Here is a 56,979-nt window from a genome sequence, read left to right as displayed (position 1 = left end):
GCGATATCGCGCGGCTGGGGCTGCTGGTCATGAACGAGGGGGTGATCAACGGCAATCGCCTGTTCCCGGCCGCTGCGGTGCAGGCGTTGCGCCGGGGCGGAGACCCGAGGAAGTTCGGCGATGCCTATCCGGCGCTGAAAGGCGGCAGCTACACCGGATTGTGGTGGATCTATCCCTGGGACGGCAAGGTCGTAGCCGCGCGCGGCGTGCATGGGCAGGCGATCTACGTCGACTTCGAAGCGCAAATGGTGATCGCGCGCTTCGCCTCGATGCCGTGGGCAAGCAACGCCTATAATGATCCGGTGTCGATGCCGGCGTTCCGGGCGGTGGCCAATTATCTGAAGACCCAGTGAGCGCAGCTTCACGGCAGGGTGAGCAAGGCTGGCGGCGGGTGCCGGGTGCATGATCGAACGTGCGACGCTCGCGGCCCGCCAATTGCGACGTTCGTGCCCGGACAAGGCGGCGACCGTTGCAGCAACATGATGGTGGGAAGGATCGCTGGCGCATGATGCGGGGCGATCGGCCCCGCTGGCTCCCTGAGTAGGATTCGAACCTACGGCCGCTCGATTAACAGTCGAGAGCTCTACCGCTGAGCTATCAGGGAACGCTGCGGGAGGCGCGTCTTTAGCCGGATTCTGGCGGCTTGCAACCCCCCGATTGCCGGATTTTTCTCAGACGATGAACTGTTCCATCGTAATCCGGTCATCCAGCGCGTGGCCGGGGTCGAACAACAGCGTCAATTCGCGTGCGCGATCGATCGCAATGTCGACCTCGCTAACCTCGCGGATCTCGCGCTGGTCGGCCACGGCGGAGACGGGGCGCTTGTTCTGGTCGAGCACGCGCAACTTGATTCGGGTCTTGTCAGGCAGGATCGCGCCGCGCCAGCGCCGCGGGCGAAAGGCGCTGATCGGGGTGAGCGCGATCAGCGCGGAGCCGAGCGGCAGGATCGGACCGTGCGCGGAGAGGTTGTAGGCGGTCGAGCCGGCCGGCGTCGCGACGAGGATGCCGTCACAGGCCAGTTCCTCCAGCACGACGCGGTCGTTGACCGACACCTCAAGCTTCGCCGTCTGGCGGGTTTCGCGCAGCAGCGACACTTCGTTGATCGCGGGAACGGTGTGGATGCGGCCGTCCGCCCCGGTCGCGGTCATCAAGAGCGGCGTCACCTTCACCGCGCGGGCGCTTGCGAGGCGTTCCTCCAGATCGTGCTGGCGCCATTCGTTCATCAGGAAGCCGACGGTGCCGAGGTTCATGCCGAACACCGGCACGCTGGAGCGGCGCGCGTCGAGCAGCGAGTGGAGTACCTGCAGCATGAAGCCGTCGCCGCCGAGCGCGATCACCAGATCGGCTTCGTCGATGTGGCACCAGTCCCACGCGTCGGCGAGCGCGGCCCGCGCCGCCTGGGCTGACGCGGTCGGCGAGGCGAGCAAAGCCCGCCGGGGGTAAAGCGTCATCCGCCGGTCACGCTCATATGCCGCGCCACGGCGGGCGCTGCCCCGCGTTCGATGCGGAAATCGTGCCGCGCGGGCTTGCCTGCGATGCCGAGCCGGATGGCATCGTCGAGCGCGGCGACGCCCCCGGTGCGCAAGGCATGTTTGAGATCCACCTGATCCTCATGCCCCAGGCATGAATAGAGTCGGCCCTCCGTCGTCAACCGCACGCGGTTGCACCCGTCACAGAAATTGGCGGTGAGCGGGGAGATCAGCCCCAGCCGGGTCGCCGTGCCGTCGACACGCCAGTAGCGGGCAGGCCCGCCGGTGCCATTGGTGTCGCGGGTCAGCGCGAAGCGGCTAGACAGGCGATCGAACACGGCCGTCAGCGGCAGGAACCGGTCGGTGCGGTCCTCATCAATCGCGCCGAGCGGCATGGTTTCGATGAGCGTCAGATCATGGCCCTGCGCCATGCACCATTCGAGCATGGGGGCGATCTCATCCTCGTTCAGCCCCTTCAGCGCGACCATGTTGATCTTGATCGCGAGCCCGGCGCGGTGACCGGCGGCGATCCCGTCGAGCACCTGCGCGACGTCTCCGTGGCGCGTGATATGCCGGAACAGCGCCGGATCGCGGCTGTCGAGGCTGACGTTGACGCGGCGCATCCCGGCGGCGACCAGCGCCTCGGCATGTTCAGCCAGCCGCGTCGCGTTGGTCGTCATGGTGAGTTCGTCGAGGCCGCGGTCGACATGGCCGCCGAGCCGATGCGCCAGTTCCACCACATCCCGGCGCACCAGCGGCTCCCCGCCGGACAAACGGATCTTGCGCACGCCAAAGGCCATGAAGCGTTCGGCGATGATCGCAATCTCCTCCAGCGCGAGCAGTCGGTTGCGCGGGAGGAAGGTCATCTTTTCCGCCATGCAGTAGCGGCATCGCAGATCGCAGCGATCCGTGACCGAAATGCGCAGGTAGCGGATCGACCGGCCAAAGCCGTCGATCAACGCGGTGGCGGCCGGCATTTCTCCCATATCGGAACAGCTAAGGACTGTTGGGCGGGGGAACAAGGGCTGGTGCATGGTTGCTGCAACGCGCGGCGCCCCATACGGCCGCAATGGTGAGCACAAAAGCGAGCGATATGACCGAAGTGGCGCTGGGTAGCGGTTGCGCGCCGTTGGCGCCGATCATCCGGTCGCTGGGGTGGCGGGCCGGCGGCGACACCGCCGACGTCCGGATGATCGATGCGGCGGCTGGCGCAGAGGCGGTGGCGACCGAGGGACTGGTGGCGGCGCGCGCGCGGGCCGCGCTGGTCGTGCTGCTGGCGCGTGAGGAAGAGGCCGCCGCCGCTTATGATGCCGGCGCGACGCACGTCTGCCTTTCGGGTGCGGATGACGCCGCACTGACGGTGACATTGCGGTTTGCGGCGCGTCACGCCCGTCGCTTGCGGGGCGCGGGGCAATTTCGCCGCGCCGGGGAGCCGAGCGACGGCGGGGTCGAGCGGTTCCTGGAGGCGCTGCGGCCCGATACGCCGGCGGCGGTGGCGGTAATTTCGATCTCCCGCTTCGACGCGGTGAACGTCGCTTATGGCCGTGCGGCGGGGGACAGCCTGCTGCATCAGGCCGGCGCCCGGCTGGCGCTGACGCTGCCCAAGACAGCGGTGATGGAGCGCGACAATGGTGCCGGGTTCATCGTTGCGCTGCGCGAGGAGGATGACGCCGCGTCGGCACGGATCGCAGCGATGGAGATTGCGCTGGGGCAGCGTTTCTCGCTGGGCGAGGAGGAAGCGAGCGTCGGTGCGCGGATTGGGCTGGCGCATCGGATCCCGGGCGAAAGCGCCGAATCGCTGGTGCGGCGCGCGCGCGACGCGCTCGCGCTGGCGTCGATCGGGGAGGGGGCGGCGGTGCGCATCGCCGCCGCGCCGCTCGCGGGGAACGGGATCGACCTGGCGGCGGACCTACACCGCGCGATGGATCGCGGCGAGATCGACATCCTGTTCCAGCCGCAGGTGCATATGACCGGCGACCAGGCGAGCGACCGGATCGTCGGGGTCGAGGCGCTCGCCCGGTGGGAGCACCCGCGCCACGGCGTGCTGGGGGCGAGCACCTTGTTTGCCGCGGCGGCGCGGGCGGGGCTTGGTCTGCCCCTGTCCGAACATATCCAGTCGCTGGCGCTTCGCCGCGCCGGGGCATGGGGCGGGGCATTGGCCGGGCTGCGGGTGGCGGTGAACGTCACCGCAACCGATCTCGCCCGCACCGATTTCACCGAGCATTTCCTGGCGATGATCGCGCGGGCGGGGATCGCGCCCGATCGCGTAACGGCGGAAGTGACCGAAAGCGGGCTGGTGACCGACCTTCCGCTGGCCGCGCGGCGCTTGCAGCAACTGCGCGACGCAGGGTTGCGCGTGGCGATCGATGATTTTGGCACCGGCTATTCCAGCCTTGCCTATCTGAAGGCGCTACCGCTGGATTATCTGAAGATCGACCGCAGCATCACGCAGGACATCATGGGCGGGCCGCGCGCGCGGGTGGTGGTCAGCGGCGTGATCGCAATCGCCGCCGGGCTGGGGCTGCGCACGATTGCCGAGGGGGTGGAGAGCGTCGCCGAACGCGACCTGCTCGCCTCCGAAGGCTGCGACCTCTATCAGGGATTTCTGCGGGCGGGGCCGGTCGACGAAATGACGCTTGCGCGGCTGATCGGAGGGGAGAGCATATGACCATCGTCGCATTCGCCATCGCGCAGGCTGTCGCCGCCGCCGCGGCAACCGCCAGTCCGCAGGCAGCGATCGAAACGGAACTGGCCGCCAGCGCGGCCGGGTGGAACAGCAGCTCGCTCGATCGGTTCATGTCGGTCTATGCCGATGATGCCGTCTATTCCTCCGGCAAGGACATGGTGCGGGGCAAGGCCGCAATCGCCAAGCGCTACGCGGGCAGTTTTGCCGAGGGCGGCAATGCGCGTGGGCGGCTGTCGTTTCAGCCCGCCGCGTGGCGGACGATCAGCAACGTCCACATGCTGCTGGTGGCGCGATGGACGCTGACCCCGGCGAGCGGCACGGCGCAGACCGGCCTCACCACCTTGTTGTTCGAACGGCGCAAGGACGGCTGGCGGATCATCGCCGATCACAGTTCCTGAACGGCGCCGCGAGCTCACCAGAGGAGCGCGCATGACCATCTTCACCATCGGTTATGAAGGGGTGACGATGGATGAGTTCATCGCCGCCCTGCAAAAGGCGGGGGTGGAGCGGGTGATCGACGTGCGTGCCCTGCCGCTGTCGCGCAGGCCCGGTTTTTCCAAGTCGACGCTGGCGGCGTCGTTGCGTGCGGCCGGGATCGACTATGTCCATCTGAAAGCGCTGGGGACGCCAAAGCGCGGGCGCGACGCGGCCAAGAAGGGCGACGTCGCGACGCTGCGCGAGGTCTATGACGATCAGCTGGCGCTGCCCGAGGCGCAGGCCGCGGCAGCGCAGATGCGGGCGCTGGCGGCGGAAAAGCCGAGCGCGCTGCTGTGTTACGAGCGTGATCCCTGCCACTGCCACCGCACCCTCCTGTTGCAGGAAGAGGGTGGGGGCGAGAAGGTGGTCGACCTGTACGCCTGAACCGGCGCGAGAGCAGGGTGATCGGTGCGGCGCTCAGCCCGTGACGGGCAGGCGCACCGCGCCGTCGTGATCGCGCTCCATCGGGCTGTAGGCGACGACCGTGTCGAGCGTCATCGGGGCGTAGAGGTGGGGGAAGAGCTGCCCGCCGCGGCTCTCCTCCCAGCGGATCTTGTCGCCAAGCGCCTCGAGATCGACGGCGGCGATGTGCAGATCGTGCTGACCGGCGAAATGCTTGTCCACCGTCTCGGTCAGCTGCGCGGCGGTGGAGAGGTGGATGTAGCCATCCGCCAGGTCCACCGGCGCGCCGGCGAAGGAGCCCTCATGCTCCAGCGCCGCCATCTGGTCGGCAGTCAGCACCTTGTACGCGGTCGTGATCTGAGCTGCCGTCGGGTCTGTCACTGGCCATCCTCCGGGCCGGCGGCGGCATCATCGCCGACCGTCGCGCCGGTATCGGGAGCGATTTCAGGCGGCGAGAGTTCCGCCGCGACCGCTTCCTCGGCGGCATTTTCGGGCTCCGGCTCCTCATCGATCCGCGCGCAGCCGACGACATGTTCGTTGTCGCTGACGTTGAACAGGCGCACGCCGGCCGAGTTGCGGCCGATCACGCGCAGGCTGGCGAGCGGCATGCGGATCAGCTTGGCCTGATCGGTGACGAGCATCAGCTGGTCGTTCTTGCTCGCCGGGAAGCTGGCGACGACCGGGCCGTTGCGACCGATATTGTCGATGTTGGTGATGCCCTGACCACCGCGACCGGTGCGGCGATATTCGAACGCCGAGGACAGCTTGCCATAGCCATTCGCGCAGACGGTGAGGATGAACTGTTCGTGCGCGCGCAGGAATTCGAACCGGTCCATCGGGATCTGCGGCTCGCCCTCACGCTCCGTCGCCTTCCAGGGGGCGAAGCGCAGATATTCCTCCCGCTCCTCCTGCGTGGCGCCGGTGCGGTGCAGGATCGAGAGCGAGATCACCTCGTCGCCGGGCGCGAGGCGCATGCCGCGCACGCCGGTGGAGTTGCGGCTCTGGAATTCGCGCACGTCGCTGCCCGGGAAGCGGATCGCCTTGCCCTGACGGGTGGCGAGGAGGACGTCGTCATTCTCCTCCAGCAGCGCGACGCCGATCAGGCGATCGTCGATGTCGTCGCCTTCGAACTTCATCGCGATCTTGCCGTTCGAGGGCACGTTGGTGAAGGCATCCATCGCGTTGCGGCGCACGCTGCCCCGCGCGGTCGCGAACATGACGTGGAGCTTGCCCCATTCCGCCTCGTCCTCCGGCAGCGGCAGAACGGTGGAGATCGTCTCGCCCGGCTGCAGCGGCAGGAGGTTGATCATCGGGCGGCCGCGGGTGTTCGCGCTGCCTTCGGGCAGGCGCCACACCTTCATGCGATAGACGCGGCCGAGCGTGGAGAAGAACAATACCGGCGTGTGCGTCGAGGTGACGAAGAGGCTGGTGACGGCATCCTCGTCCTTGGTCGCCATGCCGCTGCGGCCCTTGCCGCCGCGCGCCTGGGCGCGGAATGCCTCAAGCGGGGTGCGCTTGATATAGCCCTGCATGGTCACGGTGACGACCATGTCCTCGCGCTCGATCAGATCCTCGTCGTCGATGCCATCGGCGGCAGCGGCGATTTCGGTGCGGCGCGGGGTCGCGAAGAGCGCGCGAACCTCGGTCAGTTCCTCGCGCATCACCGCATAGAGCTTCACGCGGTCGGCGAGGATCGCGAGCAGCTCGGCGATCGATTCGGCCAGCGTCTTGAGCTCGTCGCCGATCTCGTCACGGCCAAGCGCGGTGAGACGGTGGAGGCGCAGGTCGAGAATCGCGCGGACCTGGATTTCCGACAGGCGATAGGTGTCGCCGGTGATCTCGGTCTCGACCGCCTCGACCAGCTTGATGTAGCCGGCGATCTCCGCAATCGGCCAGTCGCGCGCCATCAGCGCAGCGCGCGCCTCGGCCGGCGAAGACGAGCCACGGATCATCCGGACGACCTCGTCGAGGTTCGTCACGGCGATGACGAGGCCGAGCAAGATGTGCGCCCGGTCGCGCGCCTTCGCCAGTTCGAACTTCGAGCGGCGGGTGATGACCTGCTCGCGGAACTGGATGAAGGCGGCGATAATCTCGCGCAGCGGCAGCATCTCCGGCCGGCCGCCGCGGATCGCGAGCATGTTGGCGGGGAAGCTGCCCTGTGCCGGCGTGTGACGCCACAGCTGGTTCAGCACCACTTCTGGCGTCGCGTCACGCTTCAACTCGATAACGACGCGAACACCGTCGCGGTTCGATTCGTCGCGGACGTCGCCAATCCCCTCGATCCGCTTGTCCTTCGCGGCCTCGGCGATCTTTTCGACCAGCGCGTTCTTGCCCTGCTGGTAGGGAATCTCGGTGAGGACGATCGAGCGACGCTCGCCGCGCCCTTCCTCAATGACGTAGCGCGAGCGGACGATGATCGAGCCACGGCCCGTCTCATAGGCGCTGCGCGCGCCGGCGCGGCCGAGGATGACAGCGCCGGTCGGGAAGTCCGGCCCGGGCACGATCTCCATCAGCTCCTCGGTCGTGAGCGGCTCTCCGCCGCTGATCGCGCGATCGAGATAGGCAAGGCAGGCGTCGACGACTTCGCCCAGATTGTGCGGCGGGATGTTGGTCGCCATGCCGACCGCGATGCCGCCAGCGCCGTTGACGAGCAGGTTGGGGAACCGCGCCGGGAGAACCGAGGGTTCGCTTTCCGAGCCGTCATAGTTCGGCTGGAAATCGACCGTGTCCTTGTCGAGATCGTCGAGCAGGTAATCCGCGACACGCGACAGGCGCGCCTCGGTGTAACGCATTGCGGCGGGCGGATCGGGATCCATCGAGCCGAAGTTGCCCTGGCCGTCGATCAGCGGCGCGCGCATCGACCAGTCCTGCGTCATGCGCGCCAAGGCGTCATAGATCGCGGTATCGCCGTGCGGGTGGTATTTACCGATCACGTCACCGACGATGCGGGCGGATTTGCGGTAGGGCCGGTTGTAGGTGAAGCCGCTTTCGTTCGCCGAATAGAGGATGCGCCGGTGCACCGGCTTCAACCCGTCGCGAACGTCGGGGAGCGCACGTGCCACGATCACGCTCATCGCGTAATCGAGGTAGCTGGTCTTCATTTCCTCGACGATGGAGATCGGCGCGATATCCGAAGGGTCGGCGAGGACGGTCTCGTCGGTCAAAACGCTACTTTCGGGTTAGGAATTCTGGTGCCCCCGCTCTAGGCCGGCGCAACAGAAATGTCACGCGCGCGTACGGGCGCGCAGGGGTGGTGCAAAGGCCGCGTCGCAATGCGGTCAGGGCGCGATCTCCGCGCCGTCCCAGGCGAACAGCCGGCCGCTGTCCTGCGGCTTCAGCCCGTCGATCACGTCGAGCAACTGCACCGCCGCGCGATCCGGCTTGAACAGGTCGCGTCCGGCCTGCTGGAACGGTTTGGACAGCCGGGTGTCGACGGTGCCGGGGTGGAGGCCAACGACGATGCCGCGCTCGTTCCGGCGCTTGTCCTCGATCGCAAGCGTGCGGATGAGCTGGTTCAGCGCGGCCTTGCTGGCGCGATAGCCGTACCAGCCGCCCAGCCGATTGTCCGAGATGCTGCCGACCCGCGCCGAGAGGAAGGCGAGCACCGAACGACCCTGTTTTGGCATGATCGGCAGGAAGTGCTTGGCGACCAGCGCGGGGCCAATGGTGTTGATCGCATATTGGCGCGCAAGCCACGCGGGATCGAGCGCGGCGATGGACTTCTCGGGGCCGTCATCGCCATCGTGCAGGATGCCGGTGGCGACGATCACCAGTTCTGGGGCGCTGGCCGCGGCGGCGGCAGCGGCGACCGTTGCCTCGTCGAGCAGGTCCAGCTCGGGCCGGGAAAAGCGGCGGACGACCGCGCCTTCTTCTTCCAGCGCGTCCGCGAGCGCCCGTCCGATGCCGCCGCTTGCGCCAATGATTGCCGTTTTCATGAAGAAACGGCTAGGCGTGCAAATCATTACGTTCAATGTCCGTTCAGCGCGCTTTCTTGATGGAGCGACGAGAGGGCACTAAGCGTCTATTCAAGTGTTCACGCCTCAAAGGAGAGCAGTTTTCATGAAGAGCATTTCCCGCGTCGCCTTTGCGGCGGCGCTTATGGCCGGTGTAGCGGGCGTTGCCGTGTCGACCCCGGCCGTCGCTCAGAAGAAGAATGAGCAGAAGGGTGGCGGCCCGTCGCTGAAGCTCAGCAAGGACGTGCAGAACGCCGCCGCCGCCGCGCAGACCGCGATCGGCGCGAAGGACTTTGCCGCCGCCGCGACCGCGCTGAGCACCGCGCAGGCTGCCGCGAAGAGCGATGACGATCGCTATATCGTCGCCGCGCTGCAGCTGCAGAGCGAGGCCGTGAAGATCCAGGACGCGCGCGCCGCCAACCAGCAGGTCAACGAAGCTGGCCTGAAGGCGCCGCTCGAAGCGCTGATCGCCAACCCGAAGACCCCGGCGGTCGACGTGGCGAAGTACAATTACCAGCTCGGCATCATGGCGGCGAACGCCAAGGACAATGCCGGCGCGATCAACTATTTCCAGCGCGCGCAGCAGCTTGGCTACAATGATCCCAACCTGCCGCTGCAGATGGTCAAGCTGAAGATGGATTCGGGCGACGTGGCCGGCGGCGCCGCGGAGCTGGAGAAGGCAATCGACGCGCAGGTCGCGGCCGGCCAGAAGCCGAGCGAGGACCTGTACAAATATGCCATCGCGCAGACCAACAAGAAGCGCATGGGCCCGCAGACGGCAAACTGGATCAAGAAGTGGGTCGTCGCTTACCCGAGCGCCAAGAACTGGCGTGACGGCATCGTCACCTATGGCATGACGCAGCAGAGCGCGGTCACGCTGGACAAGGGGCAGAAGGTCGACCTGTATCGCCTGATGCGTTCGGCCAAGGCGCTGGCCGACCAGTATGACTATGAGACCTATGCGCAGTGGACCTATGACCTGGGCCTGCCGCACGAGACCAAGGCAGTGCTCGACGAAGGCAAGGCATCGGGCAAGATCCCGGCGAACAGCCAGTCGGCCAACGACCTGATGCGAGTCGCCAACCAGGCGATCGCCAGCGAAGGGTCGCTCGCGCCGGTCGAAGCAAAGGCCAAGGCGGGCGCCAACGGCCGCATCGCGCTGAACACGGGTGACGCGTACTTGGGCATGGGCAACTATGCCAAGGCGATCGAACTGTATCGCGTCGCGCTGCAGAAGGGTGGCGTCGACGCGGACGTGGTGAACACCCACATCGGCATCGCGCTCGCCAACTCGGGCGACAAGGCTGGCGCCAAGGCTGCCTTCGCCGAGGTGAAAACCGCGCCGCGCACCGACATTGCGTCGCTGTGGTCGGTGTACCTGGACAACCCGCCGACGGCCTGATCCGCGCGGATTGACCATATGGAAAGGGGCGGCCGAGGCCGCCCCTTTTTTGTTGCGTGTGTGTGGTCCGGTGAAAGCGTGGGTTCGCTGGCGTCGGGCGCTACTCCACCTCATCCTCGATCACGATCGGTACGCCCGGCTGCGCCTTTGCCGTGCGGATCGTGAGCGAGGATTTCACGCTGGCGACGTTGGGCGCCGCGGTGAGATGCGTCGTCAGGATGCGCTGGAAGGATTCCAGGTCCGAGGCGACGATCTTCAGGATGAAGTCGATCTCCCCGTTCAGCATGTGGCATTCGCGCACCTCGGAAATGCCCGCCACGTGCCGCTCGAACGCTGCCAGGTCGTGTTCGGCCTGGCTGCGCAAACTGACCATCGCGAAGACGGTGATCGGGAAGCCGAGCAACGCGGGTTCGCAATTGGCGTGATAGCCGCGGATCACCCCCGCCTGCTCCAGCGATCGCACCCGGCGAAGACATGGCGGGGCGGTCAGCCCGACCTTCTCCGCCAGGTCAACGTTGGTCATCCGGCCATCTTCCTGGAGCAGTGCGAGGATCCGCCGATCGATCCGGTCAAGCACCATGCGCGCTTTCCGCACGCAGCTTTTCTATCAAGAACATGCCCGGTCCTATAGTTTAGTTGCGTGAGAACGCAATTGTCTCATCGTATGACAAGTGTGTGATTCTGTTGCTTGCGATCATCACCGTGTAGGGTAGGAGGCAAGTGACGCAGCGGTTGGTCGCTGCGACGAGACGGGGAAGTGTGTGCGGTTCGACGATAGTCTCAAGACTGTGTTGGCTGCGGATTCCTCCACCGCCTTTGGCGCGCAGGCGACGTTCCGCCAGCTTGCCGACCTGATCGCCCGGGGCAGGGTGCAGCCCGAAGCGGAGACGATCGGCCGCCTGCGGGCATTGCGCGGCTTGGTTCCGGCCGCCGTTCGCGCGGCCGCAGCCCGCAGCCTTGCGCTGGGCCAGCCACCGGCCGAACTGGTCGCCTTCTTTGCCGATGACGCGCCCGAGATCGCATCGGCGGCGCTGCGCGCGGCGCAGTTGCCGGCCGAGGGATGGCTGGCGATGGTCCCGCAGCTGGGGCCGGTGGGCCGGGCGGCGCTGCGCCGGCGCGACGATCTGCCGGCGAGCGTGGTCCGCGCGCTGGAGGCATTCGGATCGACCGATTTCTCGCTTGGATATGATGGCGCGGCGATAACGGCGGACGAGGCGGTTGCGGCCTTGCCGGCTGAGGCCGCGGAGGTGGCCGAGCTGAACGAGGTCGTGCTGGATCTGCCCCCGCCGCCCGAGCCGCGCGACACCGGCGGTTTCGAGATTTCCGAGCTCGTTGACCGGATCGCCAGTTTCCAGCGCGCGCGCGGGCCGGTGAAGCCGGCGCCGCGGCTGCGCGTGGTGGACACGTTCCGCTTCGAAACCGGGCCCGATGGGGTCATCAGCTGGACCGACGCGATGCCGCGCGGCGCGCTGGTCGGCCTGTCGTTGATGCTGCCGGGCAGCGGCACGGCGCAGGTCGATGGCGTGGTGAGCAGCGCGATCCGGGCGCGCACCAGTTTCACCGATGCGCGGTTGTCGCTGGAGGGCGGGGCGGCGCTGGCGGGTGAGTGGCGATTGTCGGCGACGCCGCTATTCGACCACGGCACGGGTCGCTTTGCCGGCTATCGCGGCAGCGCGCGTCGCCCGCGGCTGGACGAGCGCGCGCCGCCATCCAAGGGTGAAGGCAATGTCGAGGGGCTGCGCCGGCTGGTGCACGAACTGCGCACCCCGACCAATGCCATTGCCGGTTTCTCCGAGCTGATCGAATCGCAGCTGCTGGGGCCGGTCGCGCCGGTGTATCGTGAGCGGGCGGCGGCGATCCGCAGCCTCGCGGCGGACCTGATCGCGGCGATCGAGGACCTGGATCTCGCCGCGCGAATCGAGGGCGATGCGTTGCAGCTGCGCCCGGCGGCGGTGGTGCTTGCTCCGGTGCTGGAACGGATTGCGGCAGACCTGCAATCGCTGGCGACGATGCGCGGCTGCACGCTGACGATCGCGCCGATGGACGCCGCGATCGCCGTGGCATGCGACGATCGCGCGACGGAGCGGCTGCTGGGCCGTTTGATCGGGACCATCGTCTCAGCGGCGCAGCCCGACGAGGCGATCACCGTGACAGCAGGCGCATCGGGGCTTCATACCTCCCTGGTGTCAGTGACGCTGCCCCGCGCGCTGGCCGACCTGTCAGAGGACGAACTGCTGACGCTGGATGCGGAGCGTGAGGCGGAACTGCCCGGCGCGCCGCTGCTGGGCACCGGCTTTGCGCTGCGGCTGGTGCGCAATCTGGCGGCGAGCCTGGGCGGGCAGACGATGATCACGGCCGACCGGATGGTGGTGTCGCTGCCCGCAGCGGCGGCCGGCACGCTGGGGCAGGCGGCGACCCACAAGGGGTGAGCAGCGGCGGCGCGAAAGGCTGGCGCGTACCGCCGCCGCCGCCAGCCGATTACATTGCATGGCCCCCGTCATTCGGCCGCCGGTTCATGGTGTTCGTCGATACCGAGGAGGAATTCGACTGGTCGGCGCCGTTCAGGCGCGACGCCATTGCGGTCGAGGCGATCACGGCGTTGCCCGACATGCACCGCCGCCTTGCCGACCACGGGGTCGCGCCCTGCTATCTGTGCGATTATCCGGTGGCGACCAGCGCGGCGGCGATCGATACGCTGCGCGGCCTGATCGCCGATGGGCGCAGCACGATCGGCGCGCAGCTGCATCCCTGGGTCAATCCGCCGCATGACGAGGCGCCGAGCGGCTGGGCGTCCTTTGCGGGCAACCTCGATCCCGCGCTGGTCGCGGCGAAGGTTGACCAACTGACCGCCGCGATAACGGCCGCGTTCGGGGCGCAGCCGCTGGCGTTTCGCACCGGGCGCTACGGCCTGGGGCCCGGCATGCCCGCGCTGCTGGCGGCGCGCGGCTATCGCGTCGAGACATCGATGCGCGCGCTGCATGACTATAGCGCCGCCGGCGGGCCGGATTTCAGCGCCATCGGCAGCGCTGCCTTTCGCCTGGCGCCCGAGGGGTTGATCGAGGTGCCGCTGACGACGCGCTATATCGGCGCGCTGCGCCGGGGCGGGGGAGCATTGCACCGGTTGGCAGGCAGAATACCGCGTGGCCGCGGCGTGATGGCGCGAACGGGGCTGTTGTCGCGCGTGCCGCTGTCGCCCGAAGGCGTGTCGTTCGGCGAGGCAGCGGCGGCGGTGCGCGAGGCGGTGGCGGCCGGCGAAAGACTGCTCACCTTTTCCTTCCATTCGCCAAGCCTGGTGCCGGGGAACACGCCCTATGTGCGCGACGCGGCAGGGCTGGCGCGTTTCCATAGCTGGTGGGACGACATGCTCGCGTTGCTGGAGCAGATGGAGGTGCGGCCGATCAGCCTGGCCGAGCTGATCGCGGCGGCGGACGATGCGGCACCACGCGGGCAGCATCGCCGGTCTGGGACAGAATGTCCAAGTGACCGGGGCGGGCAGGGTCGCTAGCAGCCGGGTGACAAGGATCGGCGACGCCATGCCCGCGGACGGCAGGACCCCTGCCACCGGCACTCTCGGCCGCGCCGACGCGAGGAGTTGCGATGACCCATCGATTTGCGCTGCCCCTGATCATGGCCTTCGCCAGCCTGTCGCTGCCGGCGGCGGCGCAGGATGTGCGCAAGGGTGACATCACCATTTCCCAGCCATGGTCGCGCGCCACGGCGCCGCGCGCCACCGTCGGCGCAGGCTATGCCCAGATCCGCAATGGCGGAAAGACGGCCGACCGGCTGATCAGCGTGTCAACGCCGCGGGCCGCGCGCGTCGAACTGCACAGCATGACGACCGAGAATGGCATCATGCGGATGCGACCGCTGAGCGGCGGCATTGCGCTGGCGCCCGGCGCGACGATCGCGCTGGCGCCCGGCGGTAACCACATCATGTTCATGGGCCTGACCGCGCCGCTGAAGCAGGGTGAGCGCGTGCCCGCGACGCTGCGCTTTGCCAAGGCGGGAGAGGTGAAGGTGGTCTTCACCGTCCGCGCCGCTGGTGCCGCCGCGCCGGCGCATCCGCATGGAGGCCATCAATGACCCGCCCTCGCATCCGCACCGCGCATGTCACGGCGTTGCTGGCCGCGGCGCTCGCGCTGGGGACGGCGGCCTGTTCGTCGCCGGCGCCCGTCAAGGCTGACGAGGCGGCAGCGCAGAACGCGCCGGGCGGCGCCTTTCGCCTGGTGGATACCAGCGGCAAGACCGTCACCGAGCAGACGTTGAAGGGGAAGCCCTATGCGATCTTCTTCGGCTTTACGCGCTGCCCCGACATCTGCCCGACGTCGATGAACCGCATGGCGTTGCTTCACCAGAAACTGGGCGCGGACGGGGACAAGATGAACATCGTCTTCGTCTCGGTCGATCCCGAGCATGACAAGAGCGAGGATATCGCGAGCTTCCTGTCGATGTTCGACGCGCCGGTCATCGGCCTGACCGGGGAGCCGGCCGAGCTGAAGCGGATGGAGGAAGCGTACAAGATCTATGTCGAGCGCGTGCCGCTGCCCAATGGCGATTATACGATCGATCATACCGCGCGCATCCTGCTGTTCGATCGCAACGGCGAGTTCGCCACGACGATGGATGCCGCCGAGCCCGAGGACCGTGCGCTCGACCGGCTGCGAAAGCTGATCCGTGCTTAGGTGGGTGCTTCCGGCGCTGGCGCTGCTGCTCGCCGGTTGCGGGATCACCAACCCCGTGGTCGAGGAGCGCCGGGTGCGCGAGGCGACCGAGGCGCATTTCGGCAGCCCGCTGGCACCGATCGACGTCGGGCCGATTGTGGTGAGCGGCAACCATGCGCTGGCCGATTGGACACAGGGTGACTTTGGCGGCCGGGCGCTGTTCGAAATGGGCGACTATGGCTGGCAGCTGCTGCTGTGCAGCGGTGATTCGATGCGCAATGCCAGCAACCTGAAGCGCGCCGGCGTACCCGATTTCAACGCGACCTATATCGCCGATGAGCTGGCCAAGGCGGAATTGTCCGTCCCGGCCGAGCGGCTGGCGCGGATGAAGCGCTTCGTCGGGACGGCGGCCGATCATGAGGAATATCTGCGCTCGCTGGGCGAGGGGCAGGGCGCCGCCGGGACGGCGCCGTCGGATGGGCCAGAAGTGCGCGCAAATGCACCAAAGTCCTGAGGTTTGTGCAACAAAATGTAATGTTACCGGCGCTTGATATTTTGGCCCCGGGAATTAATTTCAACCGTGCGGACCGGGCCCCTCTGGCGCTCGTCTCAGGACGAACGTGATGTCGGACCGCATCGGGTTAGCTCGATGTAGGCCTGAGTCTGCCTCTTAACATCATCGCTGACCCGATCGTTCAATCTTTGATTGGAGAGAGGCGTTGAGTTTCCTTCGTTATAAATTGACCCAGTTGCATGCGCGGCTGGATGAGCAGATCCGCACCGAATTGACGCGACGCGCACCGGACACGTTCCGCCTGCTGCGTCTGAAGTGGCTGCGGCTGCAGGTGAAGGACCGACTTCACGCCATGGCCTGGCAACCACAGGCGGCCTGATCCGCAAATTTCCCACTGACGAGCGGCGGCGACGACGCCGCGCGATGCGGTTCGCGCGCCGACCCGGTCGGCGGCCGCTCGCCTTTACCTTTCAGGAACGATCATGACCTTTCTTGCCATTTTTGCAGCTGCCGCCGCCGCGGCGACCGGTGCCCCTGCGGCGACCCACAGCCTGTCGGTCGAACATGCGTCCGGCGCCGTGCAGGCCGATTATCGCGGTGACATCAAGATCCAGCAGAAGCAGGTGGGGGCCGTCGCCCCGCCGGGCCGCCCGTCCTCGCTGCGCTGCGTCTGGACCGCCAATATGGAAGTGAACCGCACCGCGACCGGCGCTGGCGGCGTGATGGCCTCGCGCAGCTTCGTCGAGAACAATGTCGCGAACGGCAGCCGCCCGGGCTGGTGCAACGCCAGCCGCAGCGCGATCCAGCAGGACGTGGCAAAGAAGGTCGGCGACACGCGCGCTTACCTCGCCAAGGCGGCCGATGCGGATCGCGCCGCGTTGATCGCCGATCTCGACAAGCTGGCGGCCACCCAGTCCGCCAGCTGAGACCAGTTCCCTGAGCGGTGCGCGCCTACCTCCCCCCCCCCCGGACGCGCCGCTCCTCCCTGGGCCCTCGCCCTCTGAGGCCGTATTGCCGGCTGCGTTGTACTCCCTTGCGGCGCAGCGACGGTGGCTCTCAGGGGGCGGGACGGGCCGCGGGTTTTCGGGTGCGCGCGATCAGCACGATCAGCCGGCGGGTTGATCCGCCGACCAGCCGCCGCCCATCGCCTGATAAAGCGCGATCACGCTGTTGATCTGGTCGGCGCGCAGCTGAACCAGGGTCAGATCGACGTTGAGCAAGGTGCGCTGCGCATCGAGCTGTTCCAGATAGGTCGCATAGCCCGCGCGATAGCGGTTGGTGGCGTGGCGCAGGGCCTCCGCCGTGGCGGTGCGCTGCGCCTCAAGCTCCCGCCGCTGCGCGGCGAGGCGGTCGACCGCGGCCAGATTATCCTCCACCTCGCGGAAGGCGGTGAGGGCGGTGCGCTGATAGGTGAAGGCCGCCTGGTCGCGCCGTGCCGCCGCCCCCTCTACATTGGCGGTGAGCCGCCCGCCCTGAAACAAGGGCGCAAGGATGCTGGCGCCGATCGACCAGATCGACACCGGATCGGCAAGCGCGGTCGACAAGGTGAGGCCAGCCGATCCGGTCAGCCGAAGCGAGGGGAGGAATTGCGCGCGAGCGGCGGCGAGCGAGGCGTCGGTCGCGGCAAGGCTGTATTCGGCCTGGGCGATATCGGGTCGGCGACGCAGCAGATCGGATGGCAGGCCGGCGGGCACGCCGGGCGGGGCCAGCGCCGACAGCGGCCGCCCGCGCGGGATCGCGCGCGGGGTGACGCCGGTGAGGGTGCTCAGTGCGTTCTCCTGCCGCGCGATCGCCAGCTGCACCTGCGGCAGGATTTGCGTCGTGGCGCGATATTCCGCCTCCGCCTGGCGCAATTCGAGCTGCGAGGTGTAGCCGACGTCGGCGCGCGACTTGGCAAAGCGTAGTGCCTCCGCGCGCGAGGTGATCGTCGCCTCGACCACCGCGCGGCGGGCGTCGAGCGCGCGCAGCGTGATGTAGCCGCTGGCGGTGGCGGCGGTGACCGACAGGAGCGCCGCGTCGCGCGCGGCGGCGGTGGCGGCGGTGGACTGGCGCGCGGCCTCCACCTGATTGCCGATGCGGCCGAACAGATCGACCTCATAGGCGGCCTGGAACAGCGGCTGCACGCCGGTATTCTCGGCCGCGACCCCCAAGGGGTTGAGCGCGCGCGCCTCCGTCACGCCGACTGCGGCGTCGAGTGAGGGGAAGAGCTGCGCGCGGGCGAGCCGTTCGTTGGCGCGCGCCTCCTGCACACGCGCCGCAGCGATCGCGACATCGGGATTGTTGGCGCGCGCTTGTTCCACCAGCGTGTCGAGCACCGGATCACCGAAGCGGCGCCACCAGTCGCCGTCGAGCGCGGCGCCGGCGGGCAGGGTGGTGCGCCATTGCAGCGGTGCAGTGACGCCGGCCGCCTCGGGCCGGGGCGGGTTGGGCGCGGCGCAGCCGGCAAGCGCCAGCAGGACCGCGAGCGAAGAGCGTGTCCTCATCGTCTGGCGCCTACCTGGTCGCCGGGGCGGGCGCGCCGCTAGTATCGACCGCCGCCTCGACCGACATGCCGGGGCTGAGCCGTGGATACAGCGGGCTACGCTGATCCAGCGCGATGCGCACGGTGAGCCGCTGCGGCACCTTCACGAAATTGCCGGTCGCATTGTCCGGGCGGATGACGGAGAATTCGCTGCCCGCCGCCGGCGACAGCCGCTCGACCCGGCCGCGGATCTCGGCGCCGCCCAGCGCATCGACGTGCAGCACCGCGGGCTGGCCCGGGAAGATGCGCGCGGTCTGCGCTTCCTTGAAGTTGGCCGAGACCCAGACGGTCGGCGGGACGAGGAACATCAATTGCGTGCCAGCGGTGACATATTGGCCAAGGCGGACGGTGACTTCGCCGAGCTTCCCCGCCTGGGGCGCGCGGATGATGGTGTTGGCAAGGTCGATCTCGGCAAGGCGCAGCGCGGCGCGCGCGTTTGCGACCGCGGCCTCCAGGCCGCCGCGCCCGACGGTGACGGAGCGGACCTCCTGCTCGCCGATGGTGCGCTGCGCCTCCGCCTGGCGGACCGCCGCCTGCGCCTGCGCCAGCGCGGCGCGGGTCTGATCCTGCTCCCGCAGCGATACCGACCCCTGCGCCACCAGATCGTCGACGCGGCGCATGTCGGCCTGGGCGCGGGCAAGTTGCGCGCGGGCGCTGGCGATCGCAGCGTCCTGCCCACCCACGGCGGCACGGCGCGAGCGTTCGCTTTGTTGCGAGTTGGCGAGATTGGCGCGCTGCGTATCCAGTGCGGCGCGCGCCTGTTCGACCCGTTGGCGGTAGATGCGATCGTCGATCCGGGCGAGCACCTGCCCGGCCTTCACCGTCTCGAAATCGCGCACCTCCACGCTGGTGACATAGCCGTTCACCTGGGGCGCGATGATCGTCGTCTGCCCGCGGACATAGGCATTGTCAGTCGTCTGCAGGCTACGGCGGAATGGCGGCAGGTCCCACGCCCACAGCGCGATCAGCGCGCCGGCGATCAGCAGCGCGACGAAGAACAATGTCGAGAGCAGGCCGCCGCGCGGCGGCGCCCAGCCGCGGCCACGATCAGGCTCGGGCGCGGTGGTTTCGACCGGATCCTCCAGCCGCTCCTCGGCCACCGCCTGGTCCCGGCGCGATGTCGCGTCATTCATTGTGCCGCATTCTCCCGCATCTTCTGCATCGCCGCCAATTCCTCCGCCAACGGATTGATCCCGTGCATCTTCAGCCAGACCCACCGCCCGCCAAGCCACAGCACCACCAGCACGGCGAGGATGCCGACGCCGGTGAAGACGTCGTTGAAGGCGAGGATGTTCGCCTCTCGCGTGACTTGCTGGCCGAACAGGACGGCGCCCTCCGCCTGACGCAGCATCGGATCGCCCTCGACGCGGGCGTAGGCGCCGCCAAGCTGCTGAAGCCGCTGCGTGACGAGCGGGTCGCCGGCGACGAGGCCGTGGACGATCTCCTGCGAATGGAGCCGCTCTCGCACGATCTGCACGGTGCCCAGGAACGCCGTGCCTGCGAGCCCGCCCACCGTCTGCGCAATGCCGAATACGGCCGAGAAGCTGACGATGTGGCTTGGCCCCTTTGAAATGGCGCGCAGGATGCCGACCATCGTGACGGGGCCCATCCAGAACAGGGCGGCAAAGGCGAGCAGCCCCTGGCTGAGATAGAAATTGCCCGGGCGGGTGAGGTTGGTCGCATCCGAATCCATGAAGGCCACCACGGCGATGATCATCGCCGACGCGACCACCTGCCACAGCAGATCCTTGGGATTCAGCAGCAGCACCCCGGCGGCAATCCCGGCGATCGAGCCCAGGAGGATGATGACGTTCAGCGTGACGAGCTGGTCATTGCCCATCCCCAGCGCGGTCAGCAGCCCGGTCGAGCCATAGGTCTGTTCGGACAGGAGCACCCGGATCGCGGCGACGATGATGATGAAGCGCAGCACGTTGCGCGTGCGCATCCAGCGCGTGTTGAGCAGCGGATTGGCGCGATTGTGCTCGATCAGCATCGCCGCGCCGATCAGGATGATCGCGGCGGCGGTCGCATAGCCGAGCCAGGCCGTGCTCCACCAGACGATGCGTCCCTGCACCAGCACCCCGCACAGGAGCGCCATGCCCGGCGCGAACAGTGCGAAGGTGAGGAAATCGAGCTTCTCGAACGCCTGGAACCGCTCGCTTGGCGGCAATCGCAGCAGCGCGACGGAGCCGAGGCACAGCAACGTCAGGCCGAGTTCGAACACGAACAGGTTCTGGATGTCGCCATCAGCGAGCAGGAAGGGGGAGATGATCCGGGCGAGCGGCAGGCCAAGTTGTGCCAGGCCAAAGCCGATGATCATGCCCGACAGGCGCGCCGGGGCAGGCATCGCCTGCATGATGTAAAAGAAGCACAGCGTGGAGAGGCCGCTGCCGACGATCCCCGCCGCCGCGCGCGTCAGCAGTTCGACGCCATAGCTGTGGACGAACACCTGCAGTACGGTGACCGCGAGGAAGCCGGTCAGGAACACGCGATTGAAGCGCTGCAGCCCGAATTGCTGGCGGAATTTGATGAGCAACATGCTCATGCACACGCTGGTCATCGAATAGATCGCGCTGAGCCAGCCGCCCTCCACCGGGCTGAGGCCCAGCGAGCCCTGGATCTGCGGCAGATTGGCGAGCAGCAGGCCGTTGCTGAGCCCACCCGTCAGGCCCAGCAGCACGCCGATCGCGGCATAGGCGATCCGCCGCCCCATCGGATGGTCGGGCGTCGCCGGCGATCCGGGCAGGAAGGGCCGCTCGTGCGGCTTGAATTCATAGGGCGTGGTGACGGTGGCGGGCATCTATCGGCGGACCGAACCAACAAAGCTTTGGTTCCAAGCTTTGTTGCTCACATGTGACGAAATGCTGCCATGCAGCGAAAGCGCCACAGCCTCAACCCAAGATGTTGCAGTGCACAATAAAGAATAAGGTGCTGAAAGGTGGCTTGATCAGCGGGCGTGCGACACCATGGGGACGGATGCGGGCTCTGTTGATCTGTGCTGCCCCGCGCCATAGTGACCGGCGGGCGGCACGCGGCCGCATCGATGACCGGTGCCCTGGCGCGCCTGACGACGACGAGGCGACCGGATGGACGGCATATGGACGATCGGGCCAGTGATGATCGCGGCCGATCGTGCGCTGGCGATCGCGGCGATGTGGCTGTTCCTCGCGGCCGGCATGATGGTGGCGCGGCGCACGGGCGCAGCGGCCGAGCGCGCCGCGGGCGTGGCGCTGGTCGTCGGGATCGCGGCGGCGCGGCTTGGCTTCGTCGTGCAGCATCTGGACGCGTTTCGCGTCGAGCCATGGTCGATCATCGCCATCTGGCAGGGCGGTTTTGCCCCGAGGATCGGCGTCGTGGCGGCGGCGCTGACCCTGCTGCTGGCGCTGGGTCGGCGGCGGGCGACGGCGTGGATGATCGTGGTCCTGGCCGTGCTGTCACTCGGCCACGCGGCGCTGAGTGCGGTCCTCGCCCCGACGCCCCAGCCACTGCTACGCGGACTCACGCTGCATGATCTGGACGGGAAGCCCGTCGCGATCGATGCGCTGCGCGGCAAGCCGTTCGTGCTGAACCTGTGGGCCACCTGGTGCGGGCCGTGCCGGCGCGAAATGCCGATGATCATCGATGTGGCGCGGGGGTCCGAAACGCCGGTGCTGCTGATCAACCAGCGCGAGAGCGAGGCCGCCGTGCGGCGCTTCCTGGCGGCGGAGCGGCTGGCGGGGGACGCCGTGGTGCTCGATCCCACGGGCCATGTCGCTGCGGCGACGCGGGCGGGCGGCTATCCCACCACCGTGTTCGTCGACGCGGCGGGCCGGATCACCCGCCGCCACACGGGCGAAATCTCGCGCGCCAGCCTGATGGCCGCGATCGACGAACTGGAAGGAAGCTGATGGTGACTGGCCGTTTTCTTATGGTGCAGGCGCTGGCCGCGCTTGCTGTGGCCCTGACCATTTCACCGGCCGCGACGGCGCAGAACGTTACCTCCAACGCCGCGTCGCTGCATCGCCAGATCCAGAATGACAGCGTCGCCCCGACAATCGCGCCGGCGGGTGCGGACGTGACGATGGTGGTGTTTTCCGATTATCAATGCCCCTATTGCCGCAAGGTCCACCCGGCGCTGGAGCAATTGCGGCGCGAGGACCCGAAGCTGCGCGTGGTGTATCGCGACTGGCCGGTGTTCGGCGCGGTCTCTCGCGAGGCGGCGCGGACGGCGATCGCGGCGAATTACCAGGGGCGGCACGCGGCGTTCAACAATGCGCTGATGCAGACGCAGGGCAGGATCACCAGCCAGTCGATCCGTATCGCCGCGGACCGGGCCGGCTTGGATTGGGCGCGGCTGCAGGCTGACCTCGTCAAGCATGACGAGGCGATCGACGCGGCGTTGGCACGTACTCACCGCTACGCCCGTGCGATCGGCCTGGCCGGCACGCCGGCGCTGGTGATCGGGCGCTACCTGCTGCCCGGCGCGGTCGAGCTGCCGACGCTGCGCGAGGCGGTCGCCGCCGCGCGGCGGGGGAACGCGGACTGACCCAGAACCAGCGCGGCCAATTGGTGCCTGACGCGTTGGGGCGGGGGAAAGGGCTGGCTGATGCGCAAGGACGATGATGAACGGTGGATGCGATTGGCGCTGGAGGTGGCGCAGTCGAAGGGGTCGCATCCCTCGACATCGCCGCTCGGATGCGTGATCGTCCTGGACGGCAAGGTCATTGCTGCGGAGCGCAACCAGACGCACGAATTGCCCGACGCGACCGCCCATGCCGAGATGATGGCGATCCGCCGCGCGTGCGAGGGGATCGGTGAGCTCGAACTGCGCGGCGCGACGCTTTATTCCACGCTGCAGCCGTGCGGGATGTGCACCATGGCGTCGATCTGGTCGAAGGTCGGGCGGGTCGTGTTCGGCGCGGGGCGCGATGACGTTCACCCGATGTATTTCGAGGCGAAGCATGTCGACACGCTGGCGTTCATCGCCGACGCCTATCGCGACGATATCGAGATCGAGGGCGGCTGCCTCGCGGCGGAATGTGCCGAGCTTTATTATGGGCCCGATGCCGACCTGCCAGAGGAGGAGCAGGCCAATCTGTAGCCGCGGTCAGGCGAGCGGCCAGAAGAACAGGATGAGCGGGGTGCCCAGCAGCAGCACCAACAGTGAGAGCGGCGCGCCCAGCCGCGCATAATCCGCAAAACGGTATCCGCCCGGGCCCATCACCAGGGTATTGCACTGATGCCCGATCGGGGTGAGGAAATCACACCCCGCGCCGACCGCCGTCGCCATCAGGAACGCCTCCGGCCGATAGCCGAGATCGCCGGCGAATTGCGCGGCGATCGGCGCCATCACCAGCACTGTCGCGGCGTTGTTCAGGAACGGCGTCACCGCCATTGCCGCGGCGAGGATCAGCGCGACCGCGCCCCAGGCGGGCAGGGTGGTGGCGACATGGGCAAGGCCGGTCGCGATCACCTCCGACGCGCCCGTCGTTCGCAGCGTATCCGACACCGGGATCAACGCGCCGAGCATGATGAGGATCGGCCATTCGACATGATCATAGGCCTCCCGCGGGCTGATCGCACCCGTCGCCATGACAAGGCCCGCCGCGGCGAAGAAGGCGACGGCCACCGGCACCCAGCCCATTGCGGTCAGGAACATGGCGCCCGCGAGGACAAGGATCGGCAACCAGGTGGTGCGGCGCGAGCCCAGCCGCAGGTCGCGTTCCGCCAGCGGCAGGCAGCCGAGCTGCCGCAATCTTTCGGGCATCGTATCAAGCGGGCCTTGCAGCACGACGACATCGCCGGCGCGCAGCACCGTGTTGGCGAGACGGCGGGACAGCCGCTCGCCGCGGCGCGAGATCGCGACCAGGTTGACGCCGAACATCCGCTGGAGGTTGAGGCGCCCGGCGGTCTGCCCCTCCAGCATGCCGCCCATGTTGACCACCGCCTCGACCACGCCGATCTCGCCGGTGCTGCTGCCCTTGTCCTTGTCGCGCTGTTCCTGCGCCGCTTCGCGCCCCTCGCCCTCATAGGCGAGCCGATCGGTGGCGATCGCCCGCTCCAACGCGTCGGGCGCGCCGCTGAGGATCAGCGTGTCACCTTCCTCCAGCGTCATCGCCATGCCGGGCGCGCTGCGCAGCCCGGCGCGCAACATCTGGGTGAGGACGATCTCGCCCTCGTGCCGATCAAGGAACGCCTGCACCGTCTCCCCGACTGCCGGCGACCCGGCGGGAAGCACTACTTCGGTGACATAGCCGGTGATATCCAGTGCCTCACCCATCGTCGCGGCGGCGCGGCGGTCGCGCGGGACGAGGCGATAGGCGAACCGCAGATAGACCAGGCCGATGACGAACAGCCCGAGGCCGACCGGTGTGTAGTCGAACATGCCGAACGGGTGCCCCGTCATCTGTTCGCGCACGCGGCTGACGATGATGTTCGGCGAGGTGCCGACGAGCGTCATCAGCCCACCGAGCAATGCGGCAAAGGACATCGGCATCAGGAAGACCGACGGGCTGGTATCGTTGCGCTTCGCCATCTGGAACGAGGCCGGCATCAGCATGGCAAGCGCGCCGATGTTCTTCACCAGCGCACTCGCGACCCCGACCGTCCCGGTGAGCACCAGCAGTTGCGAGCGGACCCGGGTGACGTGGCGGCTCACCTTGCGCAGCGCGCGTTCGAGCACGCCCGAGCGTTGCACCGCCCCCGAGATCACCAGCGCGGAGCCGACGATCACGACGATATCGTCGGAAAAGCCGCGAAACGCGTCCTCCGGCTTCACGATGCCGAGCAGCAACGCGGCGAGCAGCGCGATGATCGCGGTGACGTCATAGCGGAACCGCCCCCAGATGAAGAGCGCCATCATCCCCAGGAGCGTTGCGATGGAGAGGCTCTGGGGCACTGTCATGGGCTTACCGGAAATGCGCGAACGTGGCTTTATCTCCGTGGGGAGGCGGCAAATTACGCGTTGGCGTCGGGCGGTCCGTGCTGCTGCGGCGCCAGCTTTTGTTTTGGGCGCGGCTGGGTCAGGATGGCGGCATGAAATTGTACAGCGCGCCGTCGCCGGCCCCGAACCCCCGCCGCGTCCGCATGGCCGCCGCCGAGAAGGACATCACGCTGGAGGAGGTCATGCTCGATCTCCGGCGGGGAGAGCACAAGGCGCCGGACCATCTGGCACGCAATCCGCTTGGCCAGGTGCCGGTGCTTGAGCTTGATGACGGAACGATGATTTCCGAGACGGTGTCGATCTGCCGCTATCTCGACAGCGTGGCCGACGCGCCGTCGCTGTTCGGGCAGACGCCGACCGAGCAGGCGCTGGTCGACATGTGGATCCGCCGGGTCGAGCTTCAGATCGGCGAGCCGGTGAAGATGTTCTGGCGCCATGCGCATCCGGCGACGGCGGCGCTGCTGACGCAGTATACGGATTACGGCGCATCGAACCGCGACCTGCTGCATCGCGCCATGCGCTGGTTCGACCGCGAGCTGTCGGACGCGCGGGCGTTCATCACGGGAGATGACTATTCGATGGCCGATATCGCGGCGGTGACGATCATCGATTTCGGCCAGCTGATCGGCATGGAGCCGCTGGCAGAGCGCGACCACGTTTGCGCCTGGCACGATCGGGTGGCGGGGCGGGCAAGCTACGCCGCCTGAGCGGCAGGGTAAACACGCCGAACCAGCGCCGGCGGCATCCCGGCGCGATCGTATCTTTCCCTATTGGATCCTGCCCCAGCGGCCGGCCATGTGATGGCGTGGCGTGTTCGCAGGGGCGGACGGAGCGTACAGCCCCTTGCCCCGCCGAGCAGGAGGATGCCCGTGAACTATTGGATCAGCATCCTATTCCGGATCATTCCCCTGGCGATGGGGGCAGTGTGCCTCGGCCTTGGCCTGTATGTGTTGCGGGACGGCACGGATGCCAATGATTTCGTCGCCGGACACATTCTGGTGTCGCTGACCGCCATCTGCATCGCCCTGTTCACGACCGCCGCGATGATCATCCGGCAACTAACGCACACGTTCAGTCCGGCATGGAAGGTCATCCTCCCCGTGATCGGCTATTCCGCCGCGGGTGCGACCGTGATCTGGGGCTTCGCGATCATTCAACAGGGGAGCGTGCCCAGCTTCGTTGCCGGCCATGTGATAGCCGGCGTGGGGTTGATTGCTGCGTGTGTCAGCACCGTCGCGACGGCATCAAGTGCCTTCACGCTGATCCCCAGAAATGCGCATGGCCGCGCGCAGGACGGTCCGCCCGCCGAGGCGTACAGCCGCGCGACCGGCGCGGCGCTGATTGCCGTGCCTGTCATAGCTACCGTCGCTGGTGCGTTGTGGGCGGCGATGTTGCTGTCGCGTGCCGCCGAGACGCCTGATTATGTCGCCGGCCACGTCCTGCTCGGCATCACGGCCATTTGCGCAAGCCTTATCTCGTTGGTGTCGACGGTGGTGCGGCAGGTGCGCAACGAATTTGGCGAGGGAGAAAGATGGGCGTGGACGCTGTGGGTCCTGTTGATGGGAGCAGCGGCATTTGGTTGGGGAGTGATCGTCCTGTTCGGAGATGACCGGGTAGATCGGATCGCCCCCGGGTGCGTCCTGCTCGGGCTGGGCATGGTGTGCTTCAGCATCGTGTCAAAGGTGTGGTTGCTGGCGCTGACCTGGCGGCGCGAATGCGCACTGGCGAACCGGATTCCGCTGCTTCCGGTCCTGACCTGCCTCGCCTGCCTGTTCTTTTCCGCCTTCCTTGCAGAAGCGGCCACCGCGAACCCGGGCTTCTTCGTCCCGGCGCGCGTTCTGGCGGGGCTTGGCGCCGTCTGCTTTACCCTGTTTTCGATCGTGTCGATCCTGGAGGCCGGCACGTCGGACAAGGAATAGGCTTCGGTGGGCGGCTCCGTCAGTACGGCTGAATACGCCTCGATCGCGATCGCAACGGCGCCGGCGTGAGTTGGTCGGGGAGACAGGATTCGAACCTGCGACATCCTGCTCCCAAAGCAGGCGCGCTACCAGACTGCGCCACTCCCCGACGCGTGCGAGCGCCTAGGCGGTTACCGGCCCGAGTGCAAGCGATCACGCGGTGGGCCCGGCAGGACTCGAACCCGCAACCTAGCCGTTATGAGCGGCCAGCTCTAACCGTTGAGCTACAGGCCCTCCGCGTGAGTGACCGCCTATAGGCGGAGCGTCGCAGGGGCGGCAATGCCTCAAATGGTACGCGGCCCCCTGGGAAAGTGACAAAAGAAAAGGGCGCCTCCGCAAAGCGGAAACGCCCGTTTCATCATTCAGAAAAGCGGCGAGCCTGTTGGCCCGCAGCGCATTACTGCATGTTGTCAGCCTTTTCCTCGGCGACGTCACGGACGTTGTCCGCTGCGTCCTCAAGGTTGTCAGCTGCATTCTCGAGACCCTCGGCAGCAACGGCGTTCGCCGAGTTGTCAGCCAGGTCCTCAAGGTTGTCGGCCATCATTTCCATGTTGTCGGCCATCATGTCCGCGTTGTTCTCGACCGCGGCGGCCTCCGGCGACTTCGAGCAAGCAGCCACGGACATCAGGCCGGCGGCGGCAGCGATCAGAACGATCTTCTTCATTCGAATGCTCCCAAGCATTTATTCATTTCGCGGCCGACCCGTTTGCCGTCGCGAGCCACGGCAAATACCGCAGCAATTTGATGGGTCAATGATGAAATTCATCTGGCAGCAAGGTTCGCGACGAACGGATTCAGCGCGCGGGACGCTCAACCGGCCCGATTTCCTCCGGCGCATCGGCCACGATCGCCAGCATCGCCGTCCATGCCGCGACGTTCTGACGCAGGTTGTCCGGGTCCACGCGATCCAGCGTATCGTCAGGCGTGTGATGTACGTCGAAATAATCGAGGCCTGACTGATTGAGGTCGACGCCCGCAACGCCCAGCGCCACCGTCGGGCCGATATCCGCGCCGCTGCCGCCCGGGCCGTTGCCGCGCACGATGCCCAGCGGGGCGAGAGCGGCGGCAAGGCGATCACCCACGGGCTTCGCTGATTCCGGCAGCGTCATGCCGAGCCGCCAGATCTTGTCCGCGCCAAAATCGCTTTCGGCTGCGAGCGCGTGGCGTTCCTTGCCGTGCTTCGCGGCATAATCGCGGCCGCCGAAGCCGCCGACTTCCTCCGCGCCGAACCAGACGACGCGGATCGTGCGGCGCGGGCGCTTGCCGCTGTCGAGGATTCGCTTGGCGGCAGCCGCAGTGATCGCAACGCCGCTGGCGTCGTCGATCGCGCCGGTGGCGAGATCCCAGCTGTCGAGGTGGCCGCCGATGAGGACAATGCCGGCATTGGGATCAGTGCCGGGCACCTCGGCGATGACATTGCCCGATTCCTGCTCTCCCACCTGGCGCGGGGTGAGGACCAGCTTCATGCGGATCGGCTTGCCGCGCTTCGCCAGCGCCTCGATCAGCTTGGCGTCGGGTACCGACAGCGCGGCGGCGGGGATCGCCGGGCCGTCACGGAAATAGGTGGTGCCGGTATGCGGCAGGCGATGCGTGTCGGTGCCGATCGAGCGGATCACGATGGCGGCGGCGCCCTTCTTGGCGGCGAGCGCAGGGCCGGCGAAGCGTGCGACGCCGGCCTGGCCGTAGCTCGATCCGTCCTGCGTCTTCATCATCGTGTTGCCGACATAGGCGATCTTGCCGGTAAGGCTGCCGTCAGGCGCCGCGGCGAGATCGGCATAGGTGGGGAAGATCACCACTTCCGCCTCGATGCCGTTGGCGGGCGTTGCGCCCGAATTGCCGAGCGCGGTCAGGTGCAGCTTCTGCGGCACGGGGGCGACCACTTCGCCGCGTTCCTCACCGCGCACCCAGACCGGCATCTGGTAGGTTTCGATCCGAACGTTCTTGAAGCCCAGCGCCTTCAGCTTCGCCGCGCTCCAGGTGCGGGCGCGGGCCTCCGCCTCGGTCCCTGCCAGGCGCTGGCCGACCTCGGTCGTCATGCCCTCGACGATGTCATAGGCGACATCATCCTTCAGCGCGGCATCGCGCAGCGCGGCGACGCGCGGGTCGACACCGGCGGGCGCGGCCGGTGCGGCGCGCTGCGCGACGGCCGGCACGGCAGCGGATGTGGCGAGGAGAAGGGCGGCGAGGGCGTAACGACTGGTCATGCCCACCGCGTAGGTCGGCGCAGCAAGTTTGCCAACGGCCCGTCGCATCATTACATGCGCGGCGACATTTTCCAGCCATTCCAGTCTACGGAGCGACAGGCGACCCATGGCCGTCCAGTATACCTACGTCATGAAGGGTCTGACCAAGACCTTCCCGGGCGCCAACAAGCCCGTGCTCAACAACATCCACCTGCAGTTCCTGCCGGGCGCGAAGATCGCGATCATCGGCCCGAACGGCTCGGGCAAGTCCACGCTCATGAAGATCATGGGCGGGATCGACACCGATTTCACCGGTGAAGCCTGGGCCGCCGAGGGGATCAAGGTCGGTTACCTGCCGCAGGAGCCGCAGCTCGACCCCGACAAGACGGTGATCGAGAACGTCCGCATGGGCGCGGGACCGGTCGTGCAGATGGTCGAGCGGTTCAACGCCATTTCCGCCGAAATGGGCGATCCGAAGGATGATACCGACTTCGACGCGCTGATGGAGGAGATGGGCGATCTTCAGGCGAAGATCGACGCCGCCGACGGCTGGAGCCTCGATTCGCAGCTGGAACAGGCGATGGAGGCGATGCGCTGCCCGCCGTCCGACAGCCCGGTCACCAACCTGTCGGGTGGTGAGAAGCGCCGCGTCGCGCTCGTTCGCCTGCTGCTCGAGAAGCCGGACATCCTGCTGCTCGACGAACCGACCAACCACCTCGACGCCGAGAGCGTCAGCTGGCTCGAGAATTTCCTCAAGGAATATACCGGCAACGTCATCCTGGTGACGCACGACCGCTACTTCCTCGACAATGTCGTGAACTGGGTGCTCGAGCTCGATCGTGGGCGTTATTACACCTACGAGTCGAACTATTCCGGCTATCTGGAGAAGAAGGCCAAGCGGCTGGAGCAGGAAGAGCGCGAAGAGGCCGGCCGCCAGAAGGCGATCGCCGACGAGCTCGCCTGGATGCGGCAGACCCCCAAGGCGCGCCAGACCAAGAGCAAGGCGCGTATCCGTGCGTTCGACGAGCTGGTCGAGAAGCAGGAGAACCGCGCGATCGGGAAGGCGCAGATCCTGATCCAGATCCCCGAGCGCCTGGGCGGCAAGGTGATCGAGGCCAAGGGGCTGACCAAGGCCTATGGCGACAAGTTGCTGTTCGAGAACCTCGACTTCAACCTGCCGCCGGGCGGCATCGTCGGCGTCATCGGCCCGAACGGCGCCGGCAAGTCGACGCTGTTCAAGCTGATCACCGGGCAGGAGCAGCCCGATGGTGGCACGATCGAGGTCGGCCAGACGGTGAAGCTGGGCTATGTCGACCAGAGCCGCGACGCGCTCGACCCGCACAAGAACGTCTGGGAAGAGATTTCCGACGGGCTCGATGTGTTCCGCTTCGGCAAGCAGGAGCTGGGTACGCGCGCCTACGTGGGTGCGTTCAACTTCAAGGGGCAGGACCAGCAGAAGAAGGTCGGCCAGCTGTCGGGCGGTGAGCGCAACCGCGTCCATATCGCCAAGATGCTGAAGGAGGGTGGCAACGTCCTGCTGCTCGACGAGCCGACCAACGACCTCGACGTCGAGACGCTGCGCGCGCTCGAAGAGGCGCTGGAAAGCTTCGCGGGCTGCGCCGTGGTGATCAGCCACGATCGCTTCTTCCTCGATCGCCTGTGCACGCACATCCTCGCCTTCGAAGGCAACAGCCATGTCGAATGGTTCGAGGGTAACTTCGAGGCTTATGAGGAGGACAAGCGTCGCCGGATGGGCGATGCGGCGGATCGTCCGACGCGGCTTGCCTACAAGAAGCTGACGCGCTGATCCGACGCGATCGTCACCCTGGCGCATCGCCCGGGTGACGGCGGATCAAGGAAAGGCCCGCCCGGCAGATGCCGTGGCGGGCCATTTTTCTTATTGGCGCTGGTCGGCGCTCTTGGCGCGGATCGCGCGGAACTCCGATGACGGCCGCCATTCGGGCCAGACGCCCGCCTTCGAAAGCCGCTGGCCCATCGAATAGAACAGGTCGACGTCCTGCGCCGCGCCGGTGAAGTTCCAGTCGGGCGCCCAGGCGTCGCAGGTCTTGTGGTAGCAAGCCATATAGCCGTCGAGCCACTTCTGCCCCGCCTCGCGGCCGCCGACGCGCATGTCGCTCGCACCGCCAAGCGCCATCAGCTGAAGCGCGGGAACGCCGCGGCGCACGACCGAGAAATGATCGGCCCGATAGAACAGCCCGCGCTCGCTAGCCTCCTCCGGCGTGACGACGCGGTTCTGCGCACGCGCCGCCTCGGTCAGCAGGTCTTCGAGCGAGGATTGGCCGGCGCCGACGAGGATCACGTCCTTCGCCTCGCCCGCGGTCTGCAGGATGTCGAGTGTCAGGTTCGCGACGGTCTTTTCCAGCGGCGCGGTCGGCCGGGTGGCATACCATTCGGAGCCGAGCAGGCCGCGTTCCTCCGCGGTCCACAGCGCGAAGACGAGCGTGCGGTCGGGCGCCGGGCCGGCCTTGAACAACCGGGCAAGCTCCATCACGCCGGCAACGCCGAGCGCATCGTCGTTGGCGCCGGGGCGGATGGTACGGCCCTGCGCATCGGGCGGGCCTTCGCCATAGGCGTCCCAATGCGCGGCGAACTGGACGGTCTCGTCTGGCTTCACCTTGCCCGGAATCTTGGCGAGGACATTGGCGCTTTCAATCCGCTCAACGCTGACAGGCAGCTTCGCGGTGAAGCGCGCCTTCATCGCGATCGGGCGGAACGCGGCGGAGCGGGCCTGCTTGCGAAGCGCCGCGAGGTCGAGACCCTCGGCAGCGAAGACGCGGTTCGCCGCCTCGCCCGACAGCCAGCCCTGCAGCGCGATGCGCTGATCCTCAGGGCCGCGGACAATATCGTAATTCTCGCCGTTGGAGGCATTGGCGGTGGACCAGGGATAGCCGGCGCCCGCGGTGTCATGAACGATCAGCGCGCCGATCGCGCCGCGTCGTGCCGCTTCCTCATACTTGTAGGTCCATCGGCCGTAATAGGTCATCCGCTTGTCGCCGAAGCGGCCCTTGGCGTCCTCGCCCGCGACCGCCTCGAAATCGGGATCGTTGACCAGGAAAACCGCGACCTTGCCCTTAAGGTCGACGCCCTTGAAATCGTCCCACTGCGCCTCGGGCGCGCTGACGCCATAGCCGACGAAGACAAGCGGCGCATTCTCGATCGCAACGGCCGCATCGGGGCGAACTGTGGTGAGGGCGACGTCGGTGCCCTGCTTCAGGCTGGTCGCGCCGAAGCTGACCGGGCCATCGCCAAGCCGGGTGTGGATCAGCGGCACCTTTTGCGTCCAGGCGCCGTCCGGCCCGCCGGGCTCCAGCCCCAGCGCCTTGAAGCGCGCGATCGACCAGTCGATCGTCTTCTTCTCGCCTTCCGTCCCCGGCGACCGGCCACCGAAGGCGTCGGAGGCGAGCACCTTGGTCATTTCGGACAGCTTGGCGGGGTCGGTTTTTGGTGGTTCGGCGGCCGCAATGGCGATCAGCGGGAGGAGATAGGCAATCGTCTTGTTCTTCATCAACGCAACCTTCGCACGAATACACGGCCATCCTCGCGCCGCTCGGTCTGGAAATTGGGGACGGAGGCGATCAGGTCCGACAGGCGCTTGTAGCCATAGTTGCGCACGTCGAAGCTCGACCGGTTGGCGGCAAGCTGTCCCATGGCGGACAGGCTGACGAAGCCCTTTTCGTCGCGCTTCACCGCGGAATAGGCGTCGATCAGCAGCTTCACCAATTCATCGTCGATTGGTGCCGGGCTCTGCGATGCGGCGGGCTCAAGCGGGGTCGTCTCAGCCGCGCCCGTGTCGGTGGGGGCAGGGGCGGAGGCCGGCGCGGCCTGCTCCTTGCCGTTTGCCGGTGCCGCCGGCGCTTCCCTGGCCGGAGCGGGGCGGGTTGCAGGCGCAGGGCTCTCCTCCTCGGCGGCCATCAGCTTGTCGACATCGATGAAGCGGGTGCAGGCGCGCTTGAAGCCCTCGGGCGTCTTGTCCTGGCCGAAACCATAGACGGGCAGGCCATCCTGCCGCAGCCGGGTGGCAAGCGGCATGAAATCGCTGTCCGACGACATGATGCCGAACCCCTCGACGCGCCCGCGGAACAGCAGGTCCATCGCGTCGATGGTCATCTTCATGTCGGTGGCGTTCTTGCCCTTGGTGATATCGAACTGCTGCTGCGGTTCGATGCCGTGCTTGATCGTCATCTCGCGCCAGCCGCTCAGCGCCGGCTTCGACCAATTGCCGTAGACGCGGCGGATGTTGACCGTCCCCAGTTCGGCAAGGACGGTCAGCACCGGATCGATCGCGTGCCAGCTGGCATTGTCCGCGTCGATCAGGAGGGCGATGTTGCGGGTGGGGGTGTCGTCGGTCGCCATGGGTCAAGCCATCGGCGCTCGATCCGCCCGCGTCAATCGCCCCCGGTTCGTTGATGGACGCAGCGTTCAGCCACCCACGGGTCGCGAGCTGCGGAACGCCTGATCGGCGTCGATATCCGCCTGTTTGGTCAGCGGGGTCGAACCGTCGGGATCATCCACCTGCTTCAGGTCAGCGCGCGAGCCGAGGTCGCGGGCCAGCGCGCCGCCGCTGGTGTTGGCCTGTGCGTCACCCGCGGGGATCATGCCTTCGATCACATCCTTGTCGTCATGATCGCGGGCGCTGGTGGTGCGGGGGTTCTCTGCCATTGTTTCTCTCCTTCACTGCGTGGAAGAACGAGTGGGCAGGGTGCCGAGTTTCGTCAGGCGTCCGGATAAGCGATGGCGATCACTTCATATTCCTTCTCGCCCGCGGGCAGCGTGACGCGGCGCAGATCGCCGACCGCTGCGCCGCGCAAGGCGCGGGCCAGCGGGGCATTCCAGCCGATCAGCCCCTTGCCGGCATCCGCCTCGTCATCGCCGACAATGGTGAGTTCGCGGTGATTGTCGTCCTCGTCGGCGATGGTGACGCTGGCGCCGAAATAGACCCGGCTGCGATCGGGCGCCTGCGCGGGATCGACCACCTTGGCGGCCTTCATGCGGCGCGAGAGGAAGCCGAGCCGGCGGTCGATCTCGCGCAGCCGCTTGCGGCCGTAGATATAGTCGCCGTTCTCTGAGCGGTCGCCGTTGCCGGCGGCCCAGGCGATCGTCTCGACCAGCGCCGGGCGCTCCTTGGCAAACAGCTGGTCGTACTCCGCCCGCAACGTCGCATAGCCGGCGGGGGTGATGTAGTTCGGGCGATCCATCGCGGCGTCTTAGCCAAGCCGCAGCGGATCCGCGACCTTCCCGTCGCGTGGCGAGGGAAGGTCGCGATGCGTCAGCCGGTGCGGTTGCGGCCGAGATACCAGCTGAGGTTCGCCGGGCCACGGCTCTTGGCGCGCGGCGGGTTCATGAGGTCGTACACCACGGCATTTTCCAGCACGCGCTGCACATAGTTGCGCGTTTCGCCGTAGGGGATCGCCTCAATCCACTCGACCATGTCGATCGCGCCGGTACGTGGGTCGCCATTGGCGCGCAGCCACTTGTTCACGTTGCCCGGCCCGGCGTTGTATGCCGCGATCGCCAGCGGATAGCTGCCGTAGATGCCGAAGATGCGCTGAAAATAGCTGGAGCCGAGCTGCGTGTTGTAGCCGGTGTCGGTCAGCAGGCGGCCGGCGTCATAGGGCAGCCCCATCTTCCCCGCCTGTTCGCGCGCCGTGCCCGGCATCAGCTGCATCAGCCCGCGCGCACCGGCCGAGGAGATGGCGGCGCGGTCGAACTGGCTTTCCTGTCGCGCGATGGCATGGATCATCGTCCACTGGCTGTCGTAGCCGGACGGCACCGACACGGTGGGGAAGGCGATTGCGCTATATTCGGTCTGGTCGTTCTGCATCGCCTTTCGCCCGACGATCACCGCCAAGTCGGGGCGCCGGATGGAGCGGGAGAGTTCCTCCGCCAGGAAATGCTCGGCATCGGTCTCGACGTCGGCGGCGATGGTGCGGACGAAAGCGGTCTGATCCTGATACTGGCCAATAGTGCCCAGAAACTGCGCGGCGCGCACCGTTTCGCGGCCGAAGAATGCCTGGCGGGCGGCCGGATCGATCGCCGGGGAGGCCACGTCACGCGGTGCCGTCAGCGGGCGGCGAAGGTGCTCGAGCGCCAACTGGCCGTAGAATTGATCGCGATATCCAGCCGCGCGGTTGAAGAAAGCGCTGGCATCGGCGCTGCGACCGGCGGCCTCGGCGGCGCGGCCGGCCCAGTAAAAGCCCTTGGCGCGGGTCTGCGGCGACTGGCTGCCGCGACCGTAGCGGTCGAACATCGTCATCGCGTCAGCCGGGCGGTTCAATTGCTTCAGCGCCGTCTGGCCAGCCAGCCAGACGAGGCTCGTGTAATCGTCCCGCTCGCCATAGGGCTTCTTCGAAACGTCGGTGCCGGCGGGATAGGCGTCGTCGACCTGCCGCGCGATGTCATAGGCGAGCTGATACTGCCCATCGGCGGCCGCGGCGCGCGCATTGGTCAGCAGCACCTCGTAGAATTTCTCGACATTGCCGGGCAGGGCGATTCCGGGCCGGCGGGTGCGGGCGAGCCACGACCGCGCGCTGGCGCTCGCCCCGCTATTGCGCAGCCACACCGCCTTGTCGGCGATATAGCCCGCATCCGACGCGCCCGCGGCATCGTTGGCGGCGGCGAGCGCGGAGGCATTCTCCGCCTTGGTGCGGAACGCCAGCCGCGCCTCGAACAGCGGGCGGCGGGTAGGGGAGGTCAGCGCGATCTGCCGAGCAGCGATGCTGGTCGATCCCTGCCACAACAGCGCGTCCATCCGCGCGTCATGATCCTCGGGCCGGAGGGCGCCGGCAAAGCTGGTGAGGATCGTCGATTCATCGGTCGGCGTCAGCGCGCCGCGCCGCCATGCATTGCGCGCAGCCTCATAGGCCTCAGCCATCGCTCCCGTCGCCTGAAGCGCCTTCGCCTGCGCCACGGCGCCCGCCGCGGTCAGCGGGGGATAGCGGCGGAAAAAGGCGACGACATTCGCGGGCGCGGCATAGCCGTTGCTGGCCTGCCGCTCCGCCGCGCGGCGATTGGCGGCCTCGTTCGGCCAGCCGGGATGCGCCATCACGAAGCTGGCGTAGCTGTCGAACGGCAACCCGTCGGTCTGCTGCAACGCGCGCCATTGCGCGAGCGCGGCGGCGAGATCGGCGTTGTTCGTTACCTGCGCCATGGCGGCAGGCTGCGACTGCGCCAGTGCGTTGGCTGCCCGCGTGCGTGCAGCATCGTCCTGCCCCTGAGCGACGACCAGCGCCGCGCCCAACCCTATTCCCAGTGCGATCAATGCCCCTGCCCTCAAACCAGTCACCATTGTGGACAGAATAGCCGGCTCACCCGTATCTGTCCTGAACGACCCAACGCACCACAATCCGTTTCAGGAGCAACACATGTTTTCCGGATCGATTCCGGCGCTCGTCACGCCGTTCGACGCCGACGGCCGCTTCGTCGAGCGCGCCTATCGCGATCTGATCGAATGGCAGATCAGCGAGGGTTCCAACGCGCTTGTCCCCTGCGGGACGACCGGCGAGGCCGCGACGCTGGCCAAAGACGAGCATTTCGCGATCGTGAAGGTGTGCGTCGATCAGGTGCGCGGGCGCGTGCCGGTGATCGCCGGTGCCGGATCCAACGACACGCGCGTCGCGGCGGCGAATATCGCGGCGGCCAAGGAGGCGGGGGCGGATGCCGCGTTGATGGTGCCGCCTTATTACAACCGACCCTCGCAGGACGGCATCTTCCAGCATTTCGCCGCGCTGGCGCCCAGTTCCCCGCTGCCGATCGTGCTGTACAACGTGCCGGGCCGCACGGTGACTGACATCCAGCCGGGAACGCTGATCCGTATCGTGGAGGCGTTTCCCAAGGTGTTCGTTGGGGTCAAGGATGCATCGGGCGTGCTCCAGCGTGTGTCGCAGCATCGCGCGGCGCTGGGCGAGGGGTTCAGCCAACTGTCCGGCAATGACGATCTGGCGCTGGCATTCAACGCCATGGGCGGGGTGGGGTGCATTTCTGTCACCGCCAATGTCGCGCCCCGGCTGTGCGCCGATTTCCAGGCGGCGGGCACGGGGGTCGAGGCGCTGGCGCTGCACGATCGTTTGTTCGCGCTTCATACCGCGCTGTTCACCGATGCCTCTCCCGGGCCGGTGAAATATGCCATGACCCGTGTCCGCCCTGATTTCCCGCAGGGACTTCGCCTGCCAATGACGTGGCCGAACGAGGCGAGCCGCGCCGCGGTCGACACTGGGCTGGAGCGCGCTGGCCTGCTCTGATCGCGCCATCGTGGACGCATCGGCTAAGCACTCTTAATCCCGCCGCATTCTCCCCGCACGTTCCCGAACGAACAGGGGAGAAAGCGGTGGCGGCTTGGTTGATGCTGACCGTGCAGGCAGTTGCCGGACCGCCGGCCCCGGTCGCCCGCGCGCCCGTGGAACGCCCATGCCCGGTCGCCAAGCCCGGGAAAGAGATCATCGTCTGCGGCCGGTCAGGCGATGCCTTCCGGTTGAAGCCGATGCCGGATCGCTACGCGCCCGAACGCGCCCCGCCCAAGGCAGAAACCGCGATAAACGGGGTCGGGACGCTTGCCGCGGAAGCAGAGCGGGCGGCGGATGCGCAGGGGGCGCCGATCAATCGCGCGATGATCCGCCTCCGCGTTCCGATCGGCACCGTCAAACGCTGATCACGCCGCCTTCCCACGGACGACGCAACGCCCTACATCGCCCCGTCCATGCCACGTCCCAAACCCGCCATCTTCGACAAGAAGAAGATCGTCGCCGAGAACCGCCGCGCGCGCTTCGATTATTCGATCGACACCACCTATGAGGCCGGGATCGTCCTGACCGGCACAGAGGTGAAGAGCCTGCGGTTCGGCGAGGGATCGATCGCGGAAAGCTACGCCGAGGTCAGTGAAGGCGGCGTTTGGCTGGTGAATTCGAACATCCCGGAATTCAGCCACGGCAATCGTTTCAATCACGAGCCCAAGCGTCCCCGTAAACTCCTGCTTCACGAGCGCGAAGTTAGAAAGCTTCACGGCGCCGTGGCGCGGGAGGGTATGACCCTCGTGCCCCTGATGATCTATTTCAACAGTCAGGGTCGGGCCAAGGTGGAGTTGGCGTTGGCGAAGGGCAGGAAAGCGCACGACAAGCGTGACGCGATCAAGGAGCGCGACTGGAAGCGCGAGGCCGGCCGCCTCATGCGTGAGCGCGGCTAGTGGCCACGCGCAACCCCGGCATCTGGCAGCGGTTCGCCGGCTGGTGCCATCGCAATTTGCCGACCCGCGAATCGATGGAGGAAAGCCGCCTGCTTCGCCCCGTCGCGCACCGTGTGCTCGCGCCGCAGCTCTGGCGGTTCACCCGCCGGTCGGTGCCGCGCGGCGTGGCGCTGGGCATGGTGACCGGGATCCTCTTCCCGGTCGCCCAGATCCCTTTTTCGGCCATGCTGGCGCTGCCGTTTCGCGCCAACATCCCCTCCGCCGCGCTAACGACGTTCATCACCAATCCGGTGACTACCCCGCCGCTGTGGGTGGCGGCTTATTATATCGGCAAATGGACGCTGCACCTCGACCGGGCGCTGCCCGGCGATCCGATGCAGGACGCCGCGGTCAACGCCGCGCAATCGGGCTGGATGCAGTGGCTGATGTCGGATGCGGCGCCAGCGACGGCGCTCGGCCTGTTGATCGTCACCGCGGTGCTGTCGCTGGCAGGCTATGGGCTGTCGATGCTGGGATGGCGTTTGTGGATCGCGCGCAAGTGGCGGTCCCGTCACATTCGTAACCACGTTGACGAGGCGTCTTGAGCGGATAAAACACCGCCTTTCATTCCCTTGAAGGCGATTTTGATGCGCTCGTCCCTCCTGGTTGCTGCGATTCTTTCCACCACCGCGGCTGCGGCGATTGCCCAGACCGCGGCGGACAAGCCCAAAACGGCTGCCGCTCCCAGCAAGGCGGTGCAGGGCCAGACGGCGCAGGGCCAGACGGTGCAGGGTCAGCCGGCAGCCGCGAAGGCGAACGGGCCGAAGATCGGGACCTTCGGCTTCGACATGGCGGGCCGCGACACCAGCGTGCCGCCGGGCGACGACTTCTACCAATATGCCAGCGGTACCTGGGAGAAGAATACGCAAATCCCGGCGGACCGATCGACCTATGGCATGTTCCACGTGCTGCAGGACCTGTCGCGCGAACAGACCCGCACGATCCTGGAGGAGCAGCGTGGCCAGCCGGGCAGCAAGTCGGGCGATTTCTACGCGAGCTTCCTCGACGAGGCGACGGTGAATGCCAAGGGTATCACGCCCGTCCAGCCGTGGCTGACCGCGATCAAGAACGCGCCGAGCAAGGCGGCGCTGGCTGAAGAAGCCGGGCGGATGCAGCGCCGCGGCGTCGGCACCCTGTTCGGCATGTACGTCAACCAGGACGACAAGGATCCCGAGACCTATGTCGTGGTGTTCAGCCAGTCGGGCCTGGGCCTGCCGGACCGTGATTATTACCTGAAGGATGATGCCAAGCTGGCGGCCAACCGGACCGCCTACCAGTCGTATCTGGCGAAGATGCTGACGCTGGCGGGTGAGCCGAACGCGGAGGCGCGCGCCGCGGCCGTCGTCGACATGGAAAAGGCGATCGCCGCGGCGCACTGGACCCGCGTCGACAGCCGCGACGCCGACAAGGTCTATAACAAGCTGACCTTTGAGGAACTGAACGCCCGTGCCCCGGGCTATGACTGGGCGCAGTATTTCGAAGGCGCGGGCATTCCTACGGATGCGCCGATGCTGGTGTCGCAGCCGTCCGCCTTTACCGGTGAGGCGAAGGTGTGGGCGGAAACGCCGCTGCCGGTGCTGAAGGATCATCTGCTGCTGCGCACATTGTCCAGCTATGCGCGTTTTCTGCCGAAGGAGTTCGACGACACCCGCTTCGCCTTTTACGGCACCGAGCTGACCGGCGCGCCCGAACAGCAGGCGCGGTGGAAGCGCGGCGTCGATCTGGCGAGCGAGCATCTGGGGGAAGATCTCGGCAAGGCGTATGTCGCCCGATACTTCCCGCCGGAATCGAAGGCCGCGGCGGACGAACTGGTGCGCAACGTCATCGCGTCGATGGGTGAGCGGCTGAAGAAGCTGGAATGGATGGCGCCCGAGACGAAGCAGAAGGCGCTGGCGAAGCTCGCCGCCTTCACGCCGAAGATCGGCTATCCCGACAGCTGGCGCGACTATACTGCGCTGGAGATCCGCCGCGACGATCTGGTCGGCAATGTCGCGCGCGCCAATGAGTTCGAGTTCCAGCGCAACATCGACAAGCTGGGCAAGCCGATCGACCGGGGCGAGTGGTTCATGACCCCGATGACGATCAACGCCTATGCCAATCCGACGATGAACGAGATCGTTTTCCCGGCGGCGATCCTGCAGCCGCCGTTCTTCGATCCGAAAGCCGACCCGGCAATCAATTACGGCGGGATCGGCGCCGTGATCGGCCATGAGATCAGCCATCATTTCGACGATCAGGGCCGCAAATATGATGTGAACGGCAAGCTGACCGACTGGTGGACGGAGAAGGACGTCGCGCAGTTCAAGACCTTCACCGACCGCCTCGTGGCGCAATATGACGCCTATGAGCCGCTGCCCGGCCAGCACGTGCAGGGCGCGCTGACGCTGGGTGAGAACATCGCCGACCTCGCCGGGCTGGTCGTCGCGCATGACGCCTACCGCCTGTCGCTCGGTGGCAAGAAGGCGCCGGTGATCGACGGCACGACCGGCGATCAGCGTTTCTATCTGGGCTGGGGCCAGGTGTGGCGGACCAAGTACCGCGAGCCGATCCTGCGTCAGATCCTGCTGTCCGATCCGCACGCGCCGGGGATGCAGCGCGCGAACATCGTCCGCAATCTGGATGCCTGGTATGATACGTTCGGTGTCCGCCCCGGTCAGAAGCTTTACCTGACGAACGAGCAGCGCATCCGGATCTGGTGACGCCATGCCCGCCGCGCGCTGCTTGACGCGGCCGCGGCGGGGATTGAAGGGTTGCCGGAATGGCGACGCTGTTTCCCGATACCATGCCCCGCCTGACGCCGCGCGCTGCGCTGGCGACCGCGGTGGGCGCTGGCGTGTTGTCCGCGGCGTTGGTCCTGTGGGTGATCGGGGACACGGCGGTTGCGACGGGCTTCCTCGCCGCGGCCATCGTGCTGGGCGGCACCCTGGTGGCGTGGCGCGCGCTGGCGCCCGAACCGCCCGCACCGGGTCCGGCGGTTGATTGGCAGCTGGTCCGCACGCTGGCGCAGGAAAGCGATGATGCGATCGCGGTGACGGATCGTGCCGGGCGCCTTGTCTGCGCCAACGATCGTTTCGAGGAGCTGTTCGGCGGCCTGTCCGCGCCACCCGGCCTGCCGATTGGCGAAGCGGGTGTGGGTGCGCTGGCGGCTGCTGGGCGCGCCGCCTGGCGCGACGGGCGCGCGCGGGTCGAGCATGCCGAAGTCGCGGGACGGGCGATCTATTTCGACGTGCTGCGCGCGGGCCAGCGGCAGGATCTGCTGATCTGGCGCGCGGCATCGCTGATGGGGTCCGACAGCGGGCGCGCGCTCGCGGAGGCGCTGACGGGCTCGCTCGGCCGGCGACTGGCTGAATCGGGCATCATGGCCGCGCTGCTCACGCCGGACGGCCGGGTCATTGCCGCCGATCCGGTGCTGCGGATGCGTGCGATGGGGCATGCCGATGCCGCCGTGGAGGGTGCGGATTTCGCCCGCTTCCTGATCACGGATGAGCGGGGCCTGATCCGGTTCGAGCGCGAGGGCCGCGACGGCAATCCGCTGCGGCTGGTGCAGGTGCCGTTCTCCGACATCGACGGCGCGCCGATCCTGGTCGCGCTGCTCGATGAGGACGAGGCGCCGGTCAGCCTGGGCAGCGGAGCGGCGGCGCATATCCGTACGCTCGTGCAGCTCATGCCGCTGGGCATCGCGCTCGTCGATCGGGACGGCCGGTTCATCGAGATGAACGACGCCTTCATCCGCGCTGCTGCCGTCGATCGCGACGCCCCGCCGCTGTATCCGGGCGACCTGGTGGTGCGTGAGGACAAGGCCGCGGTGGCGGATGCAGTGCGCCGCTTTGCCGGCGGCGGGGCCGCCCATGTCACCGACATTGCGGTCCGTCTGGGCGATTTGCCGGAGGAACCGGTGGTGCTGTCGATCGCCGGCGCGCGGGGGCTGGGCGATGCGGCGGTGGTGCTGAGCCTCAAGGAAAACAACGAGGAATCGCGGCTGAAACGCGAAGTCGCACAGGCGACGAAGATGCAGGCGGTCGGCCAGCTGGCCGGTGGCGTGGCGCACGATTTCAACAACATCCTGACCGCCATCATCGGTCACTGCGACCTGATGCTGATGCGCCATTCGCCGGGCGACAGCGACTATGACGACATCCAGCAGGTGCGGAACAACTCCAATCGGGCGGCGGCGTTGACGCGCCAGCTGCTCGCCTTTTCGCGCCAGCAGACGCTGCGGCCGCAGATCCTGCAACTGCCCGATGTCGTGTCCGAAGTGTCGAACCTGCTGAAGCGGCTGTTGGGCGAGATGGTCACGCTGGAGGTGCGGCACGGGCGTAACCTGGGGCCGGTGCGCGCCGATCCCGGACAGCTGGAGCAAGTGGTCGTCAATCTGGCGGTGAATGCGCGTGACGCCATGGCAGCGAAATATCCGCATGGCGGCGGCAAGCTGATGATCCAGACGCGGTCGGCGACAACGGCCGAGATCCGGCGCCGCGGTCCCGACGTCATGCCGGTCGGGGAATATACCGCGCTGGAGATCTCCGACACCGGCTCGGGCATAGCGCCGGACGCACTGCCCAAGATCTTCGAGCCGTTCTTCACCACGAAGGAGGTCGGCAAGGGAACGGGGCTCGGCCTGTCGACGGTCTATGGCATCGTCAAACAATCCGGCGGCTATATCTTCGCCGATTCCAAGCCGGGGCAGGGCGCGACCTTCACCATCTATCTACCGGTGCACGCCAGCGGTGAGCCGGTAGCCCCGCGGAAGGCCGCGCCAAAGGCGAAGCCCGCCGAACTCTGGGGCACCGGTACCGTGCTGCTGGTGGAAGACGAGGACATGGTGCGCGCGGTGGCGGAGCGTGCGCTGACGCGGCAGGGTTATACCGTCATCGCGGCGGAAAACGGCGAGATCGCGCTGGAGTTGATCGAGCAGCACCCGCGCCCCGATCTGCTGGTCAGCGATGTGGTGATGCCGGCGATGGATGGCCCGACGATGGCGCGGCGTATCCGGCTGCGTTACCCTGACCTGCCGATCCTGTTCATGTCCGGCTATGCCGAGGAGCAGCTGCGCCGGTCGATCGACATCGAGAATGTCGCCTTCATTCCCAAGCCGTTTTCGGTCCAGCAGCTCGCCGAAGCAGCGCGCGAGGCGCTAGGCCAGCAGGGCTGACACGCAATGTCACACGATCGGCGTGTGGGGACATTGCGGGAACAGCTTGCGCGTTCTAAGGGTTGATCATGACTAGCCGCGTTCTGCTCGTCGAAGATGAGCCGCTTATCGCCATGATGCTCGAGGACTTTCTCGATGCGCTGGATCGTCAGTGTGCCGGAACGGCAGACTGCGTGGAGGCGGCGTTGCCGCTTGTGGAGGCGGGCGGCTTCGATTGCGCCATCCTCGACGTGAACCTGCGCGGGGGTGAGAAGAGCTGGCCGATCGCGGCCGCGCTGGCTGAACGCAACGTGCCGTTCGTGTTCGCCACCGGGGGTGCGGACGACATGATCGCGGAGGAATTTCGCGCCCGCCCGATCCTGCAGAAGCCGTTCACGCTGGACGGGGTGGAAAAGGCGCTCAACGCGCTCTGAGGCAGCGGCCGGATATTTTCGGTCTTTCCGGCCCGCAGTAACGTTCAATGCTTGCTCGTCGGCGCCTTGCGGCATAGCGAGCGGTCCATGACCCAACGTTTCGACAAGGCCCGGCTGCCCAGCCGGCATGTGTCCGTCGGCCCCGAGCGGGCGCCTCACCGCAGCTATTATTATGCGATGGGCCTGACCGAGGAAGAGATTGCCCGGCCCTTCGTGGCGCTCGCCAGCGCCGGGAATGACAGCGCGCCGTGCAACACCACGCTCGATGCGCAGGCCGATGCCGCGCGCCGCGGGGTGGAGCAGGGCGGCGGCATGCCGCGTCGTTTCAACACGATCACCGTGACCGATGGCATCGCCATGGGCCACCAGGGCATGAAGGCGAGTCTCGTCAGCCGCGAGGTGATCGCCGATTCGGTCGAACTGTCCGTCCGGGGCCATTGCTACGACGCGATCGTCGGCTTTGCGGGATGCGACAAGTCGCTGCCGGGCATGATGATGGCGATGCTGCGCCTGAACATCCCGTCGATCTTCGTTTATGGCGGCTCGATCCTCCCAGGGCGGTTCGAGGGCCGCGACGTGACCGTGGTCGACGTGTTCGAGGTCGTCGGGCGCCATGCGGCGGGTGCCTGCCCGATCGAGGAAGTGCACGCGCTGGAGAAGGTGGCGTGCCCGGGGCATGGTGCCTGCGGCGGCCAATATACCGCCAACACCATGGCATGCGTTGCCGAAGCGATCGGTTTGTCCCTGCCGAACAGCAACATGGTGCCAGCACCTTATACGACGCGTGAGCAGATCGCGGTTGCTGCCGGTGCACAGGTGATGGAGTTGCTGGCGCGAAACATCCGCCCGCGCGACATCTGCACGCGCGAGGCGTTCGAGAATGCTGCCCGCATCGTTGCGGCGACCGGCGGGTCGACCAATGGCGCGCTTCACCTGCCGGCGATGGCGCATGAGGCGGGCATCGAGTTTGACCTGTTCGACGTGGCCGAGATCTTCAAGTCGACGCCTTATTGCGCCGATTTGAAGCCGGGCGGCCAGTATGTGGCGAAGGATATGTACGAGGCCGGCGGCGCCTATATGCTGATGAAGTCGCTGCTTGCAGAAGGCCTGCTGCACGGCGACTGCCTAACCGTCACCGGCAAGACGCTGGGCGAGAATATCGAGCAGGTGACGTGGAATCCGGACCAGAAGGTCATCTATGACGCGAAATCGCCGATCACGCCCACGGGCGGTGTGGTGGGCCTACGCGGCTCGCTGGCGCCGGATGGCGCGATCGTGAAGGTGGCAGGGATGCACCGCCTGCAATTCGAAGGGCCAGCGCGCTGCTTCGACTGCGAGGAGGATGCGTTCCAGGCGGTCGAGAATCGCGAGATCCGCGAAGGTGAGGTGATCATCATCCGCTACGAAGGGCCGAAGGGCGGCCCCGGCATGCGCGAGATGCTGTCCACCACCGCGGCGCTCTATGGTCTGGGCATGGGCGAGAAGGTGGCGTTGATCACCGATGGGCGTTTCTCGGGCGCAACGCGTGGCTTCTGCATCGGGCATGTCGGCCCCGAGGCCGCGGAGGGCGGCCCGATCGCGCTGGTCGAGGACGGCGACACGATCCGCATCGATGCTGAGGCGGGCACCATCGACCTGCTGGTCGAGGCCGACGTGCTGGAGGCGCGCCGCGCGGCCTGGCAGCCGCGTCCCACTGATTACGGGTCGGGCGCGTTGTGGCGCTATGCGCAGAACGTAGGGCCGGCGTACAAGGGTGCTGTCACGCACCCGGGAGCCGCCGCCGAAAGCCATGTCTACGCGGATATCTAGCGCGCTACTGGTCATGCTCGCCGCGTGCGGCGAGGCGCGACAGGACGCACCGGTTGGCGGCGAGCCGACCGCGGTTGCGCGCGGCGGTGAACAGGCCGCGGAGGCCGGACCGGCGCGGCTGCCCTGCGCGCTGGCGAACGCGGGGGCGTTTACCCCCTCGTGCACGGTGGATCGCGCCGAGCGTGATGCCGGCGTCGTCCTCACGCTGCGACACCCGGATGGTGGGTTTCGCCGGCTTCTGGTGACGGAGGATGGCCGCGGCGTTCGGGCGGCCGACGGTGCGGAGCCGGCGCAGGTCGCCTTGGTGGGCAAGAACGTGATCGAAGTGTCCGTGGCGGGTGACCGTTACCGGCTGCCCGCCAGGATCAGCGGAGAGGCGCAATGATCCCGATCGATGGGCAGGCGATGCTGACGGCGGCGGACACCCGCAAGGCTGAGGCGCGCGCTATAGCGGCGGGGGTCAGCGCCGACGGAATGATGGCGCGAGCGGGCGCAGCCGTGGCGGAGCAGGTGCGCCGGCTGGCGGCAGGCGCGGAAGTGCTGGTTCTGTGCGGGCCGGGCAACAATGGTGGCGACGGCTATGTCGCGGCCGCCGCGTTGCGCCGCGCCGGGCTGCCGGTCCGCGTGGCTACCTTTGCGCCGGCGACGACCCCGCAAGCGCGTGCCGCGCGCGAACGCTGGGGCGAGGAGGTGGAGGCCTTGGCGGAGGCGCTCCCGGCGCCGATCCTGGTCGATGCGATCTTCGGCATCGGATTGTCGCGTGCGCTGGACGAGGGGGTGTCGGGCCCGCTGCGCAGATTGATGACGGCGGCGCGGCTCACGATTGCCGTCGATGTGCCGAGCGGGGTGTCGACGGACGATGGCGTCTGCCTCTCCGATCTGCCCCCCGCGAACCTGACGCTGGCGATGGGGGCGGTGAAGCCGGCCCATCTGCTCCAGCCTGCCGCGGCGCAGTGCGGCACGGTGCGCTTCGTCGACATTGGGCTCGAGGCGCCGAGCCGGGTGCGCGCGGCAGCAGCGCCCGTGATCGAGCCGCCCGCGGCGTCGGCGCATAAATATTCGCGCGGGATGGTTGCCGTGGTTGCGGGCGCGATGCCGGGCGCGGGGGCGCTGGCGGCCAGTGCGGCGGCGCGGGCTGGCGCCGGCTATGTCCTGCTGCTCGGCAGCGCCACCGACCGGCTGCCGCATGCGATCGTCAGGCGGCGGTTCACGGCGGAGGCGCTGGAGGATCATCGGATCGGCGCCGTTGTGATCGGGCCGGGGCTGGGGCGGGACGAGCGTGCCGAAGAGCGCCTGGTTGGGTCGCTCGCCAGCGGGCGACCGCTGGTGATCGATGGCGACGCTTTGCGTCTGATGGATGATCGTCGATGTGCCGGCGCCGCGATCCTCACGCCGCATGCCGGCGAGTTCGATGCGATGTTCGGCAGGGGCTCGGGCAGCAAGATCGACCGAACCGTCGCCGCGGCGGAAGGGACCGGGGCGGTTGTCGTGCACAAGGGCCCCGACACAGTGATCGCCGCCCCGGACGGCCGTGTCATCGTTCATTCGGGCAGCAGTAGCTGGCTGTCGACGGCGGGTACCGGCGACGTGCTTGCCGGCGTGATCGGCGCGCGATTGGCGGCAGGGCTTGAGCCGATGGAGGCGGCAGTCCAAGGGGTGTGGCTTCACGCCGAGGCGGCACGACGGGCGGGAGCAGCCTTCATCGCCGACGACTTGGTGGACCACCTGACACTCACGGCATGACCTGCCGTGAAAACAATGATTTGTGAGTAATAGCTGTGAGTGATGTTGATGAGATCGTGCGGGTTGCCCCCCGCGGCGAAGGCGTGACGGCGGATGGGCGCCATGTGCCCTTTGCGGCGCCCGGCGATCGCGTGCTGCCCGGCGGTGACATTGAGGCGGGGCCACATCACCAGGTGCCGCCGTGCCGTCACTTCCCCGAATGTGGCGGTTGCCAGTTGCAGCATCTGGACGACGCCAGCTGGAGCCAGTTCATCCTCGATCGGATCAGCAGTGCGTTGGCCACTCAGGGGCTGGAGGCGGCGATCCGGGCGCCGGCGCTGTCGCCACCGCGGACCAGGCGGCGTGCCACGCTTCATGCGGAAAGCTCGGGCCGGATCGGCTTTTCGATGGAGAAGAGCCATGCGATCGTTGACCTTGCCGAATGCCATGTGCTGGCGCCGGAGCTGTTCGCGCTGGTCGCGCCGCTGCGGCGGCTGATCCATGTTCTGCGACCGCGCCGTCGGCTGGACGTGCATCTGACGCTGGCCGATCAGGGCGTCGACCTGCTGATCAATGGCGTGATGCCGGAGGGGCTGGCAGCGGCAGAGGCGATCACCGCCTTTGCAGAGGGTAATCGACTGGCGCGCGTGGCCTTCGACGAGGGCTACGGCCCGGAGGTGCGCTGGGAGCCAGAAGCGGTCACCATTACGCTGGGCGGCGTGCCGGTGCCGCTGCCGCCCGCGTCTTTCCTGCAGGCAACGCGCGACGGCGAGGCCGCGCTGGTTGCCGCGGTACGTGAGGTGGTGCCCGGCGAGGGCGTCGTGGCCGACCTGTTTGCGGGGCTAGGCACCTTTGCGCTGGCGCTGCCGGGCAGGGTCTATGCCGCGGAGGCAGGGCGCGAGGCGATCATGGCGTTGAAGGCGGCGGCGGCGCGATCGCATCGCACGGTGTTCACCGAGCATCGCGACCTGTACCGGCGGCCGCTGACCCCGGCCGAGCTTGACCGGTTCAGCGCCGTTGTGATCGATCCGCCCCGCGCCGGCGCCAAGGAGCAGGCGCAGGCACTGGCCGGATCGAAGACCCCGAAGCTCGCCTATGTTTCGTGCAATCCCAGCAGCTTCGCACGTGATGTGAAGACAATGGTCGAGGGCGGCTGGCAGATCGACTGGATTCAGCCGGTCGGCCAGTTCCGCTGGTCAACCCATGTGGAACTGGCCGCCAGCCTGAGCCGGCGCTGACCGGTTGGGATCAGACGTCCGCGGTCAGCCGGCCGTACAGTTCCGGCCGGCGATCGCGGAAGAAGCCGAAGGCGGCGCGGTGGCGCTTCACGCGATCAATATCGATCGTGGCGGTAATCACGCCCTCTTCCTCGCGGCCAAGCTCGGCCAGGATGTCGCCGCGTTCGTCGCAGATGAAGCTGGTGCCGTAGAAGGTCTGATCGTGTTCCACGCCGATGCGGTTGGCGGCGACCACGGGCACGACGTTGGAGACGGCATGGCCGACCATCGCACGGCGCCACAGGCGTGCGGTATCCAGCGACGTGTCATGAGGTTCGCTGCCTATCGCCGTGGGATAGAACAAAACTTCCGCACCCATCAGCATCATGGCGCGGGCGGTTTCGGGATACCATTGATCCCAGCAGATGCCGACGCCCAGCTTCGCGCCCTTGCTTTCGGCCGGGCCGTCCCAGACCTTGAATCCGGTGTTGCCGGGGCGGAAGTAGAATTTCTCCTCATAGCCCGGGCCGTCGGGAATGTGGCTCTTGCGATAGACGCCCTGCACCTTGCCGTCAGGGCCGATCATCGCGAGGCTGTTGTAATGGTGCGGGCCGTCGGCCTCGAAGAAACTGGTGGGAATCGCGACCTTTAGCTCCGATGCCAGCGACTGCATGGCAAGAACCGCGGGGTGCTCGGCCGTCGGGCGGGCGTTGGCGAACAGCCCTTCATCCTCGACCCGGCAGAAATATTCGCCCTCGAACAATTCAGGCGGGAGGATGACCTGGGCACCGCGCGACGCCGCTTCCCGCACGAGGCGGGAGACGTTGGCGATGTTGGCGTCCATGTCGGCGGAAAAGGCGAGCTGAAGCGCGGCGACGGTGATTTCGGTCATGCGCGGCCATGTAGGAGATCGCGTCACCGGCCGCCACCCTGTCGCGAACGGCCGGCCGCCGGCGCCCGACCCGCGGCCTGCCGGCGGCCTCGCGTGCGACCGCACTGGCGACAATTGGCCTGTTCGCGGCCTGTCGTGGCCAGATCGCGCGAACAGGCCGGTTTTCGCGCCAAATGCGATCAATAGATCGTGTAGCCGCCGTCGATCGTGAACGTGTCGCCGGTGTGGAATCGCGAGGCATCGGAGGCGAGATAGACGGCGAGGCCGCCGAAATCCTCCGGCTCACCCCAGCGGCGCATCGGCACGCGGGAAATGACCTTTTCATTGAAGCGGTCATTGCCCTGCGCCCGCGCCGTCATGTCGGTGGCGATCCAGCCCGGGAGGATGGCGTTGGCGCGGATGCCGTGGCGGGCATATTCGACCGCGAGGCCGCGCATCATCGGGAGCAGCGCGCCCTTCGTCGCGGCATAGGCCTGGTTGCGCGGCGCGCCGTGGACCGCGGAGGTGGAGGAGGTGGCGAGCAGCGAGCCGCCGGGATCGCCATCCTGTGCGCGGGCGACCATGTGGCGGGCGGCGGCGCGCAGCGTCCAGAACACGCCATCGAGATTGACCGCCAGCACGCGGCGCCACAGATCGGTGCTCATCGTATCGAAGCTGTCGGCGCCCTCGCCGACGCCGGCATTGGCGGCGACGAAATCGAGCCGGCCGAGTGCCTCCAGCGCGCGCGCCACGCCGGCATCGACTGCCGCCTCATCCGCCACATCGACCCGGTCGACGATGATTCGGGTGCCGTGCTGCGCGAGGCGCGCCTCGGCCGCCTCGTTCTTGGCGGGATTGTTGCCCCAGATGACCACATCGGCCCCGGCCTGCGCCAGCGCGTCCGCCATGCCGATGCCGATCCCGCCATTGCCGCCGGTGATCAGCGCGGCGCGCCCGCTGAGGTCAAAGGGTGTATAGGCCATGGTCTCTCTCTCCCATCGTTCTTGTCGCGGAGGAGCCTAGCCGCGTCGGGGGGCAGGACGCCAGATTGGAGGGTCTGTCACTTTTGGCATTGGCGCAGGCGGGCGATGCTTTTCATAGGTGGGCGTGATGCAACAGGAACGACAAGGCGCGGAGCGGGGGGCGGATGATGCCGAGCCCCGCGTTGCGGCGACAGAGGGGGAAGAGGATTTGACCTTGGGCAAGACAATCGCGGCGGCCGGATTGCTGGCGATCACCTCCGCCGCGGCGATCGCGGGGCAGGGCGGTAAGGCGGAGGCGCCGCGCGCGCGGGAGGCGGGGGTGACGATCGGCGTGCTGCCGGCAGGGCCGCGCAACGCGATCACCGATGTCGCCGGCGTGCGGGTGGGGCATGTCACGATCGAGGAGGGGCGCGACGTGCATACCGGCGTCACCGCCGTCGTGCCGCATGGCGGCAACGTCTTCCGATCGCGCGTGCCGGCGGGGTTCGTCGCCTATAACGCCTTTGGCAAGTTCGCCGGGTCGACTCAGGTCGTGGAGCTGGGCGAGATCGAGACGCCGATCCTGCTGACCAACACGCTGAACGTGCCCGAGGCGATGGCGGCGGCGGTCGAATGGACGCTGGCGCAGCCGGGCAACGAAAAGGTGCGATCGGTGAACGCGGTGGTGGGGGAGACCAACGACGGCTTCCTGAACGACATCCGCCGCCGGCGCGTGACCATCGCCGATGCGCGCCGCGCGATCGAGGCCGCGCGCGAGGGGCCAGTGGCGGAGGGCGCGGTGGGCGCGGGCACGGGAACGGTCGCGTTCGAATATAAGGGCGGGATCGGCACGGCGTCACGCCGCTTGCCGGCCGCAATGGGCGGCTGGACGCTCGGCGTGCTGGTGCAGAGCAATTACGGCGGGGTGCTCAACATCGCCGGCGTGCCGGCGGGCCAGCGGCTAGGGCGGCACGAGTTCGCCGGGCGGGTGGAACGCGGCACGGCGGATGGATCGGTGGTGATCGTGATCGCGACCGACGCGCCGCTTTCCGACCGCAACCTGCGCCGGATCGCCGAGCGCGCGTTCATCGGGATCGGGCGGACCGGATCATCCTTCTCGAACGGATCGGGCGATTATGCGATCGCCTTTTCCACCCATGCGGCGGTGCGCCGCGAGGAAGGGAAGGCGGGGGCGGTCAGTGCCACGGCGGCCGAGCTGCGCAACGAGGCGATGTCGCCCTTGTTCCAGGCGGCGGCGGAGGCGACCGAGGAAGCGGTGATCAACTCGCTGTTCGCCGCCCGGACGGTGACGGGGCATCGCGGCACCGCCGAGCAACTGCCGCTGGACAAGGTGCTGCCGTGGGTTGCTGGCGCGGGGAAGTGAGGGCCGTTCGCCTCAAACCGCCTGCGGGCTCAGGAGGTAGGCAGCGCACCAAGATGTCTAAAGGCCGAGGCAGGGGTAGTCGAACTTAGGCTCCCGGCCCCCCGCGCCGCTCGATGCGGGCAAACAGCGCCGCCAACGGGCAGGCCTGCGGCATTAACTTTGATGATGCCGCAGGCCTGACATCTCGCTCGCTCAAGGATCACTAGGAAGCTGAGCTAACCTTGTAACTGTTGCTTAAGCTACCGGCGAGCGTGAGCGACGCTGATGCCGCTCGATTGCGACCAAGAGGAAGAAGAACATCAAAACCAGAAAGCCGCCGGCGATCAGGATTGACTGTGAGAGCCCGTTCCAGCCTGCAGCGTGGCCACGAACGATCTCGTCGCGCTGAGATGCCGCCTCGCTGGCGTTGCGCTCTCTCCGCTCAGCTAAGAGCTGGAAGTAGCGATCCTGATACCCCTTCAGCACCTCGCTCGGTGAGGCGATTCCATCCGGGTAGCGCATTACCTGTACTGTCTCAGTGTACGGAACTTCGACGCGACGAGTGACCGCGCAGCCGATGGGGGACAGGTACCAATTCTCACAATTGTCGCTGAACGTGTCCCATCCGCGCCGGGTCTCGACGCGGGTCCGCTGCACTTGCGTCGCCACCGGGCGCTTTGTGGCGGTGCGATAGCGACTCAGACGTTCAACGGTCTGCTTGGAATTGGCTGCCTGAGTGACGATCGGCAGGTAGCCATCAAGATCCTTTCGGTCCTGCTCGAATGAAAGATCACCGCTCCGGACTGCGTCAAGTCGTGCGGAAGAGTTGATGGTTAGATCGTCAAACTCCCCGATAGTCAGCTTCTTGTCGTCATCACGAAGGCTCGGCTGAAACTTTTCCCTATAAAGGGCGAAGTACTTTTTTACGAACGCGTCGTAATAAGCGCGCTCCCTTCGAAGAACGTCGACGTTGGCCCCGGCGCGAGGGGCATCGGTCTTCGTCGAAGCCTCCCTGGCAACGATCTCGGCGACTGACACGACACTGGGCTTTTCCACTACGGAATCGGGTGAGCGCATGACCCGCATCAAACTGTATGCCGCCCACCCGGCCGCACAGATCAGCAGCACTGTAGCCACGATCAGCAGGGCCGCACGCAGTACTTTGAGATAAAGCGCTTCGATCCGGTCGAGCGCCGACGTCGTCCGACTGAGCAGTACCGAATGTTCCGGTATAGCGTCCATATAATCCCCCTATCTTATTGCACCTAGCCCCCCAGGTGCACTGGCTATCTGCCAAGTCGCGCAAGTACTTGCAATTGGGATGAGTGGAGTAATTATATACGGCTGTCGCTAGGGCCGGGTGCAACAAGACGGGTTGGTTAGTAATTGGGACGTCACAACTTCATGGTGCAAGAACATATATGATGGCATCGAAACGCCATAGTTTGTTCCATATTTTAACTTAAAACGCCGCTTTCTCGGCGGCTATTCCTACATTCGTAGGCTACGTCATACATGGGGAGGATGCGCCAGAATTGCATTTTAAAGCGGCCTTTTCGTCTCAGCCGATCAATAGAACGTTTCCCAAAATGCTTCTGAAGGTCATGGCGCAGAAGCGGCGCGTCCTCCGATCCTGAATGCTGCGAACGCTCGTTGTGCATCATGACACGTAAATTGTGCCTGTTGGAACCGGCTCCCAATCCTCACCCCGGGGCATAAGACGGTATTGCGTACCGTTAGCTCCGAGGTTTCCGTAGGCTGCCCCACCCCAGAAGGTGAGAATGCCGTCTGCATCGCGTGCCTCCACTCGCACCGTATACAATATTGCCTTTGCGCCATTTTTGATGACGATCGGCTCGACACCGAAGCTGCACTGAGATGCCGGGAAGGCCGGCAGACGCAGCTTGGCCGATAGCCGCGCGATGGTTGGCGCAGGGGCATTCACCGTGACGCGGTCCCCCAGCCCCTGCATTCCCACGCAGACGGCGGCTTTGATCTGGGAGGGTCGAGCCTGCTTGACGGCGGCGTCGAACATGGCGTCGATCTGGGCACTGGTGAGACCGCGTGTATCGGCCACGATTGGCGCGGAGGGGCCGGGTTCGCTGTCAAAATTTGGCCCGGGAACGGCGGGCGGTGCAGGCGGCTGGGCGGAAGGGGACTGATCGGAAGCGATAGTGCTAAGGTGTGCCGGTTCATCGCGGGGATGTGGCGAAGCGGATTGGCACCCGAGCAGGAGCGGGGCGGCGAAGAGCGGAACGGATACTGAGGCTGGCGCCCATCGCATGTTCATTTGAGGCTCTCCCGCGATACCTTGATCCTGAACCTAAATGCCTGTTCTCACTAATAAGTCATGCCGGACATCTTGCCCGATGTGGGGACTAGATCGGCGTTCGCTGTCAAGAGGCGCTGGCCTTGCCGCGCGGACTGAGGGCGGCGGGCAGCGCCTCGCACAGGCGGTCGGTGGCCAGGGCGATGCGGGATTCGGTGGTGGTGCGGTTGGAGGGGGTGTTTTCGACCGCGCGCGTTTCGGTGTTGAAGGCGAGCAGGCTGGCGGCGCGGCGGGCGGGGCAGAGGCTGAGATAGGCGCGAAAGCCGTTCTGGTCGCCATTGTGGCCGATGAAGGTGAGGCCGCCGGGGGCCTGGTCGATGAAGAAGGACAGGCCGGCCTTCGTCGAGGGTGCCATTCGGCCTTGCGAATAATCCTCGCCGGCGGCGATCTGCGGTGCCCACATTTCCTCCAGCGAGGATCGCTTGAGCACCAGATCGTGCCGCGCCGCGTCGGCGGGATCGCCGAGGAGGAAGGCAGCATATTTCGCCATGTCGGGCATGGGCGCGTTCAGCCCGCCGTTGGAGACGGTGACGCCGGTGTCGGCATCGAACGGCGCCTCCACCCGCTTGCCATCGCGGATCAGATAGCTGTGCGAGCGGTGCGGCAGGAGGTGCGGCGGGGTGCGATCGAAATAGCTGTCGTACATGCCGAGCGGGCGCAGGATGTTCTTGTCGACATAAACCTCCCAATCCTCGCCCGAGAGGCGTTCGATCACCTGGCCGAGATAGACGATGCCGGGGTTGGAATAGCTGAAGCGGCTGCCGGGGCGGAACTGGACCTGGGTGTAGGGGAGCATGGCGACGAGCTGCGACCAGCGCGCGGGCTCGAACGGCTGCCACGCGGCCTCGCGCCATGGCCAGGTGGGGCCGCCATAGCCGGCGGAATGGCTCATCAGGTGGCGCAGCGTGATCGCATCGTTGCTGCCGTGCGGATTGTGGACCGCGGCAAGCTCCGGCACGTAGCGGGTGATCGGATCGTCGAGCGTGAGCAGGCCGCGGTCGCGCAATTGCATGATCGCGATGCCGGTCATCGTCTTGGTGATCGACGCCCAGTGGAAGATCGTGCGCGCATCGACCGGGGTGCGCGTGGCGGCGTCCTGATAGCCGATATGGTCGGCGACGGCGGTGCGCCCGTCGCGCAGGAAATAGAAGCTGCTGCCGACGATCCCCGCCTCCGCCACGACGCGGCGGTGGGTGTCCCGGAACTCGCCGAGCGCGCGGTCGAACGACGCCGGCGCGGCGGCAGCGGGGAGCGGCATCAGCGCGGCGGTGAGCAGGGCGGGCGGGATGAGGGCGGCGGGGATGAATCGGGCGGGCACGCGGAGGCTTCCTGAAGGCAGGGGACGTGGGGTCGCCAGAACGGCGGCCCGCAGAGTGGAGCGCGCGTCATGCTTTGTCGAGGGAGTCGCCCGGCGGGCCGGATCGTCAGGGCGGCGGGGGCGCGTCGGTTGCCTCGGCCGCTAGGGTGCGCACGTCGACCCGCGCCTTCAGCCGGGCGGCGAGGAGGGCGGTGCCGCTGACCTTGCGCTGGACGAACAGGGTCTCGACGTCGGGGACGTGCCAGGTGGCGCGATCCTCGATCATCGCCTTGGCTTCCTCGCGGATCACGGGGACGAAGGCGCGGTCGCCGAAGTCGAAGGGGCCGGGGCGGTGGATGGTGGCGTCGACCGCCGCGATCATCCGGTCGACCGCCGGGCGGTGCGCCGCCGCTGCGCGGGCGCCGATGAAGCCGGTCTCGATCGCGACATCGCGCATCGCGTCGCGATCGCGCGCGAGGCCGGCGTGGATGAGGCGGGTATAGGCCTCTGCGGTGGCGGCGGGCACGGCGCGGGTGGCCCCGAAATCGAGCAGCACCAGCCGGCCGGTGTCGGGTTGCCAGCGGTAATTGGCGAAATTGGGGTCGGTCTGCATCACCCGGAATTCGAACAATTCGCGCAGCACGAGGCTGACCAGCGCATCCATCGCGGCATCGCGCGCGGGCTGGTCGGCGCCCTCCAGCGTCTCGATCGGGCGGCCGTCGATGAACTCCATCGCGAGCACGCGGCGCGTGGTGAGCGCGGGTTCGAGGCCGGGGACGACGTAGCGATCGTCGCCGGCCAGACGATCGCGATAGGCGCGCATCTGTTCGCCCTCGCGCAGGTAATCCGCCTCCTCGCGCAGCTGGCGCTTCGCCTCGGTGAGGAGCGGGGCGATATCGAGCGTCGAGGGGAGGAGGTTCGAGACGCGCAGCAGCGTCGCGACATTGTCGACATCGGCGTCGATGCTGTCCGCGACACCGGGATATTGGACCTTGATTGCGAGGCGCCGGCCGTCGGGGAGGGTGGCGCGGTGGACCTGGCCGATCGAGGCGGCGGCGATCGGCGCTGCCTCGAACCGGGCGAAGCGGCGGCGCCAGTCGGCACCCCATTCGGCCTTCAGCACCTTGTCGAGCTGCTGCGGGGGCATGCGATAGGCCTGGTTGCGCAGCCGGGCGAGGATGGTGGCGAGTTCGGGCGGCAGCATGTCGCCGGCGTCCATCGAGATCATCTGGCCAAGCTTCATCGCCGCGCCGCGCAGGTGCGACAGGCGATCGGCGACGCGGGTGGCGTTGGTCGGGGTCAGCACCAGATCGCCGAGGCGCGGCCGCTCCCCGGCGGCGAGGCGGCGTGCGCCCTCCGCCAGCATCCCGCCCGCGACGCCGCCGGCAAGCCGCCCGAAGGTGCCGAGCCGGGCGATGCGGCCCGACGGGATCGCACGGCCGGGGGTGGCAGGATCGGGGG

Annotated in this window: 53 protein-coding genes and 3 tRNA genes (1 of these 56 only partly in view); 30 read left to right on the top strand and 26 right to left on the bottom strand. The window is 67.3% G+C overall.

Annotated elements, in window-relative coordinates; translation table 11 throughout:
- Positions 1-353 carry the end of a serine hydrolase gene (locus tag CA236_RS16535; RefSeq protein WP_125946439.1) on the top strand. 1,027 nt of this gene lie to the left of the window's left edge, so the window shows 353 of its 1,380 coding nt (coding positions 1,028-1,380); its start codon lies off the left edge, out of view; its stop codon occupies positions 351-353.
- Positions 354-529: 176 nt separating this feature from the next.
- On the opposite strand, the gene CA236_RS16530 is transcribed toward CA236_RS16535, so the two are convergent.
- The 3 genes from CA236_RS16530 to moaA form a co-directional block, all read right to left on the bottom strand.
- Positions 530-604 (bottom strand) — tRNA-Asn (locus tag CA236_RS16530).
- A gap of 67 nt (positions 605-671) precedes the next feature.
- Positions 672-1,451 carry an NAD kinase gene (locus CA236_RS16525; RefSeq protein WP_046408834.1) on the bottom strand — a complete coding sequence of 260 codons (780 nt, stop codon included), beginning with the start codon at positions 1,449-1,451 and terminating at the stop codon, positions 672-674.
- A complete protein-coding gene (gene moaA / locus CA236_RS16520; protein ID WP_125946438.1) occupies positions 1,448-2,455 on the bottom strand; it encodes a GTP 3',8-cyclase MoaA in 1,008 nt (335 codons plus the stop codon). Before moaA ends, CA236_RS16525 begins: the two co-directional genes overlap by 4 nt.
- 107 nt (positions 2,456-2,562) lie before the next feature.
- On the opposite strand from moaA, the gene CA236_RS16515 reads away from it, so the two are divergent.
- From CA236_RS16515 to CA236_RS16505, 3 genes are read left to right on the top strand one after another with little or no spacing between them, the layout of a single operon-like run.
- Entirely contained in the window at positions 2,563-4,137 is a 1,575-nt protein-coding gene (locus CA236_RS16515) for a GGDEF domain-containing phosphodiesterase (RefSeq protein WP_125946452.1), read from the top strand.
- Positions 4,134-4,553 (top strand): DUF4440 domain-containing protein, encoded by a 420-nt coding sequence (locus CA236_RS16510; protein WP_046408838.1) that lies wholly within the window; start codon positions 4,134-4,136, stop codon positions 4,551-4,553. Before CA236_RS16515 ends, CA236_RS16510 begins: the two co-directional genes overlap by 4 nt.
- Positions 4,554-4,584: 31 nt before the next feature.
- The gene (locus CA236_RS16505; protein WP_125946437.1) at positions 4,585-5,016 is read left to right on the top strand and encodes a DUF488 domain-containing protein; all 432 of its coding nucleotides are present in this window, start codon (positions 4,585-4,587) and stop codon (positions 5,014-5,016) included.
- A gap of 33 nt (positions 5,017-5,049) precedes the next feature.
- On the opposite strand, the gene CA236_RS16500 is transcribed toward CA236_RS16505, so the two are convergent.
- From CA236_RS16500 to CA236_RS16490, 3 genes are all read right to left on the bottom strand, one after another.
- A complete protein-coding gene (locus CA236_RS16500) occupies positions 5,050-5,415 on the bottom strand; it encodes a DUF952 domain-containing protein (RefSeq protein WP_331386564.1) in 366 nt (121 codons plus the stop codon).
- Positions 5,412-8,198, bottom strand: coding sequence for a DNA gyrase subunit A (gene gyrA / locus CA236_RS16495; protein ID WP_046408841.1), 2,787 nt, complete (start codon positions 8,196-8,198; stop codon positions 5,412-5,414). The genes CA236_RS16500 and gyrA overlap by 4 nt, the downstream gene beginning before the upstream one ends.
- 114 nt (positions 8,199-8,312) lie before the next feature.
- Positions 8,313-8,969, bottom strand: coding sequence for an SDR family NAD(P)-dependent oxidoreductase (locus CA236_RS16490; RefSeq protein WP_125946436.1), 657 nt, complete (start codon positions 8,967-8,969; stop codon positions 8,313-8,315).
- Between the two features lie 124 nt (positions 8,970-9,093).
- Here CA236_RS16490 and CA236_RS16485 point away from each other — a divergent pair, with 124 nt between their 5' ends.
- Complete coding sequence (locus CA236_RS16485; protein ID WP_046408843.1) at positions 9,094-10,389, top strand: tetratricopeptide repeat family protein; 1,296 nt, start codon at positions 9,094-9,096, stop codon at positions 10,387-10,389.
- A gap of 100 nt (positions 10,390-10,489) precedes the next feature.
- On the opposite strand, the gene CA236_RS16480 is transcribed toward CA236_RS16485, so the two are convergent.
- Positions 10,490-10,969, bottom strand: coding sequence for an Lrp/AsnC family transcriptional regulator (locus tag CA236_RS16480; protein WP_125946435.1), 480 nt, complete (start codon positions 10,967-10,969; stop codon positions 10,490-10,492).
- Positions 10,970-11,177: 208 nt separating this feature from the next.
- Here CA236_RS16480 and CA236_RS16475 point away from each other — a divergent pair, with 208 nt between their 5' ends.
- The 7 genes from CA236_RS16475 to CA236_RS16445 all read left to right on the top strand — a co-directional run bounded on the left by CA236_RS16475 (position 11,178) and on the right by CA236_RS16445 (position 16,490).
- Entirely contained in the window at positions 11,178-12,818 is a 1,641-nt protein-coding gene (locus tag CA236_RS16475; RefSeq protein WP_241212723.1) for a HAMP domain-containing histidine kinase, read from the top strand.
- Between the two features lie 86 nt (positions 12,819-12,904).
- Complete coding sequence (locus CA236_RS16470) at positions 12,905-13,894, top strand: polysaccharide deacetylase family protein (protein ID WP_241212722.1); 990 nt, start codon at positions 12,905-12,907, stop codon at positions 13,892-13,894.
- Positions 13,895-13,986: 92 nt separating this feature from the next.
- Positions 13,987-14,472 (top strand): copper chaperone PCu(A)C, encoded by a 486-nt coding sequence (locus tag CA236_RS16465; protein ID WP_046408847.1) that lies wholly within the window; start codon positions 13,987-13,989, stop codon positions 14,470-14,472.
- Complete coding sequence (locus tag CA236_RS16460; protein ID WP_125946433.1) at positions 14,469-15,071, top strand: SCO family protein; 603 nt, start codon at positions 14,469-14,471, stop codon at positions 15,069-15,071. Before CA236_RS16465 ends, CA236_RS16460 begins: the two co-directional genes overlap by 4 nt.
- Complete coding sequence (locus CA236_RS16455; RefSeq protein ID WP_125946432.1) at positions 15,064-15,564, top strand: copper uptake system-associated protein; 501 nt, start codon at positions 15,064-15,066, stop codon at positions 15,562-15,564. Before CA236_RS16460 ends, CA236_RS16455 begins: the two co-directional genes overlap by 8 nt.
- A 205-nt stretch (positions 15,565-15,769) precedes the next feature.
- Entirely contained in the window at positions 15,770-15,943 is a 174-nt protein-coding gene (locus CA236_RS16450; RefSeq protein WP_125946431.1) for a DUF465 domain-containing protein, read from the top strand.
- A 103-nt stretch (positions 15,944-16,046) separates the two neighbouring features.
- Positions 16,047-16,490: a hypothetical protein gene (locus CA236_RS16445; RefSeq protein WP_125946430.1), complete on the top strand. Its 444-nt coding sequence runs from the start codon at positions 16,047-16,049 to the stop codon at positions 16,488-16,490.
- 180 nt (positions 16,491-16,670) lie between these two features.
- Here the strand turns inward: CA236_RS16445 and CA236_RS16440 are convergent, their stop codons facing one another.
- From CA236_RS16440 to CA236_RS16430, 3 genes are read right to left on the bottom strand one after another with little or no spacing between them, the layout of a single operon-like run.
- A complete protein-coding gene (locus CA236_RS16440; protein WP_125946429.1) occupies positions 16,671-18,047 on the bottom strand; it encodes an efflux transporter outer membrane subunit in 1,377 nt (458 codons plus the stop codon).
- Positions 18,048-18,057: 10 nt separating this feature from the next.
- Complete coding sequence (locus tag CA236_RS16435; protein ID WP_125946428.1) at positions 18,058-19,218, bottom strand: HlyD family secretion protein; 1,161 nt, start codon at positions 19,216-19,218, stop codon at positions 18,058-18,060.
- Complete coding sequence (locus tag CA236_RS16430; protein WP_125946427.1) at positions 19,215-20,885, bottom strand: MFS transporter; 1,671 nt, start codon at positions 20,883-20,885, stop codon at positions 19,215-19,217. Before CA236_RS16430 ends, CA236_RS16435 begins: the two co-directional genes overlap by 4 nt.
- Before the next feature lie 286 nt (positions 20,886-21,171).
- On the opposite strand from CA236_RS16430, the gene CA236_RS16425 reads away from it, so the two are divergent.
- From CA236_RS16425 to CA236_RS16415, 3 genes are read left to right on the top strand one after another with little or no spacing between them, the layout of a single operon-like run.
- Positions 21,172-21,972 carry a TlpA disulfide reductase family protein gene (locus CA236_RS16425; RefSeq protein ID WP_125946426.1) on the top strand — a complete coding sequence of 267 codons (801 nt, stop codon included), beginning with the start codon at positions 21,172-21,174 and terminating at the stop codon, positions 21,970-21,972.
- 2 nt (positions 21,973-21,974) lie between these two features.
- Positions 21,975-22,610 (top strand): DsbA family protein, encoded by a 636-nt coding sequence (locus CA236_RS16420; RefSeq protein WP_241212721.1) that lies wholly within the window; start codon positions 21,975-21,977, stop codon positions 22,608-22,610.
- Between the two features lie 60 nt (positions 22,611-22,670).
- A complete protein-coding gene (locus CA236_RS16415; protein WP_125946424.1) occupies positions 22,671-23,165 on the top strand; it encodes a nucleoside deaminase in 495 nt (164 codons plus the stop codon).
- A 6-nt stretch (positions 23,166-23,171) separates the two neighbouring features.
- Here CA236_RS16415 and CA236_RS16410 read toward each other — a convergent pair whose 3' ends face one another.
- Entirely contained in the window at positions 23,172-24,968 is a 1,797-nt protein-coding gene (locus CA236_RS16410) for an SLC13 family permease (RefSeq protein ID WP_125946423.1), read from the bottom strand.
- A 131-nt stretch (positions 24,969-25,099) separates the two neighbouring features.
- Here CA236_RS16410 and CA236_RS16405 point away from each other — a divergent pair, with 131 nt between their 5' ends.
- Positions 25,100-25,714, top strand: a complete 615-nt coding sequence (locus CA236_RS16405) for a glutathione S-transferase family protein (protein ID WP_125946422.1) — start codon at positions 25,100-25,102, stop codon at positions 25,712-25,714.
- Positions 25,715-25,876: 162 nt separating this feature from the next.
- Positions 25,877-26,926 (top strand): DUF2776 family protein, encoded by a 1,050-nt coding sequence (locus CA236_RS16400; RefSeq protein WP_125946421.1) that lies wholly within the window; start codon positions 25,877-25,879, stop codon positions 26,924-26,926.
- A gap of 71 nt (positions 26,927-26,997) precedes the next feature.
- On the opposite strand, the gene CA236_RS16395 is transcribed toward CA236_RS16400, so the two are convergent.
- From CA236_RS16395 to CA236_RS16380, 4 genes are all read right to left on the bottom strand, one after another.
- Positions 26,998-27,074, bottom strand: a tRNA-Pro gene (locus CA236_RS16395).
- 52 nt (positions 27,075-27,126) lie between these two features.
- Positions 27,127-27,199: transfer RNA gene (locus tag CA236_RS16390), tRNA-Ile, on the bottom strand.
- Positions 27,200-27,362: 163 nt separating this feature from the next.
- Complete coding sequence (locus tag CA236_RS16385; RefSeq protein WP_046408874.1) at positions 27,363-27,629, bottom strand: hypothetical protein; 267 nt, start codon at positions 27,627-27,629, stop codon at positions 27,363-27,365.
- Between the two features lie 130 nt (positions 27,630-27,759).
- Entirely contained in the window at positions 27,760-29,169 is a 1,410-nt protein-coding gene (locus CA236_RS16380; RefSeq protein ID WP_046408962.1) for a M20/M25/M40 family metallo-hydrolase, read from the bottom strand.
- 106 nt (positions 29,170-29,275) lie between these two features.
- Between CA236_RS16380 and ettA the strand changes: the two genes are divergently transcribed.
- On the top strand, positions 29,276-30,955 hold the full coding sequence (ettA, locus tag CA236_RS16375; RefSeq protein WP_125946420.1) for an energy-dependent translational throttle protein EttA: 1,680 nt from the start codon (positions 29,276-29,278) through the stop codon (positions 30,953-30,955).
- A 90-nt stretch (positions 30,956-31,045) separates the two neighbouring features.
- On the opposite strand, the gene CA236_RS16370 is transcribed toward ettA, so the two are convergent.
- The 5 genes from CA236_RS16370 to CA236_RS16350 form a co-directional block, all read right to left on the bottom strand.
- Positions 31,046-32,674 carry a M28 family metallopeptidase gene (locus CA236_RS16370; protein WP_125946419.1) on the bottom strand — a complete coding sequence of 543 codons (1,629 nt, stop codon included), beginning with the start codon at positions 32,672-32,674 and terminating at the stop codon, positions 31,046-31,048.
- Positions 32,674-33,522 carry an NYN domain-containing protein gene (locus CA236_RS16365; protein ID WP_125946418.1) on the bottom strand — a complete coding sequence of 283 codons (849 nt, stop codon included), beginning with the start codon at positions 33,520-33,522 and terminating at the stop codon, positions 32,674-32,676. The genes CA236_RS16370 and CA236_RS16365 overlap by 1 nt, the downstream gene beginning before the upstream one ends.
- Before the next feature lie 66 nt (positions 33,523-33,588).
- Positions 33,589-33,828 carry a hypothetical protein gene (locus CA236_RS16360; protein WP_125946417.1) on the bottom strand — a complete coding sequence of 80 codons (240 nt, stop codon included), beginning with the start codon at positions 33,826-33,828 and terminating at the stop codon, positions 33,589-33,591.
- 53 nt (positions 33,829-33,881) lie between these two features.
- Positions 33,882-34,364 carry a transcription elongation factor GreB gene (gene greB, locus CA236_RS16355; RefSeq protein WP_125946416.1) on the bottom strand — a complete coding sequence of 161 codons (483 nt, stop codon included), beginning with the start codon at positions 34,362-34,364 and terminating at the stop codon, positions 33,882-33,884.
- 71 nt (positions 34,365-34,435) lie between these two features.
- Entirely contained in the window at positions 34,436-36,454 is a 2,019-nt protein-coding gene (locus CA236_RS16350) for a lytic transglycosylase domain-containing protein (RefSeq protein WP_125946415.1), read from the bottom strand.
- A gap of 76 nt (positions 36,455-36,530) precedes the next feature.
- On the opposite strand from CA236_RS16350, the gene dapA reads away from it, so the two are divergent.
- From dapA to CA236_RS16295, 11 genes are all read left to right on the top strand, one after another.
- Positions 36,531-37,406: a 4-hydroxy-tetrahydrodipicolinate synthase gene (dapA, locus tag CA236_RS16345; RefSeq protein ID WP_125946414.1), complete on the top strand. Its 876-nt coding sequence runs from the start codon at positions 36,531-36,533 to the stop codon at positions 37,404-37,406.
- An 86-nt stretch (positions 37,407-37,492) separates the two neighbouring features.
- On the top strand, positions 37,493-37,813 hold the full coding sequence (locus CA236_RS16340; protein ID WP_125946413.1) for a hypothetical protein: 321 nt from the start codon (positions 37,493-37,495) through the stop codon (positions 37,811-37,813).
- Between the two features lie 48 nt (positions 37,814-37,861).
- A complete protein-coding gene (smpB, locus tag CA236_RS16335) occupies positions 37,862-38,344 on the top strand; it encodes an SsrA-binding protein SmpB (protein ID WP_046408884.1) in 483 nt (160 codons plus the stop codon).
- Positions 38,345-38,418: 74 nt separating this feature from the next.
- The gene (locus CA236_RS16330) at positions 38,419-38,928 is read left to right on the top strand and encodes a DUF2062 domain-containing protein (protein WP_046408964.1); all 510 of its coding nucleotides are present in this window, start codon (positions 38,419-38,421) and stop codon (positions 38,926-38,928) included.
- 42 nt (positions 38,929-38,970) lie between these two features.
- Positions 38,971-41,082 carry a M13 family metallopeptidase gene (locus CA236_RS16325; RefSeq protein WP_125946412.1) on the top strand — a complete coding sequence of 704 codons (2,112 nt, stop codon included), beginning with the start codon at positions 38,971-38,973 and terminating at the stop codon, positions 41,080-41,082.
- Positions 41,083-41,141: 59 nt separating this feature from the next.
- Positions 41,142-43,535, top strand: coding sequence for a response regulator (locus tag CA236_RS16320; protein WP_125946411.1), 2,394 nt, complete (start codon positions 41,142-41,144; stop codon positions 43,533-43,535).
- A 68-nt stretch (positions 43,536-43,603) separates the two neighbouring features.
- Positions 43,604-43,948 carry a response regulator gene (locus CA236_RS16315; protein WP_046408965.1) on the top strand — a complete coding sequence of 115 codons (345 nt, stop codon included), beginning with the start codon at positions 43,604-43,606 and terminating at the stop codon, positions 43,946-43,948.
- An 87-nt stretch (positions 43,949-44,035) separates the two neighbouring features.
- Complete coding sequence (gene ilvD / locus CA236_RS16310; protein WP_125946410.1) at positions 44,036-45,757, top strand: dihydroxy-acid dehydratase; 1,722 nt, start codon at positions 44,036-44,038, stop codon at positions 45,755-45,757.
- 13 nt (positions 45,758-45,770) lie between these two features.
- Positions 45,771-46,142, top strand: a complete 372-nt coding sequence (locus CA236_RS16305; protein ID WP_125946451.1) for a hypothetical protein — start codon at positions 45,771-45,773, stop codon at positions 46,140-46,142.
- Positions 46,139-47,500 (top strand): NAD(P)H-hydrate dehydratase, encoded by a 1,362-nt coding sequence (locus CA236_RS16300; protein ID WP_125946409.1) that lies wholly within the window; start codon positions 46,139-46,141, stop codon positions 47,498-47,500. The genes CA236_RS16305 and CA236_RS16300 overlap by 4 nt, the downstream gene beginning before the upstream one ends.
- Before the next feature lie 35 nt (positions 47,501-47,535).
- The gene (locus CA236_RS16295) at positions 47,536-48,717 is read left to right on the top strand and encodes a class I SAM-dependent RNA methyltransferase (RefSeq protein ID WP_125946408.1); all 1,182 of its coding nucleotides are present in this window, start codon (positions 47,536-47,538) and stop codon (positions 48,715-48,717) included.
- 10 nt (positions 48,718-48,727) lie between these two features.
- Here CA236_RS16295 and aguB read toward each other — a convergent pair whose 3' ends face one another.
- The gene (aguB, locus tag CA236_RS16290) at positions 48,728-49,588 is read right to left on the bottom strand and encodes an N-carbamoylputrescine amidase (RefSeq protein WP_125946407.1); all 861 of its coding nucleotides are present in this window, start codon (positions 49,586-49,588) and stop codon (positions 48,728-48,730) included.
- Positions 49,589-49,767: 179 nt separating this feature from the next.
- A complete protein-coding gene (locus tag CA236_RS16285; RefSeq protein ID WP_125946406.1) occupies positions 49,768-50,550 on the bottom strand; it encodes an SDR family oxidoreductase in 783 nt (260 codons plus the stop codon).
- 214 nt (positions 50,551-50,764) lie between these two features.
- Between CA236_RS16285 and CA236_RS16280 the strand changes: the two genes are divergently transcribed.
- Positions 50,765-51,913, top strand: a complete 1,149-nt coding sequence (locus tag CA236_RS16280) for a P1 family peptidase (protein WP_241212720.1) — start codon at positions 50,765-50,767, stop codon at positions 51,911-51,913.
- A gap of 234 nt (positions 51,914-52,147) precedes the next feature.
- Here the strand turns inward: CA236_RS16280 and CA236_RS16275 are convergent, their stop codons facing one another.
- The 4 genes from CA236_RS16275 to CA236_RS16260 all read right to left on the bottom strand — a co-directional run bounded on the left by CA236_RS16275 (position 52,148) and on the right by CA236_RS16260 (position 56,950).
- Complete coding sequence (locus tag CA236_RS16275) at positions 52,148-53,134, bottom strand: hypothetical protein (protein WP_125946404.1); 987 nt, start codon at positions 53,132-53,134, stop codon at positions 52,148-52,150.
- A 418-nt stretch (positions 53,135-53,552) separates the two neighbouring features.
- Positions 53,553-53,927 carry a hypothetical protein gene (locus tag CA236_RS16270; RefSeq protein ID WP_145118599.1) on the bottom strand — a complete coding sequence of 125 codons (375 nt, stop codon included), beginning with the start codon at positions 53,925-53,927 and terminating at the stop codon, positions 53,553-53,555.
- Positions 53,928-54,288: 361 nt separating this feature from the next.
- Positions 54,289-55,539: a serine hydrolase domain-containing protein gene (locus CA236_RS16265; RefSeq protein WP_125946402.1), complete on the bottom strand. Its 1,251-nt coding sequence runs from the start codon at positions 55,537-55,539 to the stop codon at positions 54,289-54,291.
- Positions 55,540-55,645: 106 nt separating this feature from the next.
- Positions 55,646-56,950, bottom strand: coding sequence for an AarF/ABC1/UbiB kinase family protein (locus CA236_RS16260; protein WP_206430612.1), 1,305 nt, complete (start codon positions 56,948-56,950; stop codon positions 55,646-55,648).
- Positions 56,951-56,979 lie beyond the last annotated feature (29 nt).

This window comes from Sphingomonas sp. ABOLG (assembly GCF_003950435.1).
Classification (GTDB): domain Bacteria; phylum Pseudomonadota; class Alphaproteobacteria; order Sphingomonadales; family Sphingomonadaceae; genus Sphingomonas; species Sphingomonas panaciterrae.
Note: the sequence above shows the minus strand (reverse complement) of the source record. Positions and strands in the feature narration are given on the sequence as shown.

Bases quoted from the DNA above. Each gene is read 5' to 3' on its own strand.
- CA236_RS16510 (WP_046408838.1), top strand. From the start codon at position 4,134: ATGACCATCGTCGCATTCGCCATCGCGCAGGCTGTCGCCGCCGCCGCG.
- CA236_RS16480 (WP_125946435.1), bottom strand. From the start codon at position 10,969: ATGGTGCTTGACCGGATCGATCGGCGGATCCTCGCACTGCTCCAGGAA.
- CA236_RS16470 (WP_241212722.1), top strand. From the start codon at position 12,905: ATGGTGTTCGTCGATACCGAGGAGGAATTCGACTGGTCGGCGCCGTTC.
- CA236_RS16300 (WP_125946409.1), top strand. From the start codon at position 46,139: ATGATCCCGATCGATGGGCAGGCGATGCTGACGGCGGCGGACACCCGC.
- ettA (WP_125946420.1), top strand. From the start codon at position 29,276: ATGGCCGTCCAGTATACCTACGTCATGAAGGGTCTGACCAAGACCTTC.
- CA236_RS16330 (WP_046408964.1), top strand. From the start codon at position 38,419: ATGGAGGAAAGCCGCCTGCTTCGCCCCGTCGCGCACCGTGTGCTCGCG.
- dapA (WP_125946414.1), top strand. From the start codon at position 36,531: ATGTTTTCCGGATCGATTCCGGCGCTCGTCACGCCGTTCGACGCCGAC.
- CA236_RS16370 (WP_125946419.1), bottom strand. From the start codon at position 32,674: ATGAAGAACAAGACGATTGCCTATCTCCTCCCGCTGATCGCCATTGCG.
- CA236_RS16275 (WP_125946404.1), bottom strand. From the start codon at position 53,134: ATGGACGCTATACCGGAACATTCGGTACTGCTCAGTCGGACGACGTCG.
- moaA (WP_125946438.1), bottom strand. From the start codon at position 2,455: ATGGGAGAAATGCCGGCCGCCACCGCGTTGATCGACGGCTTTGGCCGG.
- CA236_RS16320 (WP_125946411.1), top strand. From the start codon at position 41,142: ATGGCGACGCTGTTTCCCGATACCATGCCCCGCCTGACGCCGCGCGCT.
- CA236_RS16405 (WP_125946422.1), top strand. From the start codon at position 25,100: ATGAAATTGTACAGCGCGCCGTCGCCGGCCCCGAACCCCCGCCGCGTC.
- CA236_RS16380 (WP_046408962.1), bottom strand. From the start codon at position 29,169: ATGACCAGTCGTTACGCCCTCGCCGCCCTTCTCCTCGCCACATCCGCT.
- CA236_RS16325 (WP_125946412.1), top strand. From the start codon at position 38,971: ATGCGCTCGTCCCTCCTGGTTGCTGCGATTCTTTCCACCACCGCGGCT.
- CA236_RS16440 (WP_125946429.1), bottom strand. From the start codon at position 18,047: ATGAGGACACGCTCTTCGCTCGCGGTCCTGCTGGCGCTTGCCGGCTGC.
- CA236_RS16285 (WP_125946406.1), bottom strand. From the start codon at position 50,550: ATGGCCTATACACCCTTTGACCTCAGCGGGCGCGCCGCGCTGATCACC.
- CA236_RS16515 (WP_125946452.1), top strand. From the start codon at position 2,563: ATGACCGAAGTGGCGCTGGGTAGCGGTTGCGCGCCGTTGGCGCCGATC.
- CA236_RS16430 (WP_125946427.1), bottom strand. From the start codon at position 20,885: ATGCCCGCCACCGTCACCACGCCCTATGAATTCAAGCCGCACGAGCGG.
- CA236_RS16525 (WP_046408834.1), bottom strand. From the start codon at position 1,451: ATGACGCTTTACCCCCGGCGGGCTTTGCTCGCCTCGCCGACCGCGTCA.
- CA236_RS16315 (WP_046408965.1), top strand. From the start codon at position 43,604: ATGACTAGCCGCGTTCTGCTCGTCGAAGATGAGCCGCTTATCGCCATG.
- CA236_RS16360 (WP_125946417.1), bottom strand. From the start codon at position 33,828: ATGGCAGAGAACCCCCGCACCACCAGCGCCCGCGATCATGACGACAAG.
- CA236_RS16505 (WP_125946437.1), top strand. From the start codon at position 4,585: ATGACCATCTTCACCATCGGTTATGAAGGGGTGACGATGGATGAGTTC.
- CA236_RS16485 (WP_046408843.1), top strand. From the start codon at position 9,094: ATGAAGAGCATTTCCCGCGTCGCCTTTGCGGCGGCGCTTATGGCCGGT.
- CA236_RS16385 (WP_046408874.1), bottom strand. From the start codon at position 27,629: ATGAAGAAGATCGTTCTGATCGCTGCCGCCGCCGGCCTGATGTCCGTG.
- ilvD (WP_125946410.1), top strand. From the start codon at position 44,036: ATGACCCAACGTTTCGACAAGGCCCGGCTGCCCAGCCGGCATGTGTCC.
- smpB (WP_046408884.1), top strand. From the start codon at position 37,862: ATGCCACGTCCCAAACCCGCCATCTTCGACAAGAAGAAGATCGTCGCC.
- aguB (WP_125946407.1), bottom strand. From the start codon at position 49,588: ATGACCGAAATCACCGTCGCCGCGCTTCAGCTCGCCTTTTCCGCCGAC.
- CA236_RS16490 (WP_125946436.1), bottom strand. From the start codon at position 8,969: ATGAAAACGGCAATCATTGGCGCAAGCGGCGGCATCGGACGGGCGCTC.
- CA236_RS16460 (WP_125946433.1), top strand. From the start codon at position 14,469: ATGACCCGCCCTCGCATCCGCACCGCGCATGTCACGGCGTTGCTGGCC.
- CA236_RS16415 (WP_125946424.1), top strand. From the start codon at position 22,671: ATGCGCAAGGACGATGATGAACGGTGGATGCGATTGGCGCTGGAGGTG.
- CA236_RS16410 (WP_125946423.1), bottom strand. From the start codon at position 24,968: ATGACAGTGCCCCAGAGCCTCTCCATCGCAACGCTCCTGGGGATGATG.
- CA236_RS16270 (WP_145118599.1), bottom strand. From the start codon at position 53,927: ATGTTCGACGCCGCCGTCAAGCAGGCTCGACCCTCCCAGATCAAAGCC.
- CA236_RS16305 (WP_125946451.1), top strand. From the start codon at position 45,771: ATGCTCGCCGCGTGCGGCGAGGCGCGACAGGACGCACCGGTTGGCGGC.
- greB (WP_125946416.1), bottom strand. From the start codon at position 34,364: ATGGATCGCCCGAACTACATCACCCCCGCCGGCTATGCGACGTTGCGG.
- CA236_RS16350 (WP_125946415.1), bottom strand. From the start codon at position 36,454: ATGGTGACTGGTTTGAGGGCAGGGGCATTGATCGCACTGGGAATAGGG.
- CA236_RS16435 (WP_125946428.1), bottom strand. From the start codon at position 19,218: ATGAATGACGCGACATCGCGCCGGGACCAGGCGGTGGCCGAGGAGCGG.
- CA236_RS16425 (WP_125946426.1), top strand. From the start codon at position 21,172: ATGGACGGCATATGGACGATCGGGCCAGTGATGATCGCGGCCGATCGT.
- CA236_RS16445 (WP_125946430.1), top strand. From the start codon at position 16,047: ATGACCTTTCTTGCCATTTTTGCAGCTGCCGCCGCCGCGGCGACCGGT.
- CA236_RS16365 (WP_125946418.1), bottom strand. From the start codon at position 33,522: ATGGCGACCGACGACACCCCCACCCGCAACATCGCCCTCCTGATCGAC.
- CA236_RS16465 (WP_046408847.1), top strand. From the start codon at position 13,987: ATGACCCATCGATTTGCGCTGCCCCTGATCATGGCCTTCGCCAGCCTG.